Consider the following 42,310-nt stretch of genomic DNA (forward strand, 5'->3'; position numbering starts at 1 on the left):
ACCCCGCCACGCCGCCTACCCTTGACGCGTGGCTCATCTCCTCGGCGCCGAGAACCTGCATCTCGAGTTCCCCACCAAGGTCGTCTTCGACAACGTCACCCTCGGCATCGACGAGGGGGACCGGATCGGCGTGGTCGGACGCAACGGCGACGGCAAGTCGACCCTCCTCGCGCTGCTGTCCCAGCGCCTCGAACCCGACGACGGCCGCGTCACGCACCGCCGCGGGCTGACCGTCGGCTACCTGGACCAGCGCGACATCCTGCCCGAGGGCGCGACCGTCGGCAGCACCGTCGTCGGCGACCTCGAAGAACACGAGTGGGCCGGCGACCCGAAGATCCGCGACGTCATCGGCGGCCTGGTGTCGGACATCCCGTGGGACGTCAGTGTCGACGAGCTGTCCGGTGGCCAGCGCCGCCGTGTGGCACTCGCGCGGCTGCTCGTCGGCGACTGGGACGTCCTGTTCCTCGACGAGCCCACGAACCACCTCGACGTCGAGGGCATCCAGTGGCTCGCCGAGCACATCAACCGTCGCTGGTCGTCGAACCAGGGCGGCATGGTGGTGGTGACGCACGACCGGTGGTTCCTCGACGCCGTGTCGACCGACACGTGGGAGGTCCACGACGGCGTCGTCGACCCGTTCGAGGGCGGCTACGCGGCGTACATCCTGCAGCGCGTCGAGCGTGACCGGCAGGCAGCCGCCAGCGAGCAGCGCCGCCAGAACCTGGCCCGCAAGGAGCTCGCGTGGCTGCGCCGCGGCGCACCGGCCCGGACGAGCAAGCCGAAGTTCCGCATCGACGCCGCGAACGCCCTGATCGACGACGTCCCGCCGATCCGCGACACGGTCGCGCTGGCGAAGACGGCGACCGCCCGCCTCGGCAAGGACGTCGTCGACCTGCTCGACGTCAGCGTCTCGTTCGACGGCACCCAGATCCTGGACCGCATCGAGTGGCGCATCGCACCGGGGGAGCGGACCGGCATCCTCGGCCCGAACGGCGCCGGAAAGTCGACGCTGCTCAACCTCGTCTCCGGCACGCTCGCGCCGACGAGCGGCCGGGTGAAGACCGGCAAGACGGTGCAGGTCGCGATCCTCGACCAGCAGCTCGCCGACCTGGCCCAGTTCGCGAACGACCGCGTGCGCGAGGTGGTCGCCCGCAAGAAGACGAGCTACGTCGCGGACGGCAAGGAGATGACGCCGGCGCAGCTGCTCGAACGCCTCGGCTTCACGGCGGAGCAGCTCTCCACGCCGGTCAAGGACCTGTCCGGTGGCCAGAAGCGCCGCCTGCAGCTCATGCTCATCCTGCTCGACGAGCCGAACGTGCTGATCCTCGACGAGCCCACGAACGACCTCGACACCGACATGCTCGCCGCCATGGAGGACCTGCTCGACACCTGGCCGGGCACCCTGCTGGTCGTCTCCCACGACCGGTACCTGCTCGAGCGCGTCACCGACCAGCAGTACGCCGTGCTCGGCGGGCACCTGCGGCACCTGCCCGGCGGCGTCGACGAGTACATGCGGCTCCGTGCGGCCGGCACCGGTGGCGGGACCGCTTCTGCGGCTGCCGCCGCGTCTGCCGGGAGGCCCGACACCGCAGGCGGGACCGGCTCGGCCGGTGCCGTGGCCGGATCCAGTGCGTCGGCCGGTTCCGGCGCGTCGGCTGCGGCGGCCTCGGGCCTGTCGGGCGCGGAGCGTCGGACGGCTGAGAAGGAGATGTCGGCGCTGGACCGCAAGATCGCGAAGGTGGGCGCGGACCGGAAGAAGCTGCTCGACGATTTCGCCACCCACGACCAGTCGGACTACGCCGGGCTCGGGGAGCTGCAGGCGAAGCTCGCGGCGCACGAGGCCGAGATCGAGCAGCTCGAAGAGCGCTGGCTCGAGGTCGCGGAGCTGCTCGGGGTCTGAGTGGGTCTACTCCGCTGGCTTCGCGTCCTCGGGAGCCCCGCCGCCGGGGTTCGCGACGACCTCCCACAGGTGGCCGTCCGGGTCCTGGAAGAACCCGGACCACATGCCCCAGGGCCGCGTGTACGGGGGAGCGAGCATCGTCGCGCCGGCGATCCGGGCCCGGTCGAGGAACGCTTCGGCGTCGGCCTGACTGTCGACGAAGTGCCCGATCGTCGCCGCGGGGCCGTCGGCGAGGGCAACACCAGAGTCCTTCGCCATGTCGTCCCGCCCGTAGACGCTGACGATCAGACCGTCGTCGAGGGTGAACATCGCCGTGGTGCCGCCCGCTTCGGTCTCGTTCGGCGGGTACTCGGTGCCGATGACGCCGCTGCCCTCGATCCCGAGCAGGGCGCGGTAGAAGTCCGCCGATCGTGCGACGTCGGCGACGGCCAGGGTGATCGCGTGCATGGGCGGGAGGCTACCCCCGGTGCGCGGAGGCGTCTCCGCCGCAACGCCACAACGCCGCGGCCAGGGCGTCGATCTCCTGCCGTGCGCTCGGATCGTTCGTCCCCTCGGCGAAGGCCGTGAACACGACACGGTCCCCGGCGACCTCGTCGGTGACTCCCGTCAGGCCGTACATGTCGTCGAGCGTCCCGGTCTTGCCCCGGACGTGCCCGCGGGCGTCCGCTGCTGCGCCGGCGAAGCGGCCGTTCTCACCGAGCGTGCCCGTCCGTCCGGCCACGGCGAGTCCGGCGTCGACCGGTGCGAGGCCGTCCCGCTTCGCGGCGACCGCCCGCATCAGCGTGGTGAGTGCCGAGGCGGGCACCCGGTTGTCCGGGCTGAGACCGGAGCCGTCCACGAGCCGCAGGCCCTCGGTCGGCACGCCGTAGTGGACGAGTGCCTTCGCGCTGCCGGCCTGCACGGCGTCGAAGGACCGACCGGCACCCTCGGCGATCGCGACGTGGCGGGCGAGCACCTCGGCGAGGGTGTCGTCGGAGTCGGTGAGCAGCATCCCGACGAGCTCCGACACCGTCGCGGACCGCACCGTTCCGAGCACCTGCCCGCCGGACGGCGCCGCCACCGAGGCCGTGTCCACCCGGACGTCCGGCCCGAGGAGCGCCGCGAACGCCGTCGCAGCGCGGGCGACCGCTCCGTCGCTCCGCATCGAGTACGACTCCGTCGGGTCGTCGCGGTCGCCGTCGACCATGAGCGCCGTGATGTTCGAGACGCTGCCGCTCGTGCGGGCGCTCTTCTGCCAGCTCGGGTGCCACGCCGGGCCGTCGAACAGGGCGGTGTCGACCTGCACCACGGTCACCGGTCGTCCACCGCGGGCGGCCAGCACCTGCTCCGCCAGGTCGTCCAGGTGCGGTGCGTGCGGGTAGACGCTGTCCTGACCGGACGGCAGTCGACTCAGTGTCGGGTCCCCGCCGCCGACCAGGACCACGGCCCCGGGGCGGGTGCCGTCGACCACCGAGGTGGTGAAGCGGTGATCGGGTCCGAGGGCGGACACCGCGGCGGCGGCCGTCACGACCTTCATCGTGCTGCCCGTCTGCGTCGGTTCGTCGCCGCGGTGCGTCAGGACCGGCTTCCCGGTCCGGGCCGATCGCGCATCGAGGAACAACGAACCGGCGTGCCAGCGGGCGGCGAGAGCATCGGCGGTGCAGCGCTCACCTGCCGCCGTCGCCTGGCGCTGCGCTCCGATGGCCGTGGCCGTCGCAGTGATGCCGGCGGCCAGCAGCAGGAGCACGACCGCGAACACGATGGTGTGTCGGCGGCGACGGATGAGGGCACGGAGTCTGGGCACGGGACCATCGTGGCGAGCATAGGGTTCGGCACACATCGAGCCGACGACCGAAGCGTGGCCATGGGCTTCGGTCCAGCGGGTGAAGCGGTCGCAGCGGTCGGTTCAGTCGCCGAGGCCGAGGATGAGTCGCCGGAGCAGCCCGGCCAACTGGTCCTGCTCGGCGTCGGACACCCCGGACAGGATGTCCCGCTCCGCCGTCAGCAGGTCCGCGATGGCCGCGTCGACCGCGATCCGGCCTTGGCTGGTCAGTGACACGAGGATGCCGCGGCCGTCCTTCGGGTCCGTCCGACGCCCCACGAGCCCACGCGCCGTCAGACGGTCGACCCGGTTCGTCATGGTGCCGCTCGACACCAGGGTCTGCTGCAGCAGAGTCTTCGGGCTCAGCTCGTACGGCTCACCCGCACGCCGCAGGGCGGACAGCACGTCGAACTCCCACGGCTCCATGTCACCGGCGTCGAAGGCCACTCGCCGCGCGCGGTCCAGGTGCCGCGCGAGCCGGTCCACGCGGGACAGCACCTCGAGCGGGCTGAAGTCGAGGTCGGCACGCTCACGACCCCACGCCGTGACGATCCGGTCGACCTCGTCCTGGTGCGGCATCCCTCCATCTTGGTCCATACATCCGAGCCGGGTCAGGATTCGACGAGGTGCATTCGGATCGTGGTGCAGCCCTCGTGGAGGAGACGCCGACTCGCCTCGATGCTGAGCGAGCGGAACTCCCCGTTTGCTAGCACCTCGAGGGGCTTTCGGTGGGGTAGGGGAACGGAGGCGATGTGGGAGACGAGCGCATCGATACACGACCTCGTGGTGACGGTGAGCAGCCGAACTCCCATGGCGTGCGTTTTCGACGCCGATCGGCTTAGTTGCAGGCCAGCATCGCGAACGGCGGTGGCGTCACCGTGATCCAAAGCGATCTGCAGTACATCGATCGCGCGGATGAGGTCCGTCCGAGCGGTAGCGAGTTCGCGGCGAGCCGAGTAGATGAGCCGTCCGAGAGCTCCGATACCGAAGAGGACGAGCGTAATGATGACGCTGACGGCTGTCGCCCCTAGACCCGAGAAGGCGGCGACAGCACCGAGTGCGTAGAAAATGATTGACGCGAGCAATGCATATCCGGGTACGAAAGCGCCCGATGTCCGTGCGACGAGCCCGGATCCGCTTGCCACCGACCGGAGGGCCATCCCCATCATCAGGAACATGACGGCCACGTAGCCTGTCAGGACGCTGAGGCCGACAACGACTCCGGAATCGGCCTTGTCGGCGCCGACCCAATGCGCGATCGGGTCCAAGCCGAACGACGCGATGAACGCAGCACCGATGGCAGCCGTGACCACCCCGAGGAAGGAAGCAGCCCAAAGACCTACACCCGCTAGTAGGGCAAACAGCCGAGAGAGCTTGCGCCGGGTTGAGACCCGGGTGTAGGTCGGTAAGACTAGCGCCCCTCCGAAAGCCGGGAGAAGGGCGATCAGCAGCGGCATCGTTGGAATCGGTCCTGCGGCAGGGGCGCTGACGACAAGCACGACGGCGAGCGTCATGGACACGCTAGCCATGACTAGAGCGGTGCTGGCGATAGGCAAACGAAGCAGCACCGGGCACTTCGGTTCCGGTAGCCAGACCTCCGCTCGATCGACGACGCTCTCGAAGAATGGAACCTCCGCTGGACGCCGTCGCTGGTAGCGCCCGAAATTGATACTCAGCATGCACGAACGGTAGCCAGTGCCACTGACGTGCGCTCGGCATGGGAGGATGGACGAGCACCCACGGGTGCGTTCCGCCTTGGTGTAATGGCAGCACGACGGCCTTTGGTGCCGTTAGGTCCGGGTTCGAATCCTGGAGGCGGAGCCGACGGCCGTGGCGGGCGGGGTGCTCCTGCGCGCAGCCCCGCCTCGCCGCACCCGGCGTCGTTCCCGGGCTACTTGAGCAGCCCCTCCTTGGTCAGCCAGTCCTTCGCGGCGGCCTGGGCCTGGGCCTTCTCGCTGCCCTCGACACGGTTGCGCAGCTCGATGAGGTCATCGGTCGTCAGCTTCTCGGACAGCTTGTTCAACGTCGACGCGAGCTTCGCGCTGTAGATGTCCTTGTTCAGGAACGGCAGGATGTTCTGCGACGCGATCAGGTTCTCGGGGTCCTTCAGCACGAGCAGCTTCTTCGTCACGAGGTCGGGTGACGTCGTGTAGATGTCGGCCACCTGCACGGTGTCGTCGACGAGTGCCTTGACCGTGTCGGGCCCGCCGTAGTCCTCGATCGACTTGAACGTGACCTTGTCCACGCCGTACGTGGACTTGAGCCCGGGGATGCCGTACGGAAGGGTGCCGAACTGCGGGTTGGCACCGAGCGAGAACGGCTCGATCTTCGACAGGTCACCGATCGACGTGAGGCCGTTCTTCTCGGCCTCGGCCTGGGTCACGACGTAGGCGTCCTTGTCCTCGGCCGGAGACGGCTCGAGCACCTGGAAGTCCTTCGGGATCTCGGTCTTCAGCGCGGCGTCGACCTCCGCTGTCGTCTTCGCGGTGGCCTTGGTGTCGTAGAAGAACAGCAGGTTGCCGTTGTACTCCGGCATGAGGTTGATCGAACCGTCCTTGAGCGCGGGGATCGTCGTCTGCCGCGGGCCCAGGTTGAACTTGGTCGTCACGTCGAACCCGGCGTCCTTCAGGACGAGGGCGTACATGTTGCCCAGGATCTCGCTCTCCGGGAAGTTGAACGAGCCGACCACGATCGGCGTGCTGCCCGATCCGCCGCCCCCGCCCGATGCCGGCTTCGTGGGGTCGGAGGTGGAACAACCGGAGAGTGCCACGATCGCCCCGACCGCGATCACACCCGCGAGGATGCGTGTTCTGGTGCCTGCTGTGAACATCAGTGGTCCCTTTCGTCGACGGAGAGTGCCGTCACCGCGCGGCGCCGGAGTGGCAGCGCGCGGACGTGTGTGCGGCGGCGGGTCTGCCCCTCGGGGCCGCGGCGGGTGAGGTGTTGTGCGAGGGCGAACAGGCCGTCGATCACGAGGGCGAGGACCGTCACGAGCAACGCGCCACCGAGGATGAGGTCGTTGTCGTTCAGACTGATGCCCGTCGAGATGATCGCGCCGAGCCCGCCCAGCGAAATGTACGACGCGATCACGACGGTCGCGATGACCTGCAGGACCGACGCGCGGATCCCGCCGATGATCAGCGGCAGCGACAGCGGGACCTCGACCTTGAGCAGGATCTGCAGCTCGGTCATCCCGACCGAGCGGGCGGCATCCACCGTCTGCGGGTCCACGGACTCCACACCGGAGTACGCCCCGGCGAGGATCGAGGGGATCGCCAGGACGACGAACGCGACGATGGACGCGATGAAGGCGGTCTGCGTGAACGGCACGGTCATCCCGATGATGACGAAGAGGGTGCCGAGCAGGCCCAGCGTCGGCAGCGCGCGCATGGAGCCACTGAAGGCGATGACGAAGCTGCGCCCGCGCCCGGTGTGTCCGATGTACAGGCCCAATGGCAGCGCGATCAGCGCCGCGATGGCGACCGAGATGAAGGTGTAGAGCAGGTGTTCGCCGATCCGGTCCTGGATCGGCAGCGGGGTCTGCAGGCCGGGGCGGTAGTTCGCCGGGTCGAGCAGCCAGGCGACCGCATGGAGGAAGAACTGCACGGTCAGGCCCCCCGTTCGATCGTCGCCAGCTCGGCTCGACGCCGCGACCGCCGCGACGGCTGCTGGATCCGTCGGGACCACGGCATCAGGATGCGACCGAGCGCCACCAGGACGGTGTCGAAGACGAGGGCGACGAAGAGACTCGCTGCCACGCCGACCAGGATCTCCTCGAGGAACTGACGCTGTCGCCCGTCCGTGAACAGGAACCCGATGTTCGCGGAACCGACCAGGGCGCCGACCGAGACCAGGGCGACGGTGCTCGCCGAGACCACCCGCATCCCCGCGAGCAGGACAGGACCCGCCAGCGGGAGCTCGACCGTCCAGAAGCGCCCCCACGCGGAGTACCCCACCGAAGTGGCCGAGTCCACGACGTCCGCCGGGACGGCGGCGAACGCATCAGCTGCCAACCGCACCATGATGGCGACCGCGTACACCGATAGCCCGACGACGATGTTCACGGGATCCGTGATGCGGGTGCCGAGCAGGTAGGGCAGGATCACGAAGAGCGGCAGGGACGGGATCGTGTAGAGCAGACTGCCGCCGCCGACGATGACCGATCGGACTGCCTGCCACCGGTTCGCCACCCACCCCAACGGCACCGCCACGACGAACCCGAGGACGATGGGCACGGTCGCGAGGCCCGCATGCGTGACGGTGAGGCCCCAGACGAGACCGAAGTTCGCGATGATCCAGTTCAGGTCAGCATCCCAATCCTCGTCGGACGACCAGCGATCGGGACCAGCGCCCCGCAGGAGCGCTGCGTCGGCCTCAGAGTAGTCGCGCCGCGCGGATCTGACCGGCCCGGAGCGTGCCCCGCACCGGAACCCTCGTCACTGGTGCAGGAAGTCCTGCCGCTCCTGCTCGACGACCGGCGCGAGCCGCACCCGGACCACCGGCCCCGAGTCCACGCTGGTGACGCCCTCGAGCGCGACCACGAGCGCTTCGGGGCGCTGCTCCCAGACGACCTCGCCGGCGTGGCCGAGCACGGCGACGGACCGGATGGTGCGGCCGAGCAGGCCCGAGGCCGACCCGAACGCCCGGATGCGGGCCGACCCGTCGTCGGGATCGGCCAGCAGGGTCGCGTAGACGGCATCGCCGGTGACGTCGTGGCGCGTCGTGAACCGGACGTCCTCGGCGGTGTACTCGACCGTGTCGGCGTCCACGAACGAGCCGGCGGGACGAGTGGTCGGCCCCTCGCCCGAGATCGTCCACGGCCGGGTGCCGTAGATCGCCTCGCCGTTCACCGCGAGCCACGAGCCGATGCCGCGCAGGATGCGGACCTCGTCCTCGGGCAGGGTGCCGTCGGCCTTCGGGCCGGTGTTGAGCAGCAGCACACCGTTCTTCGCGACCACGTCGACGAGTTCGGCGACCAGGTCGCGCACGGTCTTGTAGTCGTGACCCTCGATCCAGCTCCACGCGGTCTTCGCGATCGCGGTGTCGTTCTGCCAGACGGTCTCCGGTGTGCCGGCCATCGCTCCGCGCTCGATGTCGTACACGGCGCTGCCCGGCGCGAACGTCTCCCACTTGTAGTTGATGACCACCTCGCGGCCCCACTCGGCGGCGCGGTTGTAGTAGTAGGCCGCGAGGGTGCGGACGTACGGCTGGAACGCGGGCTGCTCGATCCACCAGTCGAACCAGAGCACCTGCGGGCGGTACTTGTCGATGAGCTCGACGGTGCGGAGCAGCCAGTCCTCCAGGAAGCGCTCGTTCGGGGCGGTCTCCTCGCGCTGCGCCGGCCCGTAGAAGTCGCTGAACCGCGGATCGAGCACGTCCGAGGGGGTCTTCGTCCCGCCGTTCATGAAGAACCAGTGCTCGGCCCGGTGGGACGACGCGCCACGGACCATCCACGCTTCGTCCGCGGCGACGAGGAGCTCGCCGAACACGTCACGCCCGGGCCCGAGCTGCGCGGCGCTCCACCGGGAGCGGTCGGTGTCGTACATCGCGAAGCCGTCGTGGTGCTCGGCGACCGGGACGACGAACTGTGCGCCGGCCTCGCGGAACACCCGCACCCACGCCGCGGCGTCGAAGTGCTCCATCGTGAACGAGGGGATGAAGTCCTTGTACCCGAACGCGTCGTGCGGTCCGTAGGTCTCGACGTGGTGGGCGAACTCCGGCGTGCCGGCGCGGTACATGTCGCGGGAGTACCACTCGTTCCGGAACGCGGGGACCGAGAAGACGCCCCAGTGGACGAAGATCCCGAACTTGGCGTCCTGGTACCAGAGCGGTGCGCGGTACTGCTGCAGCGACGACCAGGTCGCGTCGTACGGACCCGAGCGCACGACGGCGTCGACCGCGGCCAGGGCCGCGGTGTTGTCCGAAACGTCCACGGGCTCGGGCAGCGTGGTCGGGTCCAGCGGGGTGAGCGGTTCGTGCACGACGTGCTCCGATCGGTTGCGGCGGCTCGCGACGGCGGTGTCGGGAGCGTGAGACATCCTATGTCTGTTTGATCGGATGATCCGGGCTAGCGCGCCGCTGACAGCTGGTCGTCGTCCGCTTGCAGCCGCCGCACCTGCGGCCGGAACCAGAACACGAAGACCGCGACGACGTACACGGCTTCGAGCACGATGCTGAGCGGCACGTTCCAGTCGCGGACCGGCCCGTCGATCACGGCGTCGTTGAGGCCGTGGATCGCGGCGGCGCCGAGGTACGCGAGCACTCCGACACCGATCGCCCTGCCCGTCGGCAGCGTCTTTGCGGCGAGCCAGATGAGGACCGCGGCCCCGACGGTGATCAGCGGGTGCGAGACCTCGGCGATGATGCGGACGACGATGTCCATCATCATGACGAACGGCGCATCGGACGGAGCGGATCCGCCGTCGAGGATCGGGTCGAGCGAGGTGATGATGTAGCTGATGCCCTCGAGGAACCCCAACCAGGCGGCGGCGACGAACACGAGCCACACCGCCAGTCGCGGCGACCGGTAGGTGCGCGAGGACAGCAGCAGGATGACGGGCACCAGGAGCTTCAGGAACTCCTCGACGAACCCCGGCCAGACATGGCCGCCGGGCAGCAGGCTCGCGAAGCCGTTCAGGCTCCCGGCGAGCAGCATCGCGATGGTCCCCCAGGCGAGGCCGAGCCACAGCGCCTGCACGCGGTGGGGCAGACCGGCCAGGGAGACCTTCTGCCGGAAGTACCAGCCGAGGGCCACGAGCGGGACCCCGATGCCGATGATCGCGGCGATGACCACCACCACGAGCGCGTAGGGCGGCAGGCCGTCCCCGACCGTGGCCTCGCGGCCGCCGGCGAGCATCAGGCTGCCACCCCAGTACCCGAGGAGAGCACCGGCGGCAGCGCCCGCGAGGCCGACGATGAGTGGTGCGGTCCCTCGGGGTCGCGTCATGGAGCCGAAGTTACCAGCGCCGCCGCAGTGCTCACGCCGTCAGCCGCGCGCTGACCTCCCACAGCCGCCGGGCGTCGTCGGCGTCGAGCATCGCCGAGTTCGCGTCCGACGGGATGCTGTCTGCGGTGAGGGGGCGGACCTCGTCGTCGATCACCGCGACGTCGCTGTCCTTCAGGTAGACCCCGCCGACGCCGTCGAGCAGCGGGCTCGCGGCACCGAACACGAGGGCCGCCGCCCCCTGCTCGATCGTCTTCTTGCCGCGCTCGGGGTCGACGACCGTCGCACCGTCGTCGTCGACCAGCCCCTGCTCGCGGTACGAGGCGATCCGGGACTCGTCGTGCGGGCCCGGGCCGATGATCACCCCGGGGTGCGCGGCGAACGACCGGATGCCCCGGTCGGCGTACCGGCGGTCCAGCTCGACCGTGAACAGCACGTTCGCCCGCTTGGCCTGCCCGTAGGCGGCACCGGCGTCGTAGCCGCTGGCGAACGCCGGGTCCTCCCACCGGATCTGCCCGAAGCGGGCGGCGCCGGACGTGACGTTCAGGACCCGCGCACCACGGGCCTCCAGCAGGGAAGGGAGGAGTGCCCGCGTGAGCCGGAAGTGCCCGAGGTGGGACGTCGAGAACGACAGTTCGTTGCCGCGGGCGTCGAGCTGCCGGTCCGGGGTGAAGAGCATCGCGGCGTTGTTGACCAGGGCGTGGAGCGGGCGTCCGGAGGCCGTCCAGTGTGCGGCGAAGGCGTCGATCGACGCCGGGTCGGTCAGGTCGAGCTGCTCGACCCGGACGCCGGGGATGCCGGCGACGGCGGCGCTGGCGCGGTCGGTGTCGCGGGACGCGACGGTGACCGTGGCGCCGGCGGCGGCGAGGGCGCGGCTGGCCTCCCGGCCGAGGCGGCCGTGACCGCCCGTGACGACGACGTCCCGGCCGGTCAGGTCGACGCCGTCGAGGACGTCGGTGGCGGTGGACGATGCGGTGAAGGGGGTGGGGAGCGGGTGCTGGTCGGTGATCACGAGTGGTCCTCCTTGGAGTCGATGTGGCCGACGGCGTCGATGTGGCCGACGGCGTCGATGTGGCCGACTGCGTCGGTGTGGCCGACGGCGTCGCCGGCTTCGGCAGAGGCGACTGCGTCGGCCGTCGCGGACCACGCGTCGGCGTCGAGCCCGAGCGCCGTCCGGAGGAACGCCGTCGTGGTGCGGCGGACCAGGTCCACGCGCTCCGGGCTCTCGTCGGTCGTGGCGGTGGACGCGTAGTCCTGGATGCCGCCGAGCAGGTGCTCCCCGCCGTGCACGGTCACCAGGTGCCGGGCGCCGGGGCTGTGGTGGTAGACGTCGGTGAACCAGTCCGGCCCGCGCGTGGAGAGCCGGGACTGGTCGTGGTCCCCGGCGACGACGAGCGACGGTGTGCGCAGCTGGCTGAAGTCCGGGCTCATGAAGGGGAAGTGCTCCTGCGCGAACGGCGTCAGGTCGGGTCCACCGAACCCGGTGGTGGAGAGCAGGACCCCGGCCCGCACGCGCTGGTCGGTGCGGTCCTCGCCCGGCTGTCCGTCCGACCCGATCACCCGGGCGCCGAGGAGCATGCCGACGGACTGGCCGCCCCACGAGTGCCCGGCGACCGCGAGGTTCGCCTGGTCGACACGTCCCGCGAGACCGGGGACGGCGGCGACGAGGACGTCGAGGTCGTCGATGACCCGCTCGAGGTCGTCGACCCGGGTCTGCCAGATCGTCGGGTAGCGCGGGTCGTCGAGCGTCAGGCCGTACTTCGTCGAGTCGAGGAACGTGGGCTGGACGACGACGAACCCGCCTGCGGTCCAGTGGTCGACGAGGGGATCGCCGCCGGTCATCGACTGCCCGAAGCCGTGGGCGAAGACGATCACGGGAAGCTCGGTGCCCGTGATCGGGGCGGTGATCCGGACCTCGAGGTCGTGGCCGCGTGACGGCGCGGGCAGGGTGACGGGGCGCACGCTGATCACCTGGGTGTGCGGTGCTGTTGCTGGCATCGGGAGTCCTTCCGGAAGCGTTCGTCACTCGAAACGGAGCGACGTTCCGGAACGATACGGAACAGCGCTCCGGATTGCAAGCGAAACGGAGCCATGTTCCGTTCTGTGTGCAGACCGTGCGATGATCGGGGGATGAGCACGCCGTCGAACGACACCGCGCCCTCGAACGACACCGCGCCGTCGAACGACACCGCGCCCTCGAACGACACCGCGCCGCCCCGGCGTCGCCGCGACGTCGAACGGAACGAGCGGACGATCCTCGACGCCGCGGCCGGTGTCTTCGCCGCGTCCGGAGTCGGTGCGCCGGTGCGCGAGGTCGCCGCCGCTGCCGGCGTGGGGGTGGGTACGCTCTACCGGCACTTCCCGACCCGCTCGGACCTGGTCGTCGCCGTCTACCGGCACCAGATCGAGGCCCTGGCCGAGGCCGGCCCCGTGCTGCTCGACTCGGCGCCGACGTCGTTCGACGCGATCCTGCGCTGGGTGCACCAGTTCGTCGACTTCCTCGGCACGAAGCACGGCCTGGCGCGGGTGTGGGAGGGCGACGCCGACGGCTTCACCGCGCTGCACACGCTGTTCGTCGACGAGCTCGTCCCCGTGCTCGGCCGCATGCTCGACGCCGCTCGCGCATCGGGCGAGGTGGTCGCGTCGGTGTCGCCGTACCAGCTGCTCCGCGCCGTCGGCGACCTGGTCGCGTGGAGCCCCCAGGACCCGGACTACGACGTGCGGACGATCGTGACGCTGCTGGTCACCGGCCTGCGGCAGGCGCAGCCGCCGGTCACCCCTGCGCCGGAGACCGGCGCGTAGCGCGCCGACGACCGACGCGGAGCGCGCTCGGTCAGACCGCGTGCAGCATCGCCACGGTCCGGTCCCACAGCTCGCGCGCCAGGTCGGCGTCCTCGGCCTGCGCGTTCGGCGCCGCGACCTTGCGCTTCACGTAGTACTCGCCGGTCGGGTAGTCGCGACCGGGGGTGTTGTCGGCCAGGTACACGAGCGTGTCGGCGCCCTTCTCCGGGGTCGTCAGGAACACGTGGCGCAGGGGCGTGTGGTACACGAGGTACATCGGCGAGGTCTTGTCGTTCGAGAACCCGGTGCTGATCGTGCCTGGGTGGAACGCCGTCGACGTCACACCGCGGTCGCGGTACCGGCGGTCGAGTTCCTTGGTGAACAGGATCTGCTCGAGCTTCGAGTCGCCGTAGGCCTTGGTGGCCCGGAAGTGCCGCTCGGCGTCGAGGTCGTCGATGTCGACGCGGCCGAAGAGCTTGTTCGCGACGCTCGAGGTGTTGATGACCGTTCCGCCGGACGCGACGAGCCGGTTCATCAGCAGCTCCGTGAGCAGGAACGGTGCCAGGTAGTTGACCTGGAACGTCAGCTCGTGACCGCCGACGGTGACCTGGCGGCCCGCGCTGAAGATGCCGCCGGCGTTGTTGGCCAGCACGTCGATCCGCGGGCAGCGTTCGAGCAGGTCGTCGGCGAGCCCCCGGACGGCGGACAGGTCCGAGAAGTCGGCCACGAAGTGGTCGACGCCGAGGTCGCGGGCGACCCGCTCGGTCTTCGCGGGGTTGCGACCGACCACGACGACCTCGTTCCCGCGGCGGACGAGCTCCCGCGCAGCGGCGACGCCGATGCCGTCGCTGGCGCCGGTGATGACGATGGTCTTCGCGGCCATGGGTGCTCCTCGGGTCGGGGCGAGCGTGCGCTCGGCTCCGTCCGTCCTAGAGGTCGGCCCTGAACGGTGCACGTGACGGACGGGAGGCAGGTGGCGGGCCCGCCACGGGCCTCCCGTCCGCCGCCCGGTCGCCGCTCAGGCCGCGCCCGGCCCCGCCAGGTCGGATGTCTGCACGACGACGCCGAGGGCGGGGAACACCGACCGGAACCGGGCGGCGTGGGCGTCGGGGTCCGGGTCGTTGGTGGCGTCCTCGACGAGGACGACGTCGTAGCCCAGGTCGTACGCGGCCCGAGCCGTGGACTCGACGCCGAACGTCGTCGCCTGGCCGACCACGACCACCTCGGTGACGCCGTCGGCGCGCAGCCGCTCGTCGAGGCCGGTGCCGGCGAAGGCGCTCCACCCGCCGCGGGTCAGGTTGCCGTCGGCGTCGGCCCGTTCGAGCAGCAGGGAGCCGTAGGCGACCGGAGCCGGGCGGGGGCCGCCGCCGTACTGGGTGGCGCCTGCCGGGGTCGCGGCAGGGTCGTGGCGGATGAACACCACCGTGCCGCCGCCACCACGGGTGGCGCGGGCGAGGGTCTCGACGTTGGCCACGACGGCCTCGACGGGGTGGGTGCGCTGGTACGGCGCGGTCCCGGCCTGCAGGTCGACGACGATCAGGGCGGTGTGTTCGGTGCGGGTGCGGGTCACCGGTCCAGGGTGCTCGATCGTCGGGCGCGGCGCGTACTGCGTCTGCGGTATCCCGGTCGGTCCGCCCGGAGTAGTCCGGCACTGCTGGGCCCGGCGAGGCTCGGAGCATGGCCAGTAGCGGAGTCCCTCGGACCGATCCCCACGCATCCGTCCTCGTCGTCGGCGCCTCGGCTGCCGGTGTCGCGACGGCCGAGGCACTCCGCCGCCACGGGCACGTCGGCCGGCTGACACTGCTCGACGGCGAGACCGAGGACCCGTACGACCGGCCACCGCTGTCGAAGCAGTACCTGGCCGGGCAGATCGGCGCCGACGCCCTGGTGCTCCGCTCGACCGAGCAGCTCGCGGGCCTCGACGCCGAGTTCGTGCTCGGGGACCGCGCGGTCGCCCTCGACGTCGCGACCCGGACCGTGACCACGACGAGCGGCACCACCCGGGCCGCCGACCACGTCGTCATCGCCACCGGTGTCACGCCGCGTGCGATCCCGGGGGTCGGGCTCGACGGCGTGCACGTCCTCCGCACCCGGGCCGACGCGGACCGGCTCCGAGCGGGACTGCAGACGGTGCAGGGGCCGCTGCTGGTCCTCGGGAACGGCGTGCTCGGCAGCGAGGTGGCACAGACCGCCGCGTCCCTCGGCGTGGACGTCACGCTCGCGGGCAGCATTCGTGCGCCGATGTCCGGGCAGCTCGGCGGGTTCGGCTCGCAGTTCCTCGCGGCACAGCACGAGGCGGCCGGCATCCGGTTGCTCGGCGGGGTCCGCGCCGCGCGGGTGCGCGGCCGGAACGGTCGCGCGGACACGGTGGAGTTCGTCGACGGCCCGAGCCGTGCGGCCGACGTCGTCGTCGTCGCCGTGGGGTCCCGCCCGACGACCGGGTGGCTCGAGGCGTCCGGCTTGGAGGTCACGGACGGCGTCGACTGCGACGCGTTCGGAGCCGCTGCACCCGGCGTCTGGGCCGTGGGCGACGTCGCCCGTTTCCACCACGTCGGAATGGGGCGCTCGATGCGGCTCGAGAACCGCACGAACGCGACCGAGATGGCGCAGGTCGTCGCCGGAAACGTCCTCGGGCGCCGCGTGCCGTACACGCCGGTGCCGTACTTCTGGACGGACCAGCACGGCACCCGCGTGCAGGTCTTCGGGCAGATGACCTCGGCCGACCGGGTCACCGTCGTCGACGGGCACCCCGAGGACGGCCGGTTCGTCGCCGTGGCCGAACGCGCCGGTGAGGCGGTCGGGGTGCTCGGGTGGGGCATGCCGAAGCAGGCGCGGATCGCCAGCATGCGCCTGCGTCCCCGGTACGTGCCGGGAGCGGCGTCTGCCGCGTCTGCGGCGTCTGCCGCGTCTGCGGTGTTTGCCGCCGAGAGCCCGGCACCGGTCGGCTGACCGGTGCCGTCCGCTTCGGTCGCCTGACCGGGGCCGTCACCCGAACACAGAGGAGCAGACCATGACCGACCCACCGATCACCGCCGACCGACCGGACACGTTCCCGATGGACCGGCGGACCGCCGGGTGTCCCTTCGACCCGCCGCCGGCGGCCCGCGTGCTGCAGGAGGACGGCCCCGTCCACCGCGTGACGCTGGCCGACGGCCGCGAGCCGTGGCTCGTCACCCGCTACGACGAGGGCAAGCAGGTGCTGTCGAGCCTGTCCGTCAGCGCCGACGCGGCCAACCCGGGGTACCCCTCCGCCAGTGCCTCGGGCGGTGGCGGCGGGCTGTCCTTCATCCTGATGGACGACCCCGACCACGCCCGGCTGCGGCGGATGGTGACCGCGCCGTTCGCGATCAAACGCATCGAGGCGCTCCGCCCCGTGGTGCAGCGGATCACGGACGACCTGATCGACCAGCTGCTCGCTGGCCCGAACCCGGTCGACCTGGTCGAGGCGTTCGCGCTCCCGCTGCCGTCCCTGGTGATCTGCGCCCTGCTCGGCGTGCCGTACGAGGACCACGACCGGTTCCAGGCGCACTCGAAGACCATCATCCGCCGCACCACGACCGACGACGAACGGCAGCAGGCGTTCCGCGAGCTCGGTGCGTACCTGACGTCGCTGCTCCGCCGCAAGACGGCGGAACCCGGCGACGACCTGCTCACGGACATCGCCGCCCGGGTCACCGCCGGCGACATGACCGAGGGCGAGGCCGTGCAGATGGGGATCCTGCTGCTCATCGCCGGGCACGAGACGACCGCGAACATGATCGCCCTCGGCACGCTCGCCCTGCTCGAGCACCCGGACGAGCGTGACCGCCTGCTCGACGACCCCGAACCGGTGCTGGTCGCCTCGGCGGTAGAGGAGCTCCTGCGCTACCTGACCATCACGCACGACGGGCGCAAGCGCGTGGCGACCGAGGACCTCGACGTCGCCGGAACCACGATCCGCGCCGGTGACGGGGTGATCGTCGCGACGGACCTGGCGAACCGGGACCCGGACGTCTACCCGGACCCGGACCGGCTCGACCTGACCCGCAACCCGCGGAACCACGTGGCGTTCGGGTTCGGCGTGCACCAGTGCCTGGGCCAGCCGCTCGCGCGGGTCGAACTGCAGGTCGTGTACCCGACGCTGTTCCGTCGGATCCCGACCCTCGCTCGCGCGGTCCCGCTCGACGAGGTCCCGTTCAAGCACGACGGCGCCGTCTACGGGGTGTACGAGCTCCCCGTCACGTGGTGCCCCGTCGACCACCACACCACCACGAGCGCGAGCTCGACCACCGGAGGGAACGAGTCATGAAGGTCATCCTCGAACAGGACAAGTGCGTCGCGAGTGGCCAGTGCGTCATGGCCGCGATGGACGTCTTCGACCAGCGGGACGAGGACGGCATCGCCGTCCTGCTGACCGACGAGGTCGCCGACGACCAGGTCGAGGCGGTGCGGCACGCCGCAGCGGTCTGCCCGGCCCTGGCGATCCGCCTGGCGGACTGACCCGTCGGTTCCGTGCACACGACGGCCCGGTGGGGATCCCACCGGGCCGTTTTCCTGTGTGCGTCGTGCGCGGGGCTCCGCCGCCGTCACGACCCGTCGGCCGGGTGCGTGCACGCGTCGATCGCGGCGTACTCCCGGCTGAGTGCGGTCTGGTTCCGCTCGGTGCGCCACGACCGGATGCCGGGCGCTGCGGCCACGGCGGCGATCCACACGCCGGCACCGACGAGGACCGGCACGAGCGTCGGGTCCCCGCCGAGGGCGAGCAGACCGCCGAGCGCGACCGCCAGCACGGCGACCGCGGAACCCGCGGTGGCGACCACACCAGCCAACCGGGCCGGCTGCTGCTCGAGGGCGGCGATCCGGGCCAGCGCCCGCTCGGCACGACGCTCGAGGAGCGGTCGTGCCGGGTCGGGCCGGGTGCGCAGCCGCTGGAGCAGCAGGGACGTCGTGCCGAGCCGTCCGCCCTGCACGGTCACCGTCCAGCCGAACTGCTCCAGGGTGTGCCGGTGGAGCGGCACGAACGCGGTCGGCGCGTACAGCACCCGGGTCTCCAGGTGGCGGGGTACCGGCGCGTGCAGGACAGCGTCTTCCCGGGCGATGGTGTTCGTCATCGGGCTCGGCCCGCGCTCAGGCGGTCCGGCGGCGACTGGCCGCCTCGCACGCGCCGTAGACGACGTCGAACTGGCGGTCGACGGCCGGACGGATCCGCTTGGTGCGCGCCGCGCGGACGAGCTGGAAGGCCACGGGAGCGATCGCCCAGTTGACCAGCCCACCGGCCCCGACGAGGAACACCGTGACCGGGTCGAGCCCGCCGAGCAGGTCGGGGACCGCCACGGTGTCCTGCATGGCGAACACCGAAGCGGCCAGCAGGACGCTGCCGATCGCGCCGAGCGCGTACGCGACCACCGACGCCGCGGTCGTGCGGGAGCGTTCGAGGGCGTCGATCGTGGCCAGGGCGGCCTCGGCGTTCTGCTGGAGCTCGGTCAGTTCGACGGAGCGGACGGCACGGTCGCGGCGGAGGCCGAGGGTGCGCCGGCGGTTCAGTGCGCCCGTCCGGTCCGAACCGTCGGACGTCCAGCCGAAGTTGCGGTAGGTGTCCGCGTACAGGGCGTCCTTGCCCCGTGGGACCTCGACCGTGCAGTAGTCGTAGGTCATGGGGACGGTGTTCGTCGTGGTCAGCGTCATGGCGGTTCCTCCGGTCGGTGCCGGATCGTTCCGGCCTGGTGTCGATCGTCCCGGGGACGGGCCGCGGGCAGGTCCCCGATCGGTGGTACCCCCGACTACTGCGTTCGCAGTAGCCGGACCGCTGACCCGCACGACAGGATGAGTGCATGCGGCGACTGCGAGCGATCTGGGGTTCGTGGCGTCCGGACGACCGCTGGGTGTTCCGCGGCACGGCCGCCGTCGTCCTGCTCGCGTGCGCGATCGAGTCGGGCCGGGTGGTCGCGGCCGATGCCGGCCCGGGGCCCGGCATCGCGGTCGCCGCGACCGTGCTCGCCGTCGTCGCGGCGCCGTGGACACCGTGGACGGCGCTCGGCCTCGCCACGGTCGCGCCGGTGCTCGGTGGCCTGTCCGGGTGGTCGCCGATCGTGACCTGGAGCTGCGCGGTGCTGCTGCTGTTCGCGGTGTCCTCGCGGCAGGGGCACCCGGTCCGCGCCGCTGCGATCGTCGCTCCCGGTGTGGTCATCGGCACGCTCCTCGCGCCGGGGGAGGGCGGTGCGGTACCGACCGCCCTCGGCGCCCTCATCTCCGTCGTCGCCGCGGCGGCCATCGGCTCGGGGCTGCGGGTGCAGCACCAGTACCGAGCGTCGTTGGAACAGCGCGCCGCCGATGCCGTCGCCACGCGGGAACTCGAGGCCGAGCGCCGCGTGGCCGAGGAACGCGTCCGGATCGCGCGGGACCTGCACGACGTCATCGGGCACGAGATCGCGGTGGTCAGCATGCAGCTCGGGGTCGCCGAGGTCACCCTGCCCGCCGGGGCCGACGAGGCCCGGCGTGCGCTGGATGCCGCCCGGGACGGCGTGCGGAACGTCCTGACGGAGACCCAGCACGTCCTGACGGTGCTCCGTTCGGCGTCGGGCAGCGGCGCCGACCTCGACGACCCGACGGCTCCGGCCCCCGGCATCGAGCAGCTCCCCGGACTCATCGCGTCGTACGAACGGATCGGCCTCGACGTCGATGCCCGACTGGACGACGTCGGCCCGGTTTCCGTGCCGATCGGTGTGACGGTCTACCGGGTGGTGCAGGAGTCGCTCACCAACGCCCACCGGCACGGCGAGGGCCGGACGACCGTCACCCTCGCCCGCGCCGGTGACGACCTGGTCCTCGAGGTCCGCAACCCCCGCCGGCGGACCCCGGCGAGCGACCCCGTCGCAGGCCGGAGCAGCGGGCTCGGTCTGGTCGGCATGCGCGAGCGCGTCGCCGCCGTCGGAGGGTCCGTCCAGGCCGCGGCGGACGGCGTCCTGTTCGTCGTCCGCGTCCGCCTGCCCACCGCGAACGGAGCACGATGACCACACGAGTGATCCTGGTCGACGACCAGGACATGATCCGACTGGGGCTCCGTGCGATCCTCGACCGCCAGGACGGCATCGAGGTCGTCGGCGAGGCCGGGGACGGGCTCGTCGCGGTGCAGACGGCGCTGTCGGTCCCGGCGGACGTCATCATGATGGACATCCGGATGCCGGGCATCGACGGGGTCGAGGCGACCCGACGGATCCGCGCCGAGCGCACCGCCGAGCAGGTGCGCATCGTCATGCTGACGACCTTCGACCAGGACGAACTCGTCTTCGCGGCGCTGCGTGCCGGGGCGAACGGGTTCCTCAGCAAGGCCGCGGGACCCGCAGAACTCGTCGCCGCGATCGAGGAGGTGGCAGCGGGCGGAGGGGCGCTGTCCGCGGCGGCCGCAGCGGCGCTCATCGGACAGGTCGCCCGCACCCCCGCGTCCTCCGTCGACCCGGAGATGACCCGGCGCTTCGAGGCCCTCACCGCTCGCGAGCGCGACGTCGTGGTGATGGTCAGCCGAGGTCAGGGCATCGACGCCATCAGCGCCGAGCTCTTCCTCTCACCACTCACGGTCAAGACCCACGTGAACCGGGCCATGGCGAAGGTCGACGCCCGCGACCGGGCCCAACTCGTGGCGTTCGCGTTCCAGGCCGGCCTGGTCGACTGAGGTCGCCGCCGGCCGAACCCTCGCCGCCGGCGCTTCCGGGAACCGTCGCAGCGCCATCGCGAGCCCGATCACCGCAGCCACGCCGCCGAGGAACACCCCGCTCGCACCCGTGGACGCAGCAGCGTCCTCGGCGCTGCCCGCGAACGAGAGCAGTGCCGACTGGGTCAGCACGAGCAGGACCACCGCGGCGGCGACGTTCACGAGCTTCGTCGCCTCGACGAGTGGTTCCCCGTCCTTGCGCGCGGTCACCGCACCCCAGACCCCGATGCCCAGCTCCGCGAACGTCGCCGCCGCGATGACGATCGCCACCCACTGGTCGTAGTGCACGGGGTGCGCCCGCCCGACGAGCATCGGCACGCTGCACCCGACGAACACGACCGACATCGCGGTGACCGCACCCCCGATCCACCGGTGTCCGGCCTGCCGGAACCGCATCCGGTCGCCGTTCGCTGCATCGAACGCGAACGACAGCCGGTGCCGACGAACGGCCCAGACCTTCGCGGCCGCGACCCCGAGCGTGAAGACCACGGTCGCGGCGAGGAACAACGAGGGAGCCGCGCAGAACAGGACGACCTTCCACCCCGCCATCACGAGGCTGCTCGGCACCGACAGCACGGCGAGCACGAGCCCGCGGCGCGGCCGATCCCGCCACACCGTGACGGCGTACTGCACGGCGACCTTCCTGGTCACCGGCATCAGTCGAACGTGACGACGACCTTGTCGGCCGCGCCCGGGGTCGCCGCCACCCGGAGGGCCTCGAGCACGTCGCTCGCCGGGAAGACGTCGCTGACGATCTGCGCGTACGCCTCGGGGTTCGCGATGATGTGCTCGGTGACGTCGAAGATCTCGGTCGGGTACCCCATCGCGGTCACGATCGTCGGCTCGACGGCCAGCAGGTCACCGAAGTCGACCTCCACGGGCCGCTTGTGCACGGCCACGACGCCGATCGTCGCGCGGTGCTTCGCCAGGCGCAGCGCCGTCTGCACGGTGGCCGGCACCCCGGCGGCGTCGAGCCAGACGTCGGTGCCGGACTTCCCGCCGTGCCCCACGCCGTCCCGTGCTTCGCCGTGCAGGGCGATCAGGCGCTCGTCGAGCGGTTCCTCCGCCGAGTTCACGACCGCATCGGCCCCGACGAGCAGGGCCTTCTCGAGCCGCGAGGCGATCACGTCGACGACGACCACGTGCCCGACGCCGAGCGCCTTGTAGCTGATCACGGCGCCCAGCCCGATGGGGCCGGCACCGAACACGACGACCGTGTCGCCCGGTTGCGGCACGGTCCGGTTCACGGCGTGCAGGGCGACCGCCATCGGCTCGTTGAGCGCGGCCACCTGCCAGGGCAGGTCCTTCGGGACCAGGGCAACGCTGGTGCCGAGCACGGCCTGCTCGACGAGCAGGAACTCGGAGAGCCCGCCGGTGGGGCCGCCGTTGCCGATGATCCCGCGTGGGTCGCCCATCGGGTTCACCACCACGTGGTCCCCGACGGCGATGCCCTCGACCGCGTCGCCGACGGCGGCCACCTCTCCGGCGACCTCGTGCCCGAGGGGCGTGTGCCCCTCACGCGGCGGGATGCCGCCGCGCGCGGCGTAGAAGGCGTCGGAGCCGCAGACCCCGCACGCCTTGACGGCGATCAGGACGTCGGCGGGGCCGACCTCGGGGACGGGCTCGTCGCGGATCTCGACGGATCCGGGGCCGGTGACGACGACGGTGCGCATGGTGCTCCTCACGTCACGAGCACGGGCGGCTCGGGACGGAACCATCTGACCAAGACGGCGACCTGCGCACGTACTGCGATCGCAGTAGTGCCGGGTCATCGGACTGGAGGCACGTGGCGGGCGCGCCACGTGCCTCCAGTCCGCTTGGTCGACGGTTCAGGGGCGCTGTGCCGGACCGCGCCGCAGGGCGCGAGCCGCGAAGGCCTCCAGCGCCTCGATGAGCGCTTCGGCGATCCAGATCCGGTTGCGTTGCTTCGAGTTCGCCGGTCGGAGGACACCGCGTTGCACCAGGGTCTCGACGGCACGGTACGCGGTCGGCGCAGCGACACCGAGACGATCCTGGATGAGACCGGCGTTGAGGACCGGATGCTCGATCGCGAGGTCGACCAGGGCCCGCGCTCGGTTGTCGGAGCGGAGATCCGAAGTGGCGTCGGCCCAGCTGACACGCACGGCGCTGACGTCCGAGGCGAGTCGTCTGCCCGAGGCGACCGCGAACCAGGCCGCTTGGGTGAACGCCCGCACGATGGCGTCGACGTCGCCGGCGCGGTAGGCCGTCAACGCCTCGTAGTACCCATCGACGTCGTGGAGCAGCCCCGCGGACACGGGGACGGCGATGTTCTTCGTCACACCGGCTTGCCGCAGCATCGCGTGCACCAGTGCCCGGCCGGTGCGTCCGTTGCCGTCGGGGAACGGGTGGATCGTCTCGAACTGGGCGTGCGCGATCGCCGCGTGCGCGAGCGCCGGGACGTCGAGCCGCCGCACGAACCCGACCAGATCGGCCATCGAATCGCCGACGCGGCTGTGGTGCGGCGGCACGAAGGCCGCTTCGTGTGGACTGAACTCCGTGCCACCGATCCACACCTGCTGCTGGCGGAACCGGCCCGTCATCTCCGGCGCCGAATCGGACAGCAGTGCTTCGTGCATCTCGATCACCGCGGCTTCGTCGATCTGGTCGCTGAGCGCCAGCGCAGCTTGCATGGCACGGACGTTGCGGACGATCAGGGCTGCGTTCCCGCTCGTGCGCTCACCGAGCTCGCTCTCGGCGATCGCGCGTGCGCCACTGGTCAGGTTCTCGATCTGGGACGACGACGCGGACTCGCTGCGGAGCAGCATGGACGCGAACGGCAGGACGGACGAACCGAGTTCCGCGTCGAAGCGTCCGATCGCGACCGCTGCCTCAGCGGCGTCCGCGAGCACGTCCGGGGACACTCGGACGCTCGTGCTGGCGATGGTCGGCACGACGGCAGCCGTGTACGGTCCACGTGCTGCCAGGCGAGCGCGTCGGGATGTGCCGCCGTCGTCCTCCACGGCGTGCCATGAGCGCTGTTCATCCTGCAGGGCAGGCCACCGAGGACGCTCGGGACCACCGGAAGGGTCGCTCAACCGTTCATCTCCGCTCGCGTTGGTAACACTTGCGACGAATATAGAACCAACGCCCTCGGTTCCGCACCTTTCTCGCGTGAGGGACACGGCGGCACCAGGGTGGTGCCACGCGAGAGGATGGCCGTGTGACCACCGCGACCACCATCCTCGACGCGATCGTCCGGCACGTCGACGACACCGGCTTCGGCGCCCACGGCCTGCACGTCCGGACTGCCGACGACGACGTCGCCGAGCACCGCTGGACGCCCGACGTGCGCGAGGAGATCCACTCCGCGGCCAAGGGCGTCTGCGTGCTCGCCACCGGGATCGCCGCCGACGAGGGTCTGGTGGACGTCGACGAACCGATCGCCGCTTCGCTGCCCGGGTTCGCGTTCGGGGACGGCGTCGACCAGGTCACCCTCCGGCACCTGCTCACGATGACGAGCGGGATCGACATGCCCTGGTCGGCGACGGAGCTGACCGACTGGCCGGACCTGGCGGCCGAGTTCCTGCGGCGGCCCTCGCGGGGTCGCGTGTTCCAGTACGCCAACGTCAGCACCTACACCGCCATGCGCGTGCTCGAGACCCGCGTCGGCGACGTCGGCGCGTTCGTGTCCCGACGCCTGTTCGACGCGCTCGGCATCGAGGACGTGGAGTGGCTGCGCTGCCCGAACGGGTACGTCGCCGCCGGTGAAGGACTGGCGCTCCGGACCGAGGAGCTCGCGCGCCTCGGTCGGCTCATCCGCGACGGTGGCGTGGTCGACGGGGAACGCATCGTCAGCGCCCGCTGGTGCGACGCGATGCACTCCGACTGGGTCGAGCGCGAGGGGACCGGGCCCGGGTACCACCGCTACGCGATGGCCGGATGGGGCGGTCCGGGGCAGCTGTGGCGGCTGCACGGCGCGTACGGGCAGATGCTGCTGTTCGACGACCACCCCGGCGGCGACACCGTGGTCACGATCACCGCCGACGACCACTTCGGCGCCGACGCCATGGCCGCGTTCGTCGCCGACGAGCTCGCCCGGCAGCGGTAACCGGCAGCGGTAACCGGCAGCCGCAGGCGGCAGCGGTCGCTGGCAGCCGTCGCTGGCAACCGTCGCGTCCTCGCCGTGCGAGGATCGATCAGTGCAGGAACAGACGCCCGTCGCGATCATCATCGCGGCCATGAGCGAAGAGGTCTCCGCCTTCGCCGACCTGTTCGGCGGGGTCCCGATCCTCGACGGCCCCGTCGGTGGCCACGACCCGCACCAGCTGCTCGACATCGGCGGCGCCACCGTCGCCGTCCGCCGCAGCGGCATCGGCTTCACGAACGCGACGGCGGCCGTCGCACACGGCTTCCACGACTTCGGACCCGGCATCCCCGTGATCAGCGTCGGGACCGCCGGCGGCCTCATGCACGGCATCGCGATCGGTGACGTCGTCGTCGGCGACCGGTACGTCAACCTCAACGCGGACGCCACGGCGTTCGGCTACGCCCTCGGCCAGGTGCCCGGGATGCCGACCGGGTACGCCCCGGACGCCCGACTGGTGGACCTGGCGATGGCCGCCGACATCGCCTGGCCGCTGCGCTCGGCGACGATCGGCTCGAGCGAGGTCTTCGTCACCGAGGGCCGCGCCCGGACGCTCCGCGACGCCTTCCCCGACGTGGCCGCGGTCGACATGGAGTCGGCCGCCATCGCCCAGTTCGCCCACGTGCACGACATGCCGTTCGTGTCGGTCCGCTGCATCAGCGACCTCTGCGCCCCCGACGGTGCCGAGTTCCGCGAGCACCTGGACGGCGCCGCGGCGCGGGCCGCCCGCGTGGTCCACGACCTGGTGCGCGGCCTGCGTCCCTGAGACCCGGCCCGCGAAAGCGACAATCCTGCGGCACGGGGCACCGTCCGGTCCGGCATCGCGACACATCTCCGCGAACAGTTCGCGGCACGCTGTCGCTTTCGCGGATGTGGGCCCGGCCGCCGTCGGACGGGAGGCGCGGTGCGGGCCCGCCACGGGCCTCCCGTCCGCCCCCGGCGCACGTCGAGAGCCACGGTGCGCACGCATGTGCGCCACCTGCGAGCGCATCCCGCGCACGGTGCGATGATGAGCGGCGGCCGTCGCCCGGACGGCCGGAGACGGAAGTGCCGAGCGTGACCGAGACCCGCTCCGAGACCCCGACGGAACCGTCGAAGCCGACGGACCACACCACCCCCACGACCGAGGCCACCGACGATGGTGGCCACGGCCCGCGCAAGGGCGTCGCCGTCCTGGCGCTCGCCGCACTCGGTGTCGTGTTCGGCGACATCGGGACGAGTCCGCTCTACGCCCTGCGCACCGTGTTCACGATCGACGACGGCCTGGTGAAGGCGAACCAGGAAGACGTCTACGGCGTCATCTCGATGATGTTCTGGAGCATCACGATCATCGTCTCGATCAAGTACGTGCTGATCCTGATGCGCGCCGACAACGACGGCGAGGGCGGGGTGATGGCGCTCGCCGCCCTGGCCCGCCGGCTCTACGCGAAGCGTCGCGGTGGTGCGGTGATCTTCCTCGTGATCGGCATCGTCGGGGTCTCGCTCTTCTACGGCGACTCCGTGATCACCCCGGCCGTGTCGGTGCTGTCCGCGGTCGAGGGGCTCGGCACCGCGGCGCCGTCCGTCGAGCACCTGATCGTGCCGATCGCCGCGGTCATCCTGGTCGTGCTGTTCGCGGTGCAGCGCTTCGGCACCGGCAAGGTCGGCAACCTGTTCGGCCCGGTGATGCTGCTCTGGTTCGTCGTGATCGCCGCCGCCGGCGTCCCGCACATCCTCGAGCACCCCGGCGTCCTGCAGGGCCTCTCGCCGACGTGGGCGATCTCGTTCGCCTTCGCGCACCCGTACATCACGTTCGTGGCGATGGGGGCGGTGGTGCTCGTGATCACCGGTGCGGAGGCGCTCTACGCCGACATGGGGCACTTCGGACGGTCGCCGATCCTGAAGGCCTGGTTCTTCGTGGTGTTCCCGGCGCTCGTCCTCAACTACCTCGGGCAGGCGTCGCTGGTGCTGCGCGACCCGTCGGCGGCGAAGGACCCGTTCTTCCTGCTGTTCCCGGACGCGCTGCGGTTGCCCGTGGTGGTGCTGGCGACGCTCGCGACGGTGATCGCGAGCCAGGCCGTCATCTCCGGGGCGTTCTCGCTCACCCGGCAGGCGGTCCAGCTCGGGCTGTTGCCGCCGCTCACGATCCGGCAGACCTCGCGGCGGGAGAGCGGGCAGATCTACCTGCCCGCGGTGAACCTGCTGCTGTTCATCGGCGTGCTCGCGATCATGCTCGCGTTCCGGTCGTCAGCGAACCTGGCCACCGCGTACGGGGTGTCCGTCACCGGAGCCCTGGTCGTCGACACGCTCCTGCTCCTGCTCGTCGTCCGTCCGCTGTGGAAGTGGGCGACCTGGAAGCTCGTGGTCGCGGCGGTGGCGTTCGGCGGCCTCGAGCTGACCTTCCTCGCCGGCAACCTGTCGAAGATCATCCACGGCGGTTGGGTGCCGCTCCTCATCGCACTGGCGGTGATCACCGTGATGACGACGTGGCGCCGTGGCCGGGCGCTCGTGCAGGAGGAACGCAAGGAGCGCGAAGGGTCGCTCGCCGACTTCATCGACCGCATCAACCACGAGCACATCCCGCGGGTGCCCGGGGTGGCGGTCTTCCCGCACCCGAACAAGGAGACCACGCCGCTCGCGCTCCGGGCCAACGTCGAGCACAACCACGTCGTGCACCGGACCGTCCTGATCGTCTCGGTGCTCACCGCCAACGTGCCGCACGTCCCACACGCGAAGGCGTTCTTCCGCGACGACCTCGGCTACGAGGACGACGGCATCGACCACATCACGGTGAAGTTCGGGTTCTCGGACGACCAGGACCTGCCGAAGGCCCTGCACGCCGCCTGCCTGGCCGAGGTCCTGGACATCGACCCGGAGGAAGTGCTCCGAGCGTCCTACTTCATCTCCCGCGGGGCCCTCCGTCCGATGCCCGGCAACCGGGGGATGGTGGCCTGGCGGAAGAAGCTCTTCGTCGGACTCGCGCACAACGCCGCCGACCCCGCAGCACGCTTCGGGCTCCCCGCGCAGCGCACCGTGACGATGGGCAGCGACGTCGAGATCTGACCGCGTCGTCGAGATCTGACCGCGTCGTGCTCCGGCGTTCTGCATCGGCATCCGCATCCGCAGAGCGCAGGCCCCCGTTCGGGGGTGATGGTCTTGTGCACCCGTTCAGGGCTACGCTCATCGGAACCACACCACAGCTGCAGGCAGCATCACCAACTGCCGGACCAGCACCAGGATCAGGAGCGAAGCCACATGAGGCTTGGAGTACTCGAGCGCGCCCAGAAAGACCCACGGGCGTCCACTTTCACCCGATGGTCAGGCCGGAGCAAGGGCGTCGCGATCGTCACCGCAGCCCTCCTCGGCGCCGGCGGCAGCATCCTCGCCGCCGCCCCCGCGACGGCAGCGCCCGTCGCGTCGACCGGGCAGGGGCGCTTCCTCAGCGGCTCCGCGCTCGGGTTGAACCTCGACGACATCCTCACCGTGACCCCGGCGGACGCGGTCAACACCGGTGGGGCCACGGACACCGACGTCCACCCGCTCGACGTCACCGCACTCAACGCGGTCAACGTCAACCTGGGCGGGGGCCTCAACCTGCTCGGGAACAACGGCATCCTCACCCTCGGTGCCGTCAACCAGTACGCCGCCGCCAACGCCGACGGCAGCTCCGTCGCCGCGTCCGGTGCGGTGACGAACACCGGCGGGATCGGCATCGGCGGCCAGGACGGCGTCCCGCAGTCCAACGCCACGCTCGACCTGTCGGGGCTCATCGGCTCCGACCTGGCGGGCTCGCTCGCCAACGCCCAGCTCGAGGTCGGCGCCGTGTCGGCCACCGCTGCGCAGGCAGCCGGCCCGGACGGTGCGCAGACGGGCGACTACGGCATCGCCGGACTCGACCTGTCGCTGACGAGCCCCGCGCTCGGCACCACCGTCTCCGGGCTCCGCACCACCCTCGGCACGCTCCAGCCGACTGTCGACGGCGTCGAGGACACCCTGAACGCGCTCGGCCCGCTCGTGCAGGTCCAGGGCCTGCCCGACCTCGTCACGGTGCTCGACTCGGCCACCGGCGACGTCACCAGCGCCGACGGCTCGATCACGGCGAACCTGCAGACCGGTGCGATCACGGTCGACGTCGCCGCAGTGCTGACGAACGCCGGCCTGGACATCAACAACCTGCCGGCGAACACCGAGCTGCTGCCGTACATCACGGAGGCACTCACGACCCAGCTCCTGCCGGCGGTCACCACCGCGCTGCAGGGGGTCGTGACCCAGCTCACCCAGTCGCTCCGCGGGCTCACCGTCACGGTGGCGGGGCTCCCGCTGCCGATCGGTCAGCTCCTCGACGTCGTGAACCCCGTCATCGCGCAGGTCGTCGCCCCGATCAACCAGGTCGTCGCTGGCCTCGGTGAGACGGTCATCACGCCCCTCGCCAACGCCCTGACGACCGTCGTGTCGTTGCAGGCCAACGTGCAGGAGACCAGCGCCGACGGCGTCTTCACCCAGCGTGCCCTGCGCGTCGCACTGGTGCCGGACGCCGGGACCGCCGTCGTCAACCTCGCCTCGGCTGCGGTCGGTCCGAACGCCGGTCCGCTCGCGGTCCCGACCATCACGACGCTCGACCCGGACAATGGGCCGGTCGCCGGTGGCACGGTCGTCACCGTCACGGGGACCGGTTTCACGGACGACGCCACGGTGTCGGTCGACGGTTCCGACCCGATCGAGGCGGACTCCGTCTCGGACGACGGCACCGAGCTGACGTTCACCACGCCGGCGCACGTCGTCGGCACGGTCGACGTCACCGTCACGACGCCCGCCGGTGAATCCGACCCGCTCGACTTCACCTACACCGACGACGCGGCCGCGGTCCCGACCATCACGACGCTCGACCCGGACAACGGGCCGGTCGCCGGTGGCACGGTCGTCACCGTCACCGGGACGGGCTTCACGGACGACGCCACGGTGTCGGTCGACGGTTCCGACCCGATCGCGGCGGACTCCGTCTCGGACGACGGCACCGAGCTGACCTTCACGACGCCGGCGCACGACGCCGGGACGGTCGACGTCACGGTCACCACGCCCGCCGGTGAATCCGACCCGCTCGACTACACGTACAACCCGGCTCCCGCAGCGGTACCCACGCTCACGACGCTCGACCCCGACAACGGGCCGGTCGGCGGAGGCACGCTCGTCACCATCACGGGCACCGGGTTCACCGACGACGCGACCGTCTCGGTCGACGGGTCCGACCCGATCGACCCGGAGTCGGTCTCCGACGACGGCACCGAGCTGACGTTCACGACCCCGGCGCACGTCGCCGGTCCCGTCGACGTGACGGTCACGACCGATGCAGGGACCTCGGACCCGCTGACGTACACCTACAACCCGGCACCCGCCGGGGCTCCGACGCTGACGGCGCTTGACCCCGACAACGGTCCGGTCACCGGTGGCACGGTCGTCACGGTCTCCGGCACGGGCTTCGCCGACGACTCGACGGTCTCGGTGGACGGTTCCGACCCGATCACGCCGGACAGCGTGTCGGACGACGGCACCGAGCTGACGTTCACGACGCCGGCACACACCGCCGGTGCGGTCCCCGTGACCGTCACCAACGGCTCCGGCACCTCGGCGCCGCTGCCGTACACGTACAACCCGGCCCCGGCCGCGGTCCCGACGATCTCCGCGCTGGACCCCGACAACGGTCCGGCCGCGGGTGGCACGGTCGTGACCGTCACGGGCACCGGTTTCACCGACGACTCCACGGTCTCGGTGGACGGTTCCGACCCGATCACGCCGGACAGCGTGTCGGCGGACGGCACGACGCTCACCTTCACGACCCCGGCGCACGCTGCCGGTGACGTCGAGGTCACGGTGACGACCCCGGGTGGCACGTCCGACCCGCTGGTCTACACCTACAACCCCGCGTCGACCACGACGACCCCGCCGCCGGTGATCACCTCGCCGACGGACGGTGGCACCGTCACGACGCCCAACCCGCCGATCACCGGCACCGGTCAGCCCGGCGCGACCGTCACGGTCACCGACGGCACGGTCGTCGTCTGCACCGCGGTCGTCGCGGCCGACGGCACCTGGAAGTGCACCCCGATCGTCGGCTTCGGCCCGGGAACGGTGACCATCACCGCCACCCAGACCGGCGCAGACGGCACCTCGGCGGCGTCCGACCCGGTGACGTTCACCGTCCGCCTGGCAACCGCCGGCACCGGTGGCGCGGGTGGTGCCGGCCCGAACGGGACGCTCGCCTACACCGGTAGCGACCCGGCGCCGGTGATCGCCTTCGCGATCCTGCTGATGCTCGCGGGCGTCGGGCTCACCATCGCCCGCCGCTTCCGTCGGGCCTAGTCCGCACCACCAGCAGCGCCCGTCGGGATCCGTCCCGGCGGGCGCTGTTGCGAGCGTGCGAGCCTGCGTGCGTGTGCGTGTGCGTGTGCGGTGCATGCGTGTGCATCATGCGACGGGGCACCGGTTGATCGACGCGTGGAACGTCGGAACATGCACACGCAGCAGATGCGTGAGCATCATGCGACAGGGCACCGGTTGATCGACGCGTGGAACGTCGGAACATGCACACGCACCGGCGGACGGGAGGCGCGGTGCCAGCCCGCCACGGGCCTCCCGTCCGCGGGTGCGCGCGATCAGAGCCCGAGCTGCTCCCGCAGGTAGGGTGCAGTCCGGCTCTCGGCGGACGCCGCGACCTGGGCGGGGGTGCCGGTGGCGACGACGCGTCCGCCGTCCTCGCCGCCGGAGGGCCCCATGTCGATGACGTGGTCCGCACTCGCGACGACGTCCATGGCGTGCTCGACCACGACGACGGTGTTGCCGGCGTCAGTGAGGCGTGCGAGCTGTGCGGTCAGCAGCTCGACGTCGGCGGGGTGCAGGCCCGTCGTCGGTTCGTCGAGCAGGTAGAGCGTGTGCCCGGTGCGCGCGCGTTGCAGTTCGGTCGCGAGCTTGATGCGCTGGGCCTCGCCGCCGGACAGCTCCGGTGCGGGCTGTCCGAGCCGCAGGTAGCCGAGGCCGACCTGGCGCAGGGCCTCGAGCCCGCGGGCAGCGGCCGGCAGCGACGCCAGGAAGGGGGCAGCCTGGTCGACGGTCATGCCCAGGATGTCGGCGATCGACGCCCCGTCCCACTGCACCTCGAGCGTCTCGTCGTTGTAGCGCGCACCGTGGCACTCCGGGCAGGGCGCCCAGCTGCCCGGCAGGAACAGGAGCTCGACCGACACCGAGCCCTCGCCCTGGCACACCTCGCACCGGCCGCCGGCCACGTTGAACGAGAACCGGCTGGCGGTCCAGTCGCGGGCCTTCGCGTCGTCGGTCGCGGCGAACGCGGCACGCACGGCGTCGAAGAGCCCGGTGTAGGTGGCGAGGTTCGAACGCGGGGTGCGGCCGATCGGCTTCTGGTCGACCTGCACGACGCGGTCGACGAGCGGGTGCGACGTCGCGACGCCGGGCAGGACCCCGCCGACGAGTGACGACTTGCCGGAGCCGCTGACGCCGGTGACCGCGGTGAGCACCCCGAGCGGCAGGTCGACGTCCAGGTCTTGCAGGTTGTGCAGGGTCAGGTCGCGCAGTTCGAGGGTCCCGACGGGCGTCCGGACGGTGCGCTCACCGTCGGCACGGTCGCGCGGGTTCAGGAACCGTCGGGTGACCGATGCCTCGACGTCGGCGAGACCGTCGACGGGGCCGCTGTACAGGACGGTGCCCCCGCCGGACCCGGCACCCGGGCCGACGTCGACGATCCAGTCCGCCCGCCGCACGATGCTCATGTCGTGCTCGACGACGAAGACGCTGTTGCCGCCGGCACGCAGGTCGTCGAGGACCTCGACCAGGGACTCGGCGTCGGCCGGGTGCAGGCCAGCGCTCGGTTCGTCGAGCACGTAGACGACACCGAACAGGCCGGAGCGCAGTTGCGTCGCGATGCGCAGGCGCTGCGTCTCGCCGGGGGAGAGGGTCGGGGTGGCCCGGTCGAGCGCGAGGTACCCGAGGCCCAGGCCGACGAGCACCTCGACCCGTGTGAGCAGGTCGCGCGAGATCGCGACCGCGACCTCGGTGTGCTCGCCGGACGAGGCGCGTGAGGTGGCAGCGCTGGCGTCCGTGATGGTGGCGATCGGGCGCAGGACGTCTGCCAGCGCCGTGAGCGGCAGGCCGTTCAGGTCGGCGATCGAGTGGCCGCCGACCGTCACCGCGAGCGCGGCCCGGGTCAGGCCGGTCCCGCCGCAGAGGCCGCACGGACCCGACTCGACGAACTGCAGCACCTTGGTCCGCTGCGTCTCGCTCTGCGAGTCGGCGAGGGTGTGCATCACGAACTGGCGTGCGCTCCAGAACCGCCCCTTGTACGGCTTCGCGACGCGGTCGCGCTTCGGGTGGACCTGGACGACGGGCTGTTCCTCGGTGAACAGCAACCAGTCGCGGTCCTGTCGGGAGAGCTCACGCCACGGCACGTCGATGTCGTAGCCGAGCACCGCCGTGACGTCGCGCAGGTTCTTGCCCTGCCACGCCCCGGGCCACGCGGTGATCGCGCCATCGCGGATGCTCAACGACGGGTCGTGGACGGCCGAGGCCTCGGTGACCTCGTGGGCGATGCCGAGTCCGTGGCAGCGCGGGCAGGCCCCGGCCACGGTGTTCGGCGAGAACGAGTCGGACTCGAGCCGGTCGACGCCGGACGGGTACGTGCCGGCCCGCGAGAACAGCATGCGCATCGAGTTCGACAGGGTCGTCAGCGTGCCGACGGTCGAACGGCTGCTCGGGGCACCGCGGCGCTGCTGCAGGGCCACGGCGGGTGGCAAGCCGGTGATCGACTCGACGTGCGGCGTCGACCCCTGCGCGATGAGCCGTCGGGCGTAGGGAGCGACGGACTCGAGGAAGCGGCGTTGTGCCTCGGCGAACACCGTGCCGAACGCGAGCGAGGACTTGCCGGAGCCGGAGACGCCGGTGAAGGCGACGATGCGGTTGCGCGGGATGTCCACGTCGACGTCCTGCAGGTTGTGCTCACGGGCGCCGCGGACGCGGATGAAGTCGTCGGGCCCCGGTTGGTCGTCGGACACGGTCGAGCGGGGAGCGGGCATCTGCTCGATGGTAAGCGGGTGCTGCTGAACGTGGTGAAGGGCCGTCCCGGTTGCCCGGGGCGGCCCTTCACGTGTGGTGCGGTGCTGCGTGTGGTGCGGGGTGTTACTTGATCTGTGCGGTGATGGTGGCGGTGCCGACGAGGAGGCCGCGCTTGACGGCGTCGGTGCCGAAGGTCTTGTTCAGCAGGCCGGCGGCGTCTTCGGAGACGTGGACGGTGGTGCCGGTCAGGATGGCGTTGTCGCCCTCGAGCTGGAGGGGCTTGAGGGAGCCGCCCCAGAGCTCGAACAGGTACGCGTTGGACGCGGCGACCTTGCCGTTGACCAGGACGTCACCGTAGAGCTTGGAGGAGCCCGGGTTGACGACGAAGTTCTCGAGCGTGACGGTGGTGTCGCCGGCCTTGAGGGTGAGGCCGGAGTCGTCGTGGTTGAGCAGGCCCTGCACGTAGGGCTTGTAGTTGCCGTCCGGCGACCAGTACGTGACCGACCCGGCGGTGATCGGGAACGACACCGACCCGTCCGCGAGGGTCGCATCTCCCGAGACGCCGGGGGTGAGCTTGAGGGCGGTGAGGGCGTCGGTGAAGCCGGAGTCGAGCTTCACGGCGGTGGAACCACCGAGGACCTCGGGGACCGAGGCGACCGGTGCGGGGATCTTCGACGACGACGACGAGACCGTGTGGATCGCCGGGGTCGAGGCCTGGGCGGAGGAGATGCCGAACGCGGCACCGCCGAGCACGAGGGCGCCGGTCGTGGCGAGGGTGATGGAGGTCTTCAGGCTCTTGCGCATGGTGATCGTTTCCTTTGCTGAGGTGTCGCGCTCGGCGCGGCTGCTGTGTGCGCGCCGAACACACCCTGGTGCAGGGTGGAGAACCAGCAATGTGCGGCTGGTGAGCGCTCCGGGTGGTTCCCGGTCTGTGCAGGTGATTCGGGGGCCTCCGGCAAAAGGTTTGGACCGATCTGTCCTCGTTACCGGTCTGTGACCTTCGCGCCCTGGACGCGACCAGACGACGGACGGGAGGCCCGGTGCCAGCTGGCACCGGGCCTCCCGTCCGTCGTCCACGTGGGTTCAGAACGCCTTGCCGGGATTCAGGGTGCCCTCCGGGTCCAGGGCTTCCTTGACGGCACGGTGCATCGCAAGGACCCGCTCGCCCAGCTCCTGCCGCAGGCCCGGCAGCTTGAGCAGGCCGACACCGTGCTCACCCGTGACGGTGCCGCCGAGTGCCAGGCAGTCCGCGACGATCTGGTCGAACGCCTGCTTCGCGCGGGCCTTCGCGGCCTCGTCGCCCTCGGGAGCGATGATCAGCGGGTGCAGGTTGCCGTCGCCGGCGTGCGCGATGTTCGCGATGGTGACGTCGTGCGCCGCCGCAGTCGCCTGGATCCGTCGGAGCATCTCGGGCACCGCGCTGCGGGGCACGCAGATGTCCTCGGTGAGCACCGGTCCGAGCCGCTCGAGTGCCGGGTACGCGAGTCGCCGTGCCTGGAACAGCCGGTCGATGTCGTCGGGGTCCGTGGCGCGCTCGACGTCGGTGCCGCCGGCCTGCGCGAAGACGGCTGCGACCTGGTCGGCGAGCTCGTCCCCCGCGGCACCACGCTCGTCGACCCGGGCCAGCAGCAGGGTGTCGACGTCGGACGGCAGCCCGAGGTGCATCCAGTCGTCGACGGCCCGCAGGCAGGTCCGGTCCACGATCTCGAGTGCGGCGGGGATGATCCCGGCACGCGAGATCGCGGCGACGGCGTCCCCGGCGGCGCTGAGCGAGGGGAAGTACCCGATCACAGCACGTTCGTCGCGTCCGGCAAGGGGGAGTAGCTTGACGGTGACCGACACGACGATGCCGAGCGTGCCCTCGGACCCGACCATCAGGCCGGCCAGGTCGTACCCGGCGACGCCCTTCGCCGTGCGGCGTCCGAGCTCCACGACGGAACCGTCTGCCAGCACCACGGTCATCCCGAGCACGTAGTCGCGGGTGACGCCGTACTTCACGCAGCAGATCCCGCCCGCGTTCGTCGCGACGTTGCCGCCGATCGTCGAGATGGCCGAGCTCGCCGGGTCCGGCGGGTACCAGAGTCCGTGTTCCGCGACGGCGGCGCGCAGTGCGTCGTTGACCACACCGGGCTGGGCGACGGCGTAGCGCTCGTCGGTGTCCACCTCGAGCACCGCGTCCATCAGCTCGAGGGACAGGACGACCGATCCGGCCATCGCGTTCGCCCCGCCGGACAGCCCGGTTCCGGCGCCGCGCGGCACGACCCGCACGCCGGCGGCTGCCGCCCACCGGACGGTGGCGACGACGTCGTCGGTGCTGCGTGCGAGGACGACGGCGAGCGGTGCGGTGGAGTCGGCCCACTCGGCGTCGTCGTGGCGGTACCGCTCGAGCGACGCCGGGTCGCGGAGGACCTGGTCCGGCTCGAGCAGGTCGTCGAGGGCGGCTGTGTCGACGGCGTGACTGACGGTCATCGGTTCGGGGGTCCTTCCGGGCGCGGCGGTGCGGCGCCGACGACGATACCGCGCTGAGTGGACGACCCGTGTCGCCTGCCAGGGACGCCGGACGACGGTGAGGCACGCGGCGGATCCGTCGCGGTGAGCAAGGAGGCCCCGTGTACTTCCACGCACAGACCTGGATCAACGAGATCGCCGACGGCGAGCCCGACCCGGCAGCGGCCAACGCCCTGCAGGAAGGGCTCGGCGGGCAGTTCGGCGAGATGCGCACGATGATGCAGTACCTGTTCCAAGCGATGAACTTCCGCGGCCCGGCGGCGAAGCCGTACCGCGACCTCATCCAGGGCGTCGGCACCGAGGAGATCAGCCACGTCGAGCTCATCGGCACCACGATCTCCCGCCTGCTCGACGGCTCGCCCGAGTACACCGGCAAGCTCACCGACCCGCTCGACAAGCCGGGCGCGAAGGGTGCGACGCCGCTCAACATCGCGCTCGACACGAGCAACATCCACCACTACCTGGTCGGCGCCCAGGGTGCCCTGCCGGTCGACGCGGCCGGCAACCCGTGGAGCGGCAGCTACGTCTACAACTCCGGCAACCTGCCGCTCGACCTGCTCTACAACCTGATGCTCGAGTCCACCGGTCGGCTGCAGAAGTGCCGCATCTACGAGATGACGGACAACCCCACCGCCCGCAGCACCGTCGCGTACCTGATCGTCCGCGACCAGGCGCACGAGAACGCCTACGCGAAGGCGCTCGAGACCCTCGGCGTCGACTGGAAGACCCTGCTGCCGATCCCGAAGACGAACGCCGAGCGGTTCCCGGAGGTCAAGGAGCTCCTCGACCTCGGGCTGCAGAGCAAGCAGTACAGCTTCGACCTCGACGGGGCGTCCGAGGCGGGCAAGATCTTCCGCGGGGCGTCCCCGTCGAAGGACGGCACGGACCTGACGGCGACCGAGCAGGCCCCGGCTGGCGTGCCGTCGTTCATCGCTCTGGAGCGCCTCGAGGAGTTCGCTCCCGGTCTCGACGCCGACCTGCTGGCGCTCATCCAGCAGACGGCGGAGCTCGAGCTCGACGCCGTCGAGGTGAGCACGTACGGGCCGGTGGCCTGAACCTGCGCGGGCTCGCGGATCAGTCGAGGCAGAACTCGTTGCCCTCGACGTCCTGCATCACGATGCAGGACTCGTTGACCTGATCCGCGAGCATGCGGCGGAACTGCGTCGCGCCGAGCGCGACGAGGCGAGCGCTTTCTGCATCGAGCGCTGCGAGACGTTCCTCGCCGACCAGACCGGTGCCGACCCGGACGTCCAGGTGCACGCGGTTCTTCACCGTCTTGCCCTCGGGAACCCGCTGGAAGAACAGCCGCGGCCCGACGCCCGTCGGGTCGACGCACGCGAAAACGGAGTCCTGGTGCTCGGGCGGGAGCGAGGCGTTGAACGCCTGCCAGTCGTCGAACCCGGGCGGGGGAGCAGGCACCTCGTAGCCGAGGACCTCGCACCAGAACCGGGCGACCCGCTCCGGCTCGGCGCAGTCGAACGTCACCTGGACCTGTCGCACCGTTGCCATGCGCGCCAGGGTAGGCGCGCGGCGCGGGTCGCGCGCACCCGTTATGCGACGGACCACGAGTCGTTCGACGCGTGCACCGTCGGAACACTCGTGTTCCGACGCCGGAACAGAAGTGTCAGTCAGTGCTTCCCGCGGAGGCGACCGATGCCGAGGACGATCGCCACGACGACCATGCCGAGGACGACGCCGGCGACCGCCGAGACTGCGGTGTCGACGATCCACGTGATGACCGGGCCCGTGGCCTCGATCGCGTGCTCGATCGCGTGCAGCAGGTCGTACGGGCCGTGCCAGAAGGTCTCGGCGAGGTTCGCGATGACCAGGTGCCCGCCCACCCAGAGCATGGCCACGGTGCCGATGACGCTGATGACCCGGAAGACGGTCGGCATCGCCCGCACGATCCGCGCTCCTGTGCGACGGGTCCGGCGGACCGAGTTCTTCATCATCTGCAGACCGACGTCGTCGATCTTCACCAGCAGGGCCACCGCGCCGTAGACGACCGCGGTCATGACGAGCCCGATCACGATGAGTGCACCGAGTGTCGGCCAGAGCCCGAGGTCGGGGTCGAGACCGGCCAGGGCGATGAGCATGATCTCGGTGCTCAGGATGAGGTCGGTCCGGATGGCGCCGAACACGAGCTTCGGTTCGGTGACCGAGTCGGTGGAGCCTGCGCCGTGGTGGACACCGAACCACTCGGTGACCTTCTCCGCGCCCTCGAAGCACAGGTACGTCCCGCCGATGAGCAGGAGGTACGGCAGCACCCAGGGCGCGAACGCGGTGAGCAGCAGCGCCAGCGGGATGATGATGATGAACTTGTTGAACAGGCTGCCGAGCGCGATGCGCCCGACGACCGGCAGTTCCCGGGCCGGCGCGAGTCCCTGCACGTACTGCGGAGTGACCGCGGCGTCGTCGATGACGACCCCGGCGGTCTTCGCGCTCGCCTTCAGGGCCGCGGAGAGGATGTCGTCCACCACGGCGAGCAATCCGACTGACATGACTTCGTTCTCCGCTCGTCCGGGCCTGTGACGGTGCTCAGCGTAGTGGGCGCGGCGGACCCTGAACGCCGCCGGGGCGCCGTCCGTAGGCTGAGGCCATGGCTGACTTCACCGCTGCACAGGCCGCCGTCGTGCGGATCGAACGCGCCGAGGAAGGGCGTTGGGACCTCACGGTGATCAGCGACTCGGGCGTGAAGATGGGGCACGGCGTGTACCTGTTCGACGCCGCGCACGACGACGCCGAGGACGAGCAGGCCGCCGCACTCGACTTCGTGCGCGACTACGGCTTCCGGTTCGAGCGCGACGCCGTGCAGGCTGACGGCGCGGACGCATACTGGGCGCCGCTGCTGCCGTCCGACCAGCAGTAGCCGGCTACAGGGACGCGATCAGCCGCTCGACCCGCATCCGGATGTCGTCGCGGATCGGGCGGACCTGCTCGATCCCCAGCCCGGCCGGGTCGTCGAGGTCCCAGTCCTCGTACCGCTTGCCGGGGAACACCGGGCAGGCGTCCCCGCAGCCCATGGTGATGACGACGTCCGACTCGCGCACGGTCTCGGTCTCGAGCACCGCCGGTCGGGCGTCGGCGATGTCGATGCCCTGCTCGGCCATGGCCTGCACGGCAACGGAGTTGACCTGATCGGCGGGCTCGCTGCCGGCGGAGAACACCCGGACGCGGTCACCGGCGAGGTGCTGCAGCCACCCCGCGGCCATCTGGGAGCGTCCGGCGTTGTGGACGCACACGAACAGGACGGCGGGGCGGTCGGTCATGCGCCCATCATCCCAGCGCTGACGCCTCGAACCCGATCAGCCACGTGACGCCGAACGCGTCCCGCACGGTGCCGTCCCAGTCGCCCCACGGCCGTTGCTGCAGGGCGTCGACGACCGTGCCGCCCTCGGCGAGCGCGTCGAACCAGCGCCGCAGCACGTCGGGTTCTTCGGCCCCGAGGAGCGAGAACAGCAGGCCGGTCGCCACGAACGGCTCGTCGGTTTCGCTCGCGTCCGCGGCGAAGAGCTGCAGCCCGCCGGTGAGCTGTCCGTGGGCGACCGCGTCGGCGGGGCCGTCGGTCCGTGAGAAGTCGGCGTAGGTCGCGATCTGTACCTCGCCGCCGAAGACACCCTGCCAGTGCTCGAGGGCCTGCCTGGCGGTGCCGGCGAACTGGAAGTACGGCGACGGTCCGGTGACGTTCATGCCCGGACGATACCGCTGGACGACGGCGCGCGTCCGCTCGTCAGGCGCTCGGTGCGATGCCGTCGAACGCGCGTCGCAGGATCGCGGCCGCGTCGGGGTCGTCGCCCGTGGCCCAGGTGGTGATCGCCACGTCGAAGCAACCGAGGGCTGCCTGCACGAGGACCCGTGCCCGCAGGTCGGCGTCGGGCCCGTGGAGATGCTCGACGACGAGGGGCGTCAGGACGTCCGCCCAGGCCTGGTGCTTCTCGAGGTTCCGTGCGCGCAGTGACGCGGTGCTCGTCATCACGCGGACGGACCGTCGACCGGTCTCGGGGTCGTCGGTGCTGCCGCGCTCGAGCATCTCGGCGAACGCCTCGCGCAGCGCGGGCCACACCGGTTGGGTCGTCGACCGCGACCGGAACGCCTCGGCGAGGGCGTCCCGGTGTCGCGCGGGGTCGCCGATGACGGCGTCCTCCTTCGCGGGGAAGTACCGGTGGAAGCTCCGCGCCGAGATCCCCACCTCGGCGGCGACCTGCTCCACGGTGACGTTGTCGAACCCGTCGGTGTCGAACCGCTCGAGGGCCACGGCGGCGATGCGCGCGCGGACGGCATCGCGGGTGATGTCCCTCAGGCCGGTTCGCACGTCGCTCACGGGGCCGATCGTACCGCGATGTCACCTTCGGTCCAAGTTGTCAGACTCCGACAGTAGTGGCGTACAGTGCCACTCGCATGACCACCACACGTCACGAAGGGACGGCACCATGCAGCAACGCACCCTCGGCCGACAGGGCCTCACCGTCAGCGCCATCGGCTACGGCGCCATGGGTACCACGTTCGCGTACGGACCCGGCGACGACACCGAGTCGGTCGCCGCGATCCGGCACGCCCACGAACTCGGCGTCACGCACTTCGACACGGCCGAGCTGTACGGCTGGGGGACCGGCGAGCGGCTCCTCGGCGCGGCGCTCGCCCCGATCCGCGACGAGGTGACGATCGCCACGAAGTTCGGGTTCACGCCCGAGGCCTACGCACCGGACTCCCGACCGGAGCACATCCGGCAGGTGGTGGACGCCAGCCTGCAGAACCTCGGCACCGACTCGATCGACCTGCTCTACCAGCACGTGCACGACCCGGCTGTCCCGATCGAGGACGTCGTCGGCGTGATGCAGGAGTTCGTGCAGGCTGGCAAGGTCCGGTACCTCGGCCTGTCGAACACCGATGCCGACCAGATCCGCCGTGCCCATGCGGTCCACCCGATCTCGGCGTTCCAGACCGAGTACTCCGTCTTCTCGCGGGAGTCCGAGGCGCTCTTCCCCCTCGTCGACGAGCTCGGCATCGGCGTCGTCGCGTACTCGCCGCTGGCGCGCGGGTTCCTGAGCGGTGCCGTGCAGCCCGCGAGCGCCTACGCGGCCGACGACATCCGGCAGCAGCTCGAGTGGTGGGCGCCGGAGCGCTTCGACGCGAACGTCGCCGTCGTCGCCGCGCTCACCGAGATCGCCGATGTGAAGGGCGTCTCGCTCTCGCAGCTCGCGCTGGCCTGGATCCTGGCGAAGCGCGCCGACCTGGTCCCGATCCCCGGATCGCGCAACCCCGGACGCGTCGCCGAGAACGTCGCCGCCGCCGCGGTGCGGCTCACTGACGACGAGGTGGCGCGCATCGACGCGCTGTCGCGCGACGTCCGTGGGAAGCGAGCGATGGGCTGAGCCCGGCCGGGTGCCGGACGGGAGGCCCGTGGCACGCCCGCCACGGGCCTCCCGTCCGTCCGGTGGTCGTGTCCAGGGTGCGTCTCAGGCGAGCAGGGCGAGTGCGCGGTCCACGACGTCCTCCGGTCGGCCGTCGCCGTGCAGGGCCCACCAGGTGAGGGCCGCGCTCGCCGCGGC

40 protein-coding genes and 1 tRNA gene are annotated in these 42,310 nt (G+C 71.3%); 15 read left to right on the forward strand and 26 right to left on the reverse strand.

Annotation, left to right across the window (positions count from 1 at the left end; translation table 11 throughout):
* The first annotated feature begins 28 nt into the window (after positions 1-28).
* Positions 29-1,900, forward strand: a complete 1,872-nt coding sequence (locus GVL05_RS12985; RefSeq protein ID WP_123293713.1) for an ABC-F family ATP-binding cassette domain-containing protein — start codon at positions 29-31, stop codon at positions 1,898-1,900.
* Between the two features lie 6 nt (positions 1,901-1,906).
* On the opposite strand, the gene GVL05_RS12990 is transcribed toward GVL05_RS12985, so the two are convergent.
* From GVL05_RS12990 to GVL05_RS13005, 4 genes are all read right to left on the reverse strand, one after another.
* Positions 1,907-2,347 carry a VOC family protein gene (locus GVL05_RS12990; RefSeq protein WP_123340194.1) on the reverse strand — a complete coding sequence of 147 codons (441 nt, stop codon included), beginning with the start codon at positions 2,345-2,347 and terminating at the stop codon, positions 1,907-1,909.
* A 10-nt stretch (positions 2,348-2,357) separates the two neighbouring features.
* Positions 2,358-3,683, reverse strand: a complete 1,326-nt coding sequence (gene dacB / locus GVL05_RS12995) for a D-alanyl-D-alanine carboxypeptidase/D-alanyl-D-alanine-endopeptidase (protein WP_235035973.1) — start codon at positions 3,681-3,683, stop codon at positions 2,358-2,360.
* Positions 3,684-3,785: 102 nt separating this feature from the next.
* A complete protein-coding gene (locus tag GVL05_RS13000) occupies positions 3,786-4,280 on the reverse strand; it encodes a MarR family winged helix-turn-helix transcriptional regulator (RefSeq protein ID WP_159573366.1) in 495 nt (164 codons plus the stop codon).
* Positions 4,281-4,312: 32 nt separating this feature from the next.
* Entirely contained in the window at positions 4,313-5,215 is a 903-nt protein-coding gene (locus tag GVL05_RS13005) for a hypothetical protein (protein ID WP_159573367.1), read from the reverse strand.
* A 235-nt stretch (positions 5,216-5,450) separates the two neighbouring features.
* Here GVL05_RS13005 and GVL05_RS13010 point away from each other — a divergent pair.
* A tRNA-Gln gene (locus GVL05_RS13010) sits at positions 5,451-5,522 on the forward strand.
* Between the two features lie 70 nt (positions 5,523-5,592).
* On the opposite strand, the gene GVL05_RS13015 is transcribed toward GVL05_RS13010, so the two are convergent.
* From GVL05_RS13015 to GVL05_RS13045, 7 genes are all read right to left on the reverse strand, one after another.
* Positions 5,593-6,531, reverse strand: a complete 939-nt coding sequence (locus tag GVL05_RS13015; protein ID WP_159573368.1) for an ABC transporter substrate-binding protein — start codon at positions 6,529-6,531, stop codon at positions 5,593-5,595.
* On the reverse strand, positions 6,531-7,307 hold the full coding sequence (locus GVL05_RS13020) for an ABC transporter permease (protein ID WP_159573369.1): 777 nt from the start codon (positions 7,305-7,307) through the stop codon (positions 6,531-6,533). Before GVL05_RS13020 ends, GVL05_RS13015 begins: the two co-directional genes overlap by 1 nt.
* Positions 7,308-7,309: 2 nt before the next feature.
* Positions 7,310-7,936, reverse strand: a complete 627-nt coding sequence (locus GVL05_RS13025) for an ABC transporter permease subunit (protein ID WP_327785643.1) — start codon at positions 7,934-7,936, stop codon at positions 7,310-7,312.
* 201 nt (positions 7,937-8,137) lie between these two features.
* Complete coding sequence (locus GVL05_RS13030; protein ID WP_159573370.1) at positions 8,138-9,739, reverse strand: alpha-L-fucosidase; 1,602 nt, start codon at positions 9,737-9,739, stop codon at positions 8,138-8,140.
* A 29-nt stretch (positions 9,740-9,768) separates the two neighbouring features.
* The gene (locus GVL05_RS13035) at positions 9,769-10,647 is read right to left on the reverse strand and encodes a PrsW family glutamic-type intramembrane protease (RefSeq protein ID WP_132099479.1); all 879 of its coding nucleotides are present in this window, start codon (positions 10,645-10,647) and stop codon (positions 9,769-9,771) included.
* 31 nt (positions 10,648-10,678) lie between these two features.
* The gene (locus tag GVL05_RS13040; protein WP_159573371.1) at positions 10,679-11,656 is read right to left on the reverse strand and encodes an SDR family NAD(P)-dependent oxidoreductase; all 978 of its coding nucleotides are present in this window, start codon (positions 11,654-11,656) and stop codon (positions 10,679-10,681) included.
* Complete coding sequence (locus GVL05_RS13045) at positions 11,653-12,642, reverse strand: chlorophyllase (RefSeq protein WP_159573372.1); 990 nt, start codon at positions 12,640-12,642, stop codon at positions 11,653-11,655. The genes GVL05_RS13040 and GVL05_RS13045 overlap by 4 nt, the downstream gene beginning before the upstream one ends.
* A gap of 132 nt (positions 12,643-12,774) precedes the next feature.
* Here GVL05_RS13045 and GVL05_RS13050 point away from each other — a divergent pair, with 132 nt between their 5' ends.
* Positions 12,775-13,446: a TetR/AcrR family transcriptional regulator gene (locus GVL05_RS13050; protein ID WP_235035974.1), complete on the forward strand. Its 672-nt coding sequence runs from the start codon at positions 12,775-12,777 to the stop codon at positions 13,444-13,446.
* A 31-nt stretch (positions 13,447-13,477) separates the two neighbouring features.
* Here GVL05_RS13050 and GVL05_RS13055 read toward each other — a convergent pair whose 3' ends face one another.
* Both GVL05_RS13055 and GVL05_RS13060 read right to left on the reverse strand, forming a co-directional pair.
* A complete protein-coding gene (locus GVL05_RS13055; protein WP_159573373.1) occupies positions 13,478-14,308 on the reverse strand; it encodes an SDR family NAD(P)-dependent oxidoreductase in 831 nt (276 codons plus the stop codon).
* A 135-nt stretch (positions 14,309-14,443) separates the two neighbouring features.
* Positions 14,444-14,995, reverse strand: a complete 552-nt coding sequence (locus tag GVL05_RS13060) for a cysteine hydrolase (protein WP_200849227.1) — start codon at positions 14,993-14,995, stop codon at positions 14,444-14,446.
* A gap of 107 nt (positions 14,996-15,102) precedes the next feature.
* Here GVL05_RS13060 and GVL05_RS13065 point away from each other — a divergent pair, with 107 nt between their 5' ends.
* The 3 genes from GVL05_RS13065 (at position 15,103) to GVL05_RS13075 (ending at position 17,904) form a co-directional block, all read left to right on the forward strand.
* Positions 15,103-16,374, forward strand: coding sequence for an NAD(P)/FAD-dependent oxidoreductase (locus GVL05_RS13065; protein ID WP_159573375.1), 1,272 nt, complete (start codon positions 15,103-15,105; stop codon positions 16,372-16,374).
* 61 nt (positions 16,375-16,435) lie between these two features.
* Positions 16,436-17,713, forward strand: coding sequence for a cytochrome P450 (locus GVL05_RS13070; protein WP_159573376.1), 1,278 nt, complete (start codon positions 16,436-16,438; stop codon positions 17,711-17,713).
* Positions 17,710-17,904 (forward strand): ferredoxin, encoded by a 195-nt coding sequence (locus tag GVL05_RS13075; RefSeq protein ID WP_123293815.1) that lies wholly within the window; start codon positions 17,710-17,712, stop codon positions 17,902-17,904. Before GVL05_RS13070 ends, GVL05_RS13075 begins: the two co-directional genes overlap by 4 nt.
* An 86-nt stretch (positions 17,905-17,990) precedes the next feature.
* Here the strand turns inward: GVL05_RS13075 and GVL05_RS13080 are convergent, their stop codons facing one another.
* Together GVL05_RS13080 and GVL05_RS13085 are read right to left on the reverse strand one after the other, a co-directional pair.
* Complete coding sequence (locus tag GVL05_RS13080) at positions 17,991-18,515, reverse strand: hypothetical protein (RefSeq protein WP_123939142.1); 525 nt, start codon at positions 18,513-18,515, stop codon at positions 17,991-17,993.
* A gap of 16 nt (positions 18,516-18,531) precedes the next feature.
* Positions 18,532-19,089, reverse strand: coding sequence for a hypothetical protein (locus tag GVL05_RS13085; protein ID WP_159573377.1), 558 nt, complete (start codon positions 19,087-19,089; stop codon positions 18,532-18,534).
* 146 nt (positions 19,090-19,235) lie between these two features.
* On the opposite strand from GVL05_RS13085, the gene GVL05_RS13090 reads away from it, so the two are divergent.
* Positions 19,236-20,414 (forward strand): sensor histidine kinase, encoded by a 1,179-nt coding sequence (locus GVL05_RS13090; protein WP_159573378.1) that lies wholly within the window; start codon positions 19,236-19,238, stop codon positions 20,412-20,414.
* Positions 20,411-21,073, forward strand: coding sequence for a response regulator transcription factor (locus tag GVL05_RS13095; RefSeq protein ID WP_123293819.1), 663 nt, complete (start codon positions 20,411-20,413; stop codon positions 21,071-21,073). The genes GVL05_RS13090 and GVL05_RS13095 overlap by 4 nt, the downstream gene beginning before the upstream one ends.
* Here GVL05_RS13095 and GVL05_RS13100 read toward each other — a convergent pair.
* The 3 genes from GVL05_RS13100 to GVL05_RS13110 form a co-directional block, all read right to left on the reverse strand.
* A complete protein-coding gene (locus GVL05_RS13100; RefSeq protein WP_131921141.1) occupies positions 20,966-21,769 on the reverse strand; it encodes a hypothetical protein in 804 nt (267 codons plus the stop codon). The genes GVL05_RS13095 and GVL05_RS13100 overlap by 108 nt on opposite strands.
* Positions 21,769-22,785, reverse strand: coding sequence for a zinc-binding dehydrogenase (locus tag GVL05_RS13105; RefSeq protein WP_159573379.1), 1,017 nt, complete (start codon positions 22,783-22,785; stop codon positions 21,769-21,771). The genes GVL05_RS13100 and GVL05_RS13105 overlap by 1 nt, the downstream gene beginning before the upstream one ends.
* Positions 22,786-22,941: 156 nt before the next feature.
* Entirely contained in the window at positions 22,942-24,024 is a 1,083-nt protein-coding gene (locus GVL05_RS13110; RefSeq protein ID WP_235035975.1) for a Fic family protein, read from the reverse strand.
* Between the two features lie 269 nt (positions 24,025-24,293).
* On the opposite strand from GVL05_RS13110, the gene GVL05_RS13115 reads away from it, so the two are divergent.
* The 4 genes from GVL05_RS13115 to GVL05_RS13130 all read left to right on the forward strand — a co-directional run bounded on the left by GVL05_RS13115 (position 24,294) and on the right by GVL05_RS13130 (position 31,553).
* Positions 24,294-25,181 carry a serine hydrolase gene (locus tag GVL05_RS13115; protein ID WP_159573381.1) on the forward strand — a complete coding sequence of 296 codons (888 nt, stop codon included), beginning with the start codon at positions 24,294-24,296 and terminating at the stop codon, positions 25,179-25,181.
* A gap of 91 nt (positions 25,182-25,272) precedes the next feature.
* Positions 25,273-25,983, forward strand: coding sequence for a 5'-methylthioadenosine/S-adenosylhomocysteine nucleosidase (gene mtnN, locus GVL05_RS13120; protein WP_159573382.1), 711 nt, complete (start codon positions 25,273-25,275; stop codon positions 25,981-25,983).
* A gap of 290 nt (positions 25,984-26,273) precedes the next feature.
* Positions 26,274-28,259, forward strand: a complete 1,986-nt coding sequence (locus GVL05_RS13125) for a potassium transporter Kup (RefSeq protein ID WP_185094282.1) — start codon at positions 26,274-26,276, stop codon at positions 28,257-28,259.
* A 192-nt stretch (positions 28,260-28,451) separates the two neighbouring features.
* The gene (locus GVL05_RS13130; RefSeq protein WP_159573384.1) at positions 28,452-31,553 is read left to right on the forward strand and encodes a choice-of-anchor G family protein; all 3,102 of its coding nucleotides are present in this window, start codon (positions 28,452-28,454) and stop codon (positions 31,551-31,553) included.
* 293 nt (positions 31,554-31,846) lie between these two features.
* Here the strand turns inward: GVL05_RS13130 and GVL05_RS13135 are convergent, their stop codons facing one another.
* The 3 genes from GVL05_RS13135 to GVL05_RS13145 all read right to left on the reverse strand — a co-directional run bounded on the left by GVL05_RS13135 (position 31,847) and on the right by GVL05_RS13145 (position 36,722).
* Positions 31,847-34,273 (reverse strand): excinuclease ABC subunit UvrA, encoded by a 2,427-nt coding sequence (locus tag GVL05_RS13135; protein ID WP_159573385.1) that lies wholly within the window; start codon positions 34,271-34,273, stop codon positions 31,847-31,849.
* Between the two features lie 103 nt (positions 34,274-34,376).
* Positions 34,377-35,057: a hypothetical protein gene (locus tag GVL05_RS13140; RefSeq protein WP_123353869.1), complete on the reverse strand. Its 681-nt coding sequence runs from the start codon at positions 35,055-35,057 to the stop codon at positions 34,377-34,379.
* Positions 35,058-35,336: 279 nt separating this feature from the next.
* Positions 35,337-36,722, reverse strand: coding sequence for an FAD-binding oxidoreductase (locus GVL05_RS13145; RefSeq protein WP_159573386.1), 1,386 nt, complete (start codon positions 36,720-36,722; stop codon positions 35,337-35,339).
* Between the two features lie 140 nt (positions 36,723-36,862).
* Between GVL05_RS13145 and GVL05_RS13150 the strand changes: the two genes are divergently transcribed.
* Entirely contained in the window at positions 36,863-37,816 is a 954-nt protein-coding gene (locus GVL05_RS13150) for a manganese catalase family protein (RefSeq protein ID WP_159573387.1), read from the forward strand.
* Positions 37,817-37,835: 19 nt separating this feature from the next.
* On the opposite strand, the gene GVL05_RS13155 is transcribed toward GVL05_RS13150, so the two are convergent.
* Complete coding sequence (locus GVL05_RS13155) at positions 37,836-38,270, reverse strand: VOC family protein (RefSeq protein ID WP_159573388.1); 435 nt, start codon at positions 38,268-38,270, stop codon at positions 37,836-37,838.
* Positions 38,271-38,389: 119 nt separating this feature from the next.
* On the reverse strand, positions 38,390-39,262 hold the full coding sequence (locus GVL05_RS13160) for a DUF808 domain-containing protein (RefSeq protein ID WP_159573389.1): 873 nt from the start codon (positions 39,260-39,262) through the stop codon (positions 38,390-38,392).
* Positions 39,263-39,360: 98 nt separating this feature from the next.
* On the opposite strand from GVL05_RS13160, the gene GVL05_RS13165 reads away from it, so the two are divergent.
* Positions 39,361-39,630, forward strand: coding sequence for a hypothetical protein (locus GVL05_RS13165; protein WP_123294645.1), 270 nt, complete (start codon positions 39,361-39,363; stop codon positions 39,628-39,630).
* A 4-nt stretch (positions 39,631-39,634) separates the two neighbouring features.
* Here GVL05_RS13165 and GVL05_RS13170 read toward each other — a convergent pair whose 3' ends face one another.
* The 3 genes from GVL05_RS13170 to GVL05_RS13180 are packed head-to-tail and all read right to left on the reverse strand — an operon-like array spanning position 39,635 to position 41,082.
* The gene (locus tag GVL05_RS13170) at positions 39,635-40,030 is read right to left on the reverse strand and encodes an arsenate reductase ArsC (RefSeq protein WP_159573390.1); all 396 of its coding nucleotides are present in this window, start codon (positions 40,028-40,030) and stop codon (positions 39,635-39,637) included.
* A gap of 7 nt (positions 40,031-40,037) precedes the next feature.
* Positions 40,038-40,451, reverse strand: coding sequence for a VOC family protein (locus GVL05_RS13175; protein WP_159573391.1), 414 nt, complete (start codon positions 40,449-40,451; stop codon positions 40,038-40,040).
* 40 nt (positions 40,452-40,491) lie between these two features.
* The gene (locus tag GVL05_RS13180; RefSeq protein ID WP_235035976.1) at positions 40,492-41,082 is read right to left on the reverse strand and encodes a TetR family transcriptional regulator; all 591 of its coding nucleotides are present in this window, start codon (positions 41,080-41,082) and stop codon (positions 40,492-40,494) included.
* 109 nt (positions 41,083-41,191) lie between these two features.
* Here GVL05_RS13180 and GVL05_RS13185 point away from each other — a divergent pair, with 109 nt between their 5' ends.
* Positions 41,192-42,133 carry an aldo/keto reductase gene (locus GVL05_RS13185; protein ID WP_159573392.1) on the forward strand — a complete coding sequence of 314 codons (942 nt, stop codon included), beginning with the start codon at positions 41,192-41,194 and terminating at the stop codon, positions 42,131-42,133.
* Positions 42,134-42,310: the final 177 nt, after the last annotated feature.

It is taken from the genome of Curtobacterium sp. 18060, from assembly GCF_902706105.1.
In the GTDB taxonomy this organism is placed as follows: Bacteria; Actinomycetota; Actinomycetes; order Actinomycetales; family Microbacteriaceae; genus Curtobacterium.

Coding starts and splice junctions, on each gene's coding strand:
- GVL05_RS13100 (WP_131921141.1), bottom strand. CDS start 21,769: ATGCCGGTGACCAGGAAGGTCGCCGTGCAGTACGCCGTCACGGTGTGG.
- GVL05_RS13070 (WP_159573376.1), top strand. CDS start 16,436: ATGACCGACCCACCGATCACCGCCGACCGACCGGACACGTTCCCGATG.
- GVL05_RS13160 (WP_159573389.1), bottom strand. CDS start 39,262: ATGTCAGTCGGATTGCTCGCCGTGGTGGACGACATCCTCTCCGCGGCC.
- GVL05_RS13055 (WP_159573373.1), bottom strand. CDS start 14,308: ATGGCCGCGAAGACCATCGTCATCACCGGCGCCAGCGACGGCATCGGC.
- GVL05_RS13155 (WP_159573388.1), bottom strand. CDS start 38,270: ATGGCAACGGTGCGACAGGTCCAGGTGACGTTCGACTGCGCCGAGCCG.
- GVL05_RS13085 (WP_159573377.1), bottom strand. CDS start 19,089: ATGACGCTGACCACGACGAACACCGTCCCCATGACCTACGACTACTGC.
- GVL05_RS13165 (WP_123294645.1), top strand. CDS start 39,361: ATGGCTGACTTCACCGCTGCACAGGCCGCCGTCGTGCGGATCGAACGC.
- GVL05_RS13080 (WP_123939142.1), bottom strand. CDS start 18,515: ATGACGAACACCATCGCCCGGGAAGACGCTGTCCTGCACGCGCCGGTA.
- GVL05_RS13145 (WP_159573386.1), bottom strand. CDS start 36,722: ATGACCGTCAGTCACGCCGTCGACACAGCCGCCCTCGACGACCTGCTC.
- GVL05_RS13065 (WP_159573375.1), top strand. CDS start 15,103: ATGGCCAGTAGCGGAGTCCCTCGGACCGATCCCCACGCATCCGTCCTC.
- GVL05_RS13135 (WP_159573385.1), bottom strand. CDS start 34,273: ATGCCCGCTCCCCGCTCGACCGTGTCCGACGACCAACCGGGGCCCGAC.
- GVL05_RS13005 (WP_159573367.1), bottom strand. CDS start 5,215: ATGACGCTCGCCGTCGTGCTTGTCGTCAGCGCCCCTGCCGCAGGACCG.
- GVL05_RS13095 (WP_123293819.1), top strand. CDS start 20,411: ATGACCACACGAGTGATCCTGGTCGACGACCAGGACATGATCCGACTG.
- GVL05_RS12990 (WP_123340194.1), bottom strand. CDS start 2,347: ATGCACGCGATCACCCTGGCCGTCGCCGACGTCGCACGATCGGCGGAC.
- GVL05_RS13185 (WP_159573392.1), top strand. CDS start 41,192: ATGCAGCAACGCACCCTCGGCCGACAGGGCCTCACCGTCAGCGCCATC.
- GVL05_RS13140 (WP_123353869.1), bottom strand. CDS start 35,057: ATGCGCAAGAGCCTGAAGACCTCCATCACCCTCGCCACGACCGGCGCC.
- GVL05_RS13035 (WP_132099479.1), bottom strand. CDS start 10,647: ATGACGCGACCCCGAGGGACCGCACCACTCATCGTCGGCCTCGCGGGC.
- GVL05_RS13175 (WP_159573391.1), bottom strand. CDS start 40,451: ATGAACGTCACCGGACCGTCGCCGTACTTCCAGTTCGCCGGCACCGCC.
- GVL05_RS13030 (WP_159573370.1), bottom strand. CDS start 9,739: ATGTCTCACGCTCCCGACACCGCCGTCGCGAGCCGCCGCAACCGATCG.
- GVL05_RS13000 (WP_159573366.1), bottom strand. CDS start 4,280: ATGCCGCACCAGGACGAGGTCGACCGGATCGTCACGGCGTGGGGTCGT.
- GVL05_RS13075 (WP_123293815.1), top strand. CDS start 17,710: ATGAAGGTCATCCTCGAACAGGACAAGTGCGTCGCGAGTGGCCAGTGC.
- GVL05_RS13090 (WP_159573378.1), top strand. CDS start 19,236: ATGCGGCGACTGCGAGCGATCTGGGGTTCGTGGCGTCCGGACGACCGC.
- GVL05_RS13045 (WP_159573372.1), bottom strand. CDS start 12,642: ATGCCAGCAACAGCACCGCACACCCAGGTGATCAGCGTGCGCCCCGTC.
- GVL05_RS13130 (WP_159573384.1), top strand. CDS start 28,452: ATGAGGCTTGGAGTACTCGAGCGCGCCCAGAAAGACCCACGGGCGTCC.
- GVL05_RS13050 (WP_235035974.1), top strand. CDS start 12,775: ATGAGCACGCCGTCGAACGACACCGCGCCCTCGAACGACACCGCGCCG.
- GVL05_RS13105 (WP_159573379.1), bottom strand. CDS start 22,785: ATGCGCACCGTCGTCGTCACCGGCCCCGGATCCGTCGAGATCCGCGAC.
- GVL05_RS13015 (WP_159573368.1), bottom strand. CDS start 6,531: ATGTTCACAGCAGGCACCAGAACACGCATCCTCGCGGGTGTGATCGCG.
- GVL05_RS13170 (WP_159573390.1), bottom strand. CDS start 40,030: ATGACCGACCGCCCCGCCGTCCTGTTCGTGTGCGTCCACAACGCCGGA.